Source organism: Yoonia sp. SDW83-1, assembly GCF_046762885.1.
GTDB lineage: Bacteria > Pseudomonadota > Alphaproteobacteria > Rhodobacterales > Rhodobacteraceae > Yoonia.
Map to the genome: position 1 here is coordinate 170,586 of NZ_JBKQXO010000009.1, position 56,840 is coordinate 227,425.

General features: G+C 57.7%; 45 protein-coding genes and 2 tRNA genes (1 of these 47 only partly in view). 25 read left to right on the plus strand and 22 right to left on the minus strand.

The window, feature by feature from the left end:
• Both ACFWW4_RS13450 and lpxK read left to right on the plus strand, forming a co-directional pair.
• A protein-coding gene (locus tag ACFWW4_RS13450; protein ID WP_411891322.1) for a 3-deoxy-D-manno-octulosonic acid transferase crosses the window boundary here: on the plus strand, positions 1 to 289 show its end. The gene continues 914 nt to the left of window position 1, outside the view; 289 of the gene's 1,203 nt are visible here — the last part of the coding sequence; its start codon lies off the left edge, out of view; it ends in the stop codon at positions 287 to 289.
• A complete protein-coding gene (gene lpxK, locus ACFWW4_RS13455; protein ID WP_411891323.1) occupies positions 290 to 1,273 on the plus strand; it encodes a tetraacyldisaccharide 4'-kinase in 984 nt (327 codons plus the stop codon).
• Here lpxK and ACFWW4_RS13460 read toward each other — a convergent pair.
• On the minus strand, positions 1,270 to 1,935 hold the full coding sequence (locus ACFWW4_RS13460) for a DsbA family protein (protein ID WP_411891324.1): 666 nt from the start codon (positions 1,933 to 1,935) through the stop codon (positions 1,270 to 1,272). The two genes, lpxK and ACFWW4_RS13460, sit on opposite strands and share 4 nt — an antisense overlap.
• Positions 1,936 to 1,947: 12 nt before the next feature.
• Positions 1,948 to 2,457, minus strand: coding sequence for a DUF721 domain-containing protein (locus ACFWW4_RS13465; RefSeq protein ID WP_411891325.1), 510 nt, complete (start codon positions 2,455 to 2,457; stop codon positions 1,948 to 1,950).
• A 122-nt stretch (positions 2,458 to 2,579) separates the two neighbouring features.
• On the opposite strand from ACFWW4_RS13465, the gene ACFWW4_RS13470 reads away from it, so the two are divergent.
• From ACFWW4_RS13470 to ACFWW4_RS13485, 4 genes are all read left to right on the plus strand, one after another.
• Entirely contained in the window at positions 2,580 to 3,578 is a 999-nt protein-coding gene (locus tag ACFWW4_RS13470) for an A/G-specific adenine glycosylase (RefSeq protein WP_411891372.1), read from the plus strand.
• A gap of 56 nt (positions 3,579 to 3,634) precedes the next feature.
• Positions 3,635 to 4,777 (plus strand): alkane 1-monooxygenase, encoded by a 1,143-nt coding sequence (locus ACFWW4_RS13475; protein ID WP_411891326.1) that lies wholly within the window; start codon positions 3,635 to 3,637, stop codon positions 4,775 to 4,777.
• 419 nt (positions 4,778 to 5,196) lie between these two features.
• On the plus strand, positions 5,197 to 6,192 hold the full coding sequence (locus ACFWW4_RS13480; protein ID WP_411891327.1) for a hypothetical protein: 996 nt from the start codon (positions 5,197 to 5,199) through the stop codon (positions 6,190 to 6,192).
• A gap of 418 nt (positions 6,193 to 6,610) precedes the next feature.
• Positions 6,611 to 7,279 carry a DUF4332 domain-containing protein gene (locus ACFWW4_RS13485; RefSeq protein ID WP_411891328.1) on the plus strand — a complete coding sequence of 223 codons (669 nt, stop codon included), beginning with the start codon at positions 6,611 to 6,613 and terminating at the stop codon, positions 7,277 to 7,279.
• Between the two features lie 328 nt (positions 7,280 to 7,607).
• Here the strand turns inward: ACFWW4_RS13485 and ACFWW4_RS13490 are convergent, their stop codons facing one another.
• From ACFWW4_RS13490 to ACFWW4_RS13500, 3 genes are all read right to left on the minus strand, one after another.
• Positions 7,608 to 8,717 (minus strand): site-specific DNA-methyltransferase, encoded by a 1,110-nt coding sequence (locus tag ACFWW4_RS13490; RefSeq protein WP_411891329.1) that lies wholly within the window; start codon positions 8,715 to 8,717, stop codon positions 7,608 to 7,610.
• A gap of 89 nt (positions 8,718 to 8,806) precedes the next feature.
• Positions 8,807 to 9,439, minus strand: a complete 633-nt coding sequence (locus ACFWW4_RS13495; RefSeq protein ID WP_411891330.1) for a ribonuclease HII — start codon at positions 9,437 to 9,439, stop codon at positions 8,807 to 8,809.
• 177 nt (positions 9,440 to 9,616) lie between these two features.
• The gene (locus tag ACFWW4_RS13500) at positions 9,617 to 10,087 is read right to left on the minus strand and encodes a hypothetical protein (protein WP_411891331.1); all 471 of its coding nucleotides are present in this window, start codon (positions 10,085 to 10,087) and stop codon (positions 9,617 to 9,619) included.
• Positions 10,088 to 10,246: 159 nt separating this feature from the next.
• Between ACFWW4_RS13500 and ACFWW4_RS13505 the strand changes: the two genes are divergently transcribed.
• The 13 genes from ACFWW4_RS13505 to cysG all read left to right on the plus strand — a co-directional run bounded on the left by ACFWW4_RS13505 (position 10,247) and on the right by cysG (position 27,232).
• Entirely contained in the window at positions 10,247 to 10,528 is a 282-nt protein-coding gene (locus ACFWW4_RS13505; protein ID WP_411891332.1) for a hypothetical protein, read from the plus strand.
• Positions 10,485 to 11,204: a winged helix-turn-helix domain-containing protein gene (locus tag ACFWW4_RS13510; protein ID WP_411891333.1), complete on the plus strand. Its 720-nt coding sequence runs from the start codon at positions 10,485 to 10,487 to the stop codon at positions 11,202 to 11,204. Before ACFWW4_RS13505 ends, ACFWW4_RS13510 begins: the two co-directional genes overlap by 44 nt.
• Before the next feature lie 274 nt (positions 11,205 to 11,478).
• The gene (locus ACFWW4_RS13515) at positions 11,479 to 13,059 is read left to right on the plus strand and encodes a substrate-binding domain-containing protein (protein ID WP_411891334.1); all 1,581 of its coding nucleotides are present in this window, start codon (positions 11,479 to 11,481) and stop codon (positions 13,057 to 13,059) included.
• Between the two features lie 305 nt (positions 13,060 to 13,364).
• Positions 13,365 to 13,949, plus strand: a complete 585-nt coding sequence (locus ACFWW4_RS13520) for an ANTAR domain-containing response regulator (RefSeq protein ID WP_411891335.1) — start codon at positions 13,365 to 13,367, stop codon at positions 13,947 to 13,949.
• The gene (locus ACFWW4_RS13525) at positions 13,946 to 15,082 is read left to right on the plus strand and encodes a CmpA/NrtA family ABC transporter substrate-binding protein (RefSeq protein WP_411891336.1); all 1,137 of its coding nucleotides are present in this window, start codon (positions 13,946 to 13,948) and stop codon (positions 15,080 to 15,082) included. Before ACFWW4_RS13520 ends, ACFWW4_RS13525 begins: the two co-directional genes overlap by 4 nt.
• A 257-nt stretch (positions 15,083 to 15,339) precedes the next feature.
• Entirely contained in the window at positions 15,340 to 16,710 is a 1,371-nt protein-coding gene (locus tag ACFWW4_RS13530; RefSeq protein ID WP_411891337.1) for a CmpA/NrtA family ABC transporter substrate-binding protein, read from the plus strand.
• Between the two features lie 75 nt (positions 16,711 to 16,785).
• Positions 16,786 to 17,856 carry an ABC transporter permease gene (locus tag ACFWW4_RS13535; RefSeq protein ID WP_411891338.1) on the plus strand — a complete coding sequence of 357 codons (1,071 nt, stop codon included), beginning with the start codon at positions 16,786 to 16,788 and terminating at the stop codon, positions 17,854 to 17,856.
• Between the two features lie 5 nt (positions 17,857 to 17,861).
• Positions 17,862 to 19,565, plus strand: a complete 1,704-nt coding sequence (locus tag ACFWW4_RS13540; RefSeq protein WP_411891339.1) for an ABC transporter ATP-binding protein — start codon at positions 17,862 to 17,864, stop codon at positions 19,563 to 19,565.
• Positions 19,566 to 19,568: 3 nt separating this feature from the next.
• The gene (gene nirB / locus ACFWW4_RS13545) at positions 19,569 to 21,998 is read left to right on the plus strand and encodes a nitrite reductase large subunit NirB (protein ID WP_411891340.1); all 2,430 of its coding nucleotides are present in this window, start codon (positions 19,569 to 19,571) and stop codon (positions 21,996 to 21,998) included.
• Complete coding sequence (nirD, locus tag ACFWW4_RS13550; protein WP_411891341.1) at positions 21,995 to 22,330, plus strand: nitrite reductase small subunit NirD; 336 nt, start codon at positions 21,995 to 21,997, stop codon at positions 22,328 to 22,330. Before nirB ends, nirD begins: the two co-directional genes overlap by 4 nt.
• Positions 22,327 to 24,903 carry a molybdopterin-dependent oxidoreductase gene (locus ACFWW4_RS13555; protein ID WP_411891342.1) on the plus strand — a complete coding sequence of 859 codons (2,577 nt, stop codon included), beginning with the start codon at positions 22,327 to 22,329 and terminating at the stop codon, positions 24,901 to 24,903. The genes nirD and ACFWW4_RS13555 overlap by 4 nt, the downstream gene beginning before the upstream one ends.
• The gene (locus tag ACFWW4_RS13560) at positions 24,900 to 25,835 is read left to right on the plus strand and encodes a glycosyl transferase family 3 (protein WP_411891343.1); all 936 of its coding nucleotides are present in this window, start codon (positions 24,900 to 24,902) and stop codon (positions 25,833 to 25,835) included. The genes ACFWW4_RS13555 and ACFWW4_RS13560 overlap by 4 nt, the downstream gene beginning before the upstream one ends.
• Positions 25,832 to 27,232, plus strand: coding sequence for a siroheme synthase CysG (gene cysG, locus ACFWW4_RS13565; RefSeq protein WP_411891344.1), 1,401 nt, complete (start codon positions 25,832 to 25,834; stop codon positions 27,230 to 27,232). The genes ACFWW4_RS13560 and cysG overlap by 4 nt, the downstream gene beginning before the upstream one ends.
• A gap of 90 nt (positions 27,233 to 27,322) precedes the next feature.
• Here cysG and ACFWW4_RS13570 read toward each other — a convergent pair whose 3' ends face one another.
• Together ACFWW4_RS13570 and ACFWW4_RS13575 are read right to left on the minus strand one after the other, a co-directional pair.
• Positions 27,323 to 27,676 (minus strand): hypothetical protein, encoded by a 354-nt coding sequence (locus ACFWW4_RS13570; protein WP_411891345.1) that lies wholly within the window; start codon positions 27,674 to 27,676, stop codon positions 27,323 to 27,325.
• Positions 27,677 to 27,878: 202 nt separating this feature from the next.
• Positions 27,879 to 28,904, minus strand: coding sequence for a LacI family DNA-binding transcriptional regulator (locus tag ACFWW4_RS13575; RefSeq protein WP_411891346.1), 1,026 nt, complete (start codon positions 28,902 to 28,904; stop codon positions 27,879 to 27,881).
• Between the two features lie 90 nt (positions 28,905 to 28,994).
• On the opposite strand from ACFWW4_RS13575, the gene ACFWW4_RS13580 reads away from it, so the two are divergent.
• Positions 28,995 to 29,071: transfer RNA gene (locus ACFWW4_RS13580), tRNA-Arg, on the plus strand.
• Positions 29,072 to 29,084: 13 nt separating this feature from the next.
• Here ACFWW4_RS13580 and ACFWW4_RS13585 read toward each other — a convergent pair.
• From ACFWW4_RS13585 to ACFWW4_RS13610, 6 genes are all read right to left on the minus strand, one after another.
• Positions 29,085 to 29,891 (minus strand): polyphosphate polymerase domain-containing protein, encoded by an 807-nt coding sequence (locus ACFWW4_RS13585; RefSeq protein WP_411891347.1) that lies wholly within the window; start codon positions 29,889 to 29,891, stop codon positions 29,085 to 29,087.
• Between the two features lie 17 nt (positions 29,892 to 29,908).
• Complete coding sequence (locus tag ACFWW4_RS13590; RefSeq protein WP_411891348.1) at positions 29,909 to 30,478, minus strand: DUF4956 domain-containing protein; 570 nt, start codon at positions 30,476 to 30,478, stop codon at positions 29,909 to 29,911.
• A 233-nt stretch (positions 30,479 to 30,711) separates the two neighbouring features.
• Positions 30,712 to 31,410 carry a response regulator transcription factor gene (locus ACFWW4_RS13595; RefSeq protein WP_411891349.1) on the minus strand — a complete coding sequence of 233 codons (699 nt, stop codon included), beginning with the start codon at positions 31,408 to 31,410 and terminating at the stop codon, positions 30,712 to 30,714.
• Positions 31,411 to 31,700: 290 nt separating this feature from the next.
• Complete coding sequence (locus tag ACFWW4_RS13600) at positions 31,701 to 33,266, minus strand: sensor histidine kinase (protein WP_411891350.1); 1,566 nt, start codon at positions 33,264 to 33,266, stop codon at positions 31,701 to 31,703.
• Positions 33,267 to 33,294: 28 nt separating this feature from the next.
• Positions 33,295 to 34,839: an ABC transporter transmembrane domain-containing protein gene (locus ACFWW4_RS13605; RefSeq protein WP_411891351.1), complete on the minus strand. Its 1,545-nt coding sequence runs from the start codon at positions 34,837 to 34,839 to the stop codon at positions 33,295 to 33,297.
• Positions 34,836 to 35,900: a hypothetical protein gene (locus ACFWW4_RS13610; protein WP_411891352.1), complete on the minus strand. Its 1,065-nt coding sequence runs from the start codon at positions 35,898 to 35,900 to the stop codon at positions 34,836 to 34,838. The genes ACFWW4_RS13605 and ACFWW4_RS13610 overlap by 4 nt, the downstream gene beginning before the upstream one ends.
• A gap of 202 nt (positions 35,901 to 36,102) precedes the next feature.
• Here ACFWW4_RS13610 and ACFWW4_RS13615 point away from each other — a divergent pair, with 202 nt between their 5' ends.
• Together ACFWW4_RS13615 and pbpC are read left to right on the plus strand one after the other, a co-directional pair.
• Positions 36,103 to 41,451 (plus strand): alpha-2-macroglobulin family protein, encoded by a 5,349-nt coding sequence (locus tag ACFWW4_RS13615; protein ID WP_411891353.1) that lies wholly within the window; start codon positions 36,103 to 36,105, stop codon positions 41,449 to 41,451.
• Positions 41,448 to 43,466, plus strand: a complete 2,019-nt coding sequence (pbpC, locus tag ACFWW4_RS13620) for a penicillin-binding protein 1C (protein WP_411891354.1) — start codon at positions 41,448 to 41,450, stop codon at positions 43,464 to 43,466. Before ACFWW4_RS13615 ends, pbpC begins: the two co-directional genes overlap by 4 nt.
• Here pbpC and ACFWW4_RS13625 read toward each other — a convergent pair whose 3' ends face one another.
• The 6 genes from ACFWW4_RS13625 to dapF all read right to left on the minus strand — a co-directional run bounded on the left by ACFWW4_RS13625 (position 43,467) and on the right by dapF (position 49,479).
• On the minus strand, positions 43,467 to 44,801 hold the full coding sequence (locus ACFWW4_RS13625) for a polysaccharide biosynthesis/export family protein (RefSeq protein ID WP_411891355.1): 1,335 nt from the start codon (positions 44,799 to 44,801) through the stop codon (positions 43,467 to 43,469).
• 77 nt (positions 44,802 to 44,878) lie between these two features.
• A complete protein-coding gene (locus ACFWW4_RS13630) occupies positions 44,879 to 45,934 on the minus strand; it encodes a 3-carboxy-cis,cis-muconate cycloisomerase (RefSeq protein WP_411891356.1) in 1,056 nt (351 codons plus the stop codon).
• A gap of 212 nt (positions 45,935 to 46,146) precedes the next feature.
• Positions 46,147 to 46,746 (minus strand): glutathione S-transferase, encoded by a 600-nt coding sequence (locus ACFWW4_RS13635; protein WP_411891357.1) that lies wholly within the window; start codon positions 46,744 to 46,746, stop codon positions 46,147 to 46,149.
• Positions 46,747 to 46,766: 20 nt separating this feature from the next.
• Positions 46,767 to 47,402 (minus strand): glutathione S-transferase, encoded by a 636-nt coding sequence (locus tag ACFWW4_RS13640; RefSeq protein WP_411891358.1) that lies wholly within the window; start codon positions 47,400 to 47,402, stop codon positions 46,767 to 46,769.
• A gap of 2 nt (positions 47,403 to 47,404) precedes the next feature.
• Positions 47,405 to 48,676, minus strand: coding sequence for a tRNA (N(6)-L-threonylcarbamoyladenosine(37)-C(2))-methylthiotransferase MtaB (gene mtaB / locus ACFWW4_RS13645; RefSeq protein WP_411891359.1), 1,272 nt, complete (start codon positions 48,674 to 48,676; stop codon positions 47,405 to 47,407).
• Positions 48,664 to 49,479, minus strand: coding sequence for a diaminopimelate epimerase (gene dapF, locus ACFWW4_RS13650; protein WP_411891373.1), 816 nt, complete (start codon positions 49,477 to 49,479; stop codon positions 48,664 to 48,666). Before dapF ends, mtaB begins: the two co-directional genes overlap by 13 nt.
• A 95-nt stretch (positions 49,480 to 49,574) precedes the next feature.
• Between dapF and ACFWW4_RS13655 the strand changes: the two genes are divergently transcribed.
• Both ACFWW4_RS13655 and ACFWW4_RS13660 read left to right on the plus strand, forming a co-directional pair.
• Positions 49,575 to 49,650, plus strand: a tRNA-Lys gene (locus ACFWW4_RS13655).
• Between the two features lie 410 nt (positions 49,651 to 50,060).
• Positions 50,061 to 50,873, plus strand: coding sequence for an Abi family protein (locus ACFWW4_RS13660; protein ID WP_411891374.1), 813 nt, complete (start codon positions 50,061 to 50,063; stop codon positions 50,871 to 50,873).
• A 430-nt stretch (positions 50,874 to 51,303) separates the two neighbouring features.
• On the opposite strand, the gene ACFWW4_RS13665 is transcribed toward ACFWW4_RS13660, so the two are convergent.
• Positions 51,304 to 53,124, minus strand: coding sequence for a hypothetical protein (locus ACFWW4_RS13665; RefSeq protein ID WP_411891360.1), 1,821 nt, complete (start codon positions 53,122 to 53,124; stop codon positions 51,304 to 51,306).
• Between the two features lie 168 nt (positions 53,125 to 53,292).
• Here ACFWW4_RS13665 and ACFWW4_RS13670 point away from each other — a divergent pair, with 168 nt between their 5' ends.
• Positions 53,293 to 53,499 (plus strand): hypothetical protein, encoded by a 207-nt coding sequence (locus tag ACFWW4_RS13670; protein ID WP_411891361.1) that lies wholly within the window; start codon positions 53,293 to 53,295, stop codon positions 53,497 to 53,499.
• Positions 53,500 to 53,565: 66 nt separating this feature from the next.
• On the opposite strand, the gene ACFWW4_RS13675 is transcribed toward ACFWW4_RS13670, so the two are convergent.
• Both ACFWW4_RS13675 and ACFWW4_RS13680 read right to left on the minus strand, forming a co-directional pair.
• Positions 53,566 to 54,516, minus strand: coding sequence for an SOS response-associated peptidase (locus tag ACFWW4_RS13675; protein ID WP_411891362.1), 951 nt, complete (start codon positions 54,514 to 54,516; stop codon positions 53,566 to 53,568).
• Between the two features lie 63 nt (positions 54,517 to 54,579).
• Positions 54,580 to 56,211 (minus strand): hypothetical protein, encoded by a 1,632-nt coding sequence (locus ACFWW4_RS13680; protein ID WP_411891363.1) that lies wholly within the window; start codon positions 56,209 to 56,211, stop codon positions 54,580 to 54,582.
• Between the last annotated feature and the right edge of the window lie 629 nt (positions 56,212 to 56,840).

Below are 56,840 nucleotides of genomic sequence, written 5' to 3' on the forward strand. Positions count from 1 at the left end.
TGGCGGCGGATGCCGCGACCCGTTTGAGCCAGCAGCGCTCGGATCTGCAGTTCTGTATGGCCCACATGTGGCCCCGTTCCAGAAACACGCCGCCCGGCTGAATGCGGCGGGCGCATCGCACCTGATCCGGTCCGGTGCTGATCTGGGTCCGCTGGTCGAAACGCTGCAATCCACTGACAAGGCCGCGACCCTTGCCCATGCCGCCTGGGATGTGACATCGCGCGGCGCTGATGTGACCAACCGCATCGTGCGGATTATCCAGCGTCGGCTAGAGGAACTGGGGCACTAGATGCGTGCGCCCGATTACTGGTTTACGCCGCCTGACAAACCTGCCCTGATCGCCCGAATGCTGGCCCCTGCCGCCGCGCTATATGCCGCTGCGACTGCCCGTCGTCTGAGCCGACCCGGATACCGGGCCGGCGTGCCGGTGATCTGTGTTGGCAATATCAATGTAGGCGGCACCGGCAAGACGCCCACGACAATTGCACTGATCGAACGGCTGAAAGAGCGGGGGCGCACCCCGCATGTCGTCAGCCGCGGCTATGGAGGTTCGCTGGAGGGGCCGGTAGCCGTTGATCCGACCTTGCACACGGCCAACCAAACCGGTGACGAACCACTGCTGTTGGCGGCCTTTGCGCCCACATGGGTAGCACGCGATCGCGCCGCCGGCGTCAAAGAGGCCGAGGCGGCAGGCGCGGACGTCATCCTGCTGGATGACGGGTTTCAAAACCCTTCGGTTATCAAGGATCTATCGATTGTCGTGGTCGATGCGATGCGGGGCTTTGGCAATGGCCGGGTGTTGCCAGCGGGTCCATTGCGCGAACCGGTTGATACCGGGCTTGCGCGGGCCGATCTGGTGCTGTCCATCGGGCCGCCCGCTGCGCAGGATCAATTTGAGGCGAACTGGACGCTGACCAAACCGCTTATCACGGGTCATCTGGCCCCACTGCCAACAGGTATGCCATGGCGGGACCTGAACCTTCTGGCCTTTGCTGGTATCGGTCATCCCGAGAAATTCTTTACCACCCTGCGCGATATGGGCGCAAAGCTTGTGCGCGCCGAAGCCTTGGCCGACCACCAGCCATTAACTTCGGCCCTGATGAAACGGCTGGAGGTCGAGGCGGCAGCCCACAAGGCGCAGCTTGTCACGACGGAAAAAGATGCAGTACGCCTGCCAGATCAGTTTCGGATGAAGGTGCTGACGCTGCCGGTGCGCTTGCAATTGGAGGATGGGGCACCGCTTGACGATGCCCTCACCCGGCTAGGTCTTTAGCCCAGCTTGCCGTCCAATGTGGCTGCAAACTCATCATAAGGCATGTTCGAATATTTCTGTCCGTCGATGATGAAGCTGGGGGTCGAATTGATCCCGTCACGTTCGGCGTTTTCCTGATACCATGTGAACAGGCTTTCCGCCTTTGGCCCGTCGCTCAGACAGGCATCAAGTGTCGCATCGTCCAGACCGGCTGTTTTCGCCAATGTGCGCAGGTCCTGCACGATGGTCGCGGGGTCACCGCTGGCCAACCATTCGCGCTGTTTTTCATAGAGCAAGGCGGACATGTTGAAAAAGAAATCCGTGTCGCCGGGGCAGCGGGCGATCATGGACGCCCAGAGGCCAGGGCGGTCGAAATATACCTCGCGGTACACGAATTTGATTTTCCCGGTGTCGATATAATTGGCCTGCAGCGCCTGATACTGGTTTGCGTGGAAAGTTGCACAATGCGGGCAGGTGAAGGAGGCGTATTCGATGACTTCCACGGCGGCATCGGGATTGCCTTTGACCATTTCGACCACTTCAGGCAGATCGCCCGATGCTTCCTGTGCGTTTGCCGCGCCGGGCAGCAACCCGGTCTGTTCGTCCGGGCGGGTCAGCAAATAGCCGCCACCAAGGGCCAGAAGGGCACCGCCACCAGCGGCCAAAAGAGTTCTACGTTCCATGTTCACCTCGGATCAGGGTTTTTGTTTCGATAGGACATTTGTTCCAAGCGCCGCAAGGGCTGCGCGCAAGTCTTCGTTCTTTACGTCGTCAGATAGGGCCTTGGCCGCCGATTTCACCTTTGGATCAACGGTTTTTACGGTTTTCGGGGCGGGCGAGAAAGCCGCGCGCCCTTCGGCAAATCCTGTCGGCGCGGTTTGAGTGATCCGCACGCGCGAAATGGCACGATAGCCGTAGCAGGCGTTGACCTTTTCGCGGATCTGTTCCTTTTGCATTTCCAGCATGGGGGCCTGCGCGCCGGTTGTCAGCAAGGTCAGCGTCGCCCCCATCCCACCTTTGCCGTAACTGACATTCACCGGTGTGGCGATCTGTGCGGTGGCGTCGCCCACAACCTCGGCCCAGTGGGTCAGGAGGCGCGTCACGGCAAAACCACGATCCTCGCTAGCCTTGCGGATGCGCGACTGGACCAATGTGGCCGCCCGGGAAAATCCGCGGGTTGTGCTGGTGTGCCGTGGCTGTTTCATATCTACGCTCTAATCTATGACACCTGACGCGCCAAGTCAGTGAAACTGCGACAAAGGGTAAATAAACATTGCGTGACCTAAGTGATGATCTGTTGGCCTGGTATGATGTGCATGCACGGGACATGCCATGGCGCGTGCCGCCGACCGACCGCAAGGCGGGGGTTATGCCAGATCCGTATGCCGTGTGGATGTCAGAGGTGATGTTACAGCAGACCACTGTGGTGGCGGTGCGCGATTATCATCGCAAATTCATGGGGTTGTGGCCGAAAGTCACCGATCTGGCGGCGGCAGATGATGCCGATGTCATGGCGGCATGGGCGGGTCTTGGATACTACGCCCGCGCGCGGAACCTGCTGAAATGCGCGCGGGTGGTGGTTGCCGATCATAGCGGTGTTTTTCCGAGTGAATATAAGACCTTGCTGACCCTGCCCGGTATCGGTCCGTATACAGCCGCCGCCATTGCGGCCATTGCGTTTGATCGCCCCGAAACCGTGGTTGATGGCAATGTAGAGCGGGTGATGGCGCGGCTGCATGACGTTCATGAGCCGCTGCCCGGTTCAAAACCCGTCTTGACGGATCATGCGCGAACGCTGACGCCCGAAAGGCGACCGGGCGACTATGCTCAGGCGGTGATGGACCTTGGCGCGACGATTTGCACGCCGCGCAGCCCGGCCTGCGGGATTTGCCCTTGGCGCGATCCTTGTGCGGCACGAGCGGCTGGGACAGCGCCGGAGCTACCCAAGAAAACACCAAAGAAACAGACACCTACACGCTATGGGATTGTCTATGTGGCGCGGCGCAGCGATGGTGCGTGGTTGCTGGAAACACGGCCCGAGAGCGGGCTGTTGGGTGGGATGCTGGGCTGGCCGGGTTCGGACTGGTCCGACGCACCTGAACCCGCGCCACCGCTGGAGGCCGACTGGGCGGCATTGGGTGAAGAGGCGCGCCACACCTTTACGCATTTTCATCTGCGCCTGAAGATTATGACGGCCATTGTCCCGATGCAAACCAAAGTGATGCGTGGTGTTTTTGTCCCGAAATCTGATTTCAGCCCGGCGGCTTTGCCCACGGCGATGCGCAAGGTTTATGATCTGGCCGCTACGCGTTTTATCGAGAGTTGAATAATTAGGGCGTATACCCTAAACTGGTCTTCGAGCTATGGCAGCGGAGGTTTGAGATGACAGCGATACCCGGAACTCCTCGCGTTGGGCGGCTGACTGCGGCGCTGCCCTTCTGGCTGTCGCTGGCGCTGGTGCCATTGGCGATTTGGGTGGCGATGCAGGGCGGTTGGGCCCTGCTGCTGTTGCCTGTGTCGACCTGGTATCTGTTTACCGGGCTGGATTATTTCATTGGCCTAAACACCGCGAATCCCGATCTGGAAACGCCGGAGGATCAGTTGGTCTGGTATCGGCTGATCACGCTTGTCTGGCCACCGGTGCAGTTGCTTACCATCTTTGGGTTAATGATTTATGTGATACAGACAGGTCATCTGAGCGGGTTCGAGGAATGGGCATTGTTTGCCGGGCTTGGCGTGCTGTCAGGTACAATCGGGATCACCTATGCGCATGAGCTGATGCATCAGAAGCCAAAGGTCGAACGCTGGATGGCGGATATCCTGATGGCGTCTGTGTTGTATTCGCATTTCCGGTCCGAACATCTGCTGGTCCATCACCGTTATGTAGCCACGCCCCGTGATCCGGTCACGGCGCGGTATGGCGAAAGTTTCTGGCGGTTTTTCCCGCGCGTTCTTTGGCAATGCCTGGTGTCGGCGTTTCGGGCAGAAAAGGCCATGCTGGCGCGTAAGGGGTTGCCTTGGCACGATAAATCCAATCCGTTTTGGCGGTATTGGGCGTTGCAGGGCGGGTTCTTTGTGCTGGCCGCCCTGATCGGTGGTTGGTGGGGTGTTTTCCTATTTGCAACACAGGCATTCTGGGCGGTTTTCCAGTTGGAACTGGTCAATTACGTCGAACATTACGGGCTGACCCGCAAGCATCTGGGCGACGGAAAATACGAGCATGTTCTGCCCCGTCATTCGTGGAATTCGGCGCATCGCGCGTCGAACTGGCTGCTGATCAATTTGCAGCGTCATTCGGATCACCACTACAAGCCGGACCGGCGGTTTCCGCTGTTGCAGACCTATACGGCGGATGAGGCCCCGCAACTGCCCTTTGGTTATCCGGTGATGACGATGGCGGCGCTGTCGCCGACGATCTGGCGCAAGGTGATGAACCCACGGGTCAAGGCGTGGCGCGAGATGTATTACCCCGAGATCACGGATTGGTCGGACTACAGGTCGTCCGGCAACCCGATGCCACGCTAGGATGGGTCAAGACCCATCTTACGGTGGTGCAACGTTCGGTGCCCTGACCGGGGCCGCGCAACACCTGCTTTCACCGAATCACCGCTGGACCAGTTAATACAGGGCTTTTGGCTCATTTCGGCGGTCGGCATCGCGTCGGCAAAACGTCGGACATGCGTCGGACCCTTTTGCAGCATTTGGCCGGGTTAACGGACCGCACGGTGCAGTTTGTAAATGAATGCTTACCGGGTCGCGCCGAACTGACGCGCCTTCACGCAAAAACACTCATCTTCAAAAGCGACGGTTGCTGCATCCGATAGCTGGTGGGGATGTTTCTGAAAAACCCGAGAATAGAGCGATGCGCTGACGCGTAGTTCCAGAAGTGGCGAGTGCGCGTGGTCACAGGACGCCGCGATTGGACGGAAACAGGAGATTTTGAAATGAGAGCAATTGCAATGATATCGCTGCTGGCACTAGCGGCTTGTGGCGGCGGCGGGTCGGGCGCCAATCCGGGTGGTCTTTCAGAGCGGGCACAGGCGCTTGCGTTTGGCACCAAGGCAGGTCAAGCGCCCGCCAATGGTTTGCCCTTTGCGACAGAGGACACGACGCTAGCCGACGTTGACGGTGCAGGCCCGATCAACATCAAAGTTGTCGGTGCCATCACCGATCATGAGAGCGGAGAGACCCGGCTGGTCATCCTGGATGAAACGGTCATATCCACGGGCGATGATCTTGGTGATTTTGTGGTGACGCTGAATGGTGAGACTCTGGCATTCGTGGAGGGCGCAGGCCCTGCATCTGTAGAAGGTGGCGAGGATTGGAACAGTGAAACCTTCACGGAAGGCGCAGTTTCGGCAACGCGATCTATCTATGTCTATGCGCGTGGAGAAAATCCTGACCTCAACGGCGAATTCGATGCCGAGCTGTTTTCTGTTGTCGGATTTGAAACGGACCCAACCGAGATAGCAGCCATCACGGGCAGTGTTACATATTCTGGTATCTTGGAAGGCTACGGGCAGTTACTGGATTTGGATGGCAATCTGATTGACGACGAAGTCAACATTTCAGGCGGCATCGAAATTACGGCCGCTTTTGATGATTTGGACACGGTCAATGGAAGTTTGAATGCATCATATGGGCCCGACGAAGGCAGTGATTTTGAAAATACAGTCGAAATGACTTTCTCCGCCGGTATCGACGGGAATGGTTATGCTGCTGATCTGAATTGCACATCGGGCTGCGTGGATCAATCGTCGGTCATTGCCGGTGCGTTCTATGGTCATGACGCGTTGGAGACCAGCGGGCTGATTGGTTTTGATATCACATCGACGGTCGCAAACCCCGACGATCCGAATGCACCATTTGAAACCCAGTTCATTGGCGGTTCCGGATTCACCGCAACGCAGGATGGCGTTGTCGGTGGTGGTGGTGAGTGATAACCAAGGCAGCCGCCCTTGCAGAAAGAGCCCCGCCATCATTTCGATGGCGGGGTGAAAGTTAGTGCATACGGACCTTTCCACCATGGAAAGGCTTGCCGCAGGCACCTGCGGTATCAACGTGGGGAATGCATGTTGTGATCTTGTCCCTGGTCAGTGCTTCTCGGTTGGAATTGCGCGTGTTGGCGATCCGTTTTTCGGCGACCTTGCGATATTAGTCTCGCGTCGGCAAAACGTCGGACTTGCGCCGGACCTTTTTGCAGCATTTGGCAGGGTTAAGGTCCCGCGCAGTCGAATCGTGAATGCCACGGCAAGGTTTTGACACTGGCCTTCGAGTGCCAATCGTGACTGATCTGGATCATTGCCGGGTTGCCCTCTCCGGCTATTGTCAGTGACCAACCGACCAATGATGGCGGCAATGACAGTGGATAAACCACCAAAGACACAGTCACAGGCAGCGACAACGAGTCTTGAGGATCTGCAGGACCGTATTTTGTCCAGTGATCTAATCCCGAGCCATGAGCCTCTGCGCGATGGCTTGGCCAAGAAGCTGGCCGCAATCCAAGCCGTTGGTGTGCAGAATGCCGCCGAGCTGCTGGTCACCTTGAAATCAGCGAGGTCATCCGCAGCGCTTGCGAGTTCAACGGGCGTTGATCTGACATACCTGCAACTGCTGCGCCGCGCGATCAACGGGTTTTTCCCAAAGCCCAGACCATTGAAGGACATCGACTGGTTGGGTGACGACGCCGTGGCCAGTTTGGCGACGGCCGGCATCAAGAATACCGGGCAGCTATTTGAGGCCGCGTCTGATCCGGTGGCGCTGACCCAGCAGACAGGTCTGCAACACAAAACCCTGGATGAGATGGTCGCGATTGCCGATCTGTGCCGTATTCAATGGGTCAGCCCCGGGTTTGCACGCGTGCTGGTCGCGGTCGGCTTGCGTACTGCATCCGAGGTAGCGCGTACCGACCCGGATGCGCTGTGCGCTGCTATTGCAGCGACCAACGCCGAGGCAAAGTTCTACAAGGGGAAAGTAGGCCTGAGGGACGTCAAGAGGCTGGTCAAGGCTGCAGCTTATGTGCCGTAGGAACATTGGAGGGGTTTGTTGTGCAATCGTCCGGCGAGAGGCTTTGCCGGTTGCGGTGCAAGCGCCGAAGCTGAAAACCCCGACGGGCCTGCGACATTGATCAATTGGCGCCTTCTCTCGGTTGCCGACTGTACCGGAGTGCGAATTGCGATAGCCGGGCAGATGCCGGGACGACGCCAGCGGTAATCTGGCTGTGCCAAAAAAAGCCCCGCCATCATACGATGGCGGGGTAAAAGTTAGTGCATACGGACCTTTCCACCATGGAAGGGCTTGCCGCAGGCACCGGCGGTATCAACGTTGGGAATGCATGTTGTGACCTTGTTCCCGGTCAGTGCTTCGCCATTTCTGCACGGATCTGCTGGCGCAGCAGATCAATGGGCACCTTTTGCCCGTCGCGTTTAAATTGCCAATAGGTCCAGCCGTTACAGCTTGGCGCGCCTTCCAGATGCGCCCCGACCTGATGGATTGATCCTTTGATATCGTCCCCGATGAGGGTGCCGTCAGCCCGGACCTTGGCCTTGTGCCGACCGTTCATCGACCACAGTTCCTCGCCCGGGCGCAGCATACCCCGTTCGACGAGCACCCCGAAGGCGACGCGCGGTTCGGCGCGTTTGGAGGTGGAGACCTCCAATGCTTCCTTGTCGAATTTCCGGGTGTTGGCGATCCGTTTTTCGGCGACCTTGCGATATTCGGCCTCACGTTCGATCCCGATGAAATCGCGCCCCAGCATCTTGGCCACGGCCCCGGTGGTGCCTGTTCCGAAAAACGGATCGAGAACAACATCACCGGGGTTGGTGGTGGCAACGAGGACCCTGTGCAGCAGGGATTGCGGTTTTTGGGTCGGGTGCGCCTTGTCGCCTGCATCGTTTTTCAGACGTTCATGGCCGGTGCAGATAGGCAACACCCAGTCAGAGCGCATCTGCACGCCTTCGTTGAGCGCCTTGAGCGCTTCGTAGTTGAAGGTGTATTTGCTGGCTTCTTCCTTTGACGCCCAGATCAGGGTTTCATGGGCGTTGGTCAGGCGTTTACCCCGGAAATTGGGCATTGGGTTGGATTTGCGCCAGACGACATCGTTGAGGATCCAGAACCCCTGGTTCTGCAATTCTGCACCCATGCGGAAGACGTTGTGATAGCTGCCGATGACCCAGATTGCCCCGTTGGGTTTCAGCAGGCGGCGCGCGGCCTTGAGCCAATCGCGGGTGAATTTGTCATAGACCTTGAAACTGTCGAACTGGTCCCAGGCGTCATCAACCGCGTCGACCTTGGAATTGTCGGGGCGGTGCAGATCACCCTTGAGCTGCAGGTTGTAGGGCGGATCGGCGAAGATCAGATCGATGGAATTCGCGGGCAGACTGTTCATCAATTCGATGCAGTCCCCGTCAAGGATCGTGTTCAGAGGGAGCGCTTTTGCGCCCTTAACTTCGGTCTTAATCGTCATACTTGCCTCGTAGCCCCGGCGGTTTGCCCGCTCATTTGCTTGGCCCTAATGTGAGTCAGAGACGATTCGCTGTCAAAAACTTTATTGAATCAATCACTTACGATTTTATCTTGATACAAGATGTTGTGTATGGGGGCGAAGGAACGTCTATGATGGGGGGTGACCCCAAGAGCCTGAAGCCCCTTGATATGCTGGGCTGTGCCGTATCCGGCGTTCTTTTCCCATCCATAGCCGGGGAACTGTTGCGCCAAATCCACCATGTGTCGGTCGCGCCACAGTTTGGCGACGATTGACGCTGCGGCAATCGACTGGCTGCGCCCGTCCCCTTTGACGATGGTTTCGCTGGATATCGTCAGGCCGCGCGGCACCATGTTGCCGTCGATCAGGATGTGATCGGGCCGTTGCGCCAGCCCGTCGATGGCCCGCATCATGGCAATATGGGACGCCCGCAGGATGTTGTGTTCGTCGATTTCCGCCACGGTCGCCTCTGCGATGCTGACCAAGGCGCTGGTCATAATCTGGTCAAACAGCGCCTCGCGCCGCTTGGCCGACAGTTTCTTGCTGTCGTTGAGCCCCGCGGGGATATTCGCCGGATCGAGGATCACAGCGGCGGCCACGACTGGACCGGCAAGCGGCCCGCGCCCAACCTCATCCACACCGGCGATATGGGTGAACCCGTTGCCGTGGGCGGTTTGTTCGAAGCTGAAATCTGGTGTGGTCATGCGGTCAGTGACCAGACTGTGCTGACCACTGCAAGCAAAAAGGGGCAGAGAGCCATGTCCAAACTCTCTGCCCCTGTGGGCGCATGTGACTTCTGTTAGGCTTTTGTTGTTTGAAGCCACTGGCCCAAGGTGGCGCGGTAACCGGGGCTGTGCGACCGCGCTACTGGTCGGGCAGTCTTAGTGCCGCCGATCAGATCGATAGCCTTGCTCGCGCAGGCAAAGGGGGTCGTAGCCGCGACGCGGCCCGTTATTCGTGTAAACGCGAACGGCGCAGCGATCTGGCAAGCTGTTCACATGGTTGTAGTTCCGTTCCAGACAGCGCAGGCCGAACATGCGCTGGGTGCCAAAGCGGGTTTCAATGTTGCGCAGACACGCATGCGGGATCACGCGGCGATTGGTCTGGCGGTTCAGATCGGACCAGCGGTTCGCATTGTTGGGTGTAACGCGCGGTGCGCGCATGTCGCGGTCACGAACAGGGGTCGTGGACCGGTCTTCGCGCCGGTTTTCGAGCGCGGCGTTGAGGGCTGCGATGGCGGCGATACCAAGGATCAGTTTGCCCACATCGTCGCGGTCAAGCCCACCGGCCTGTAGGGGTGTGGCGAGGGTCAGCGAGAGGGCGGTAATGCCTGCGATTAGGGGTTTCAGCATGGGCTTTCCTTTCTTAGCGGGACGCGAGGAGGCGTTGATGAAAGGATTTTGGGGCTGATCCACCCCGCCAGACAATAACGGGGGATGGTTATGCGATTGCCATCGCGATAACATCTGGCGTTATTGAATATCATCACAGCAAAGTGTCAGTTGAGCGTCATGAAACATCTTTCTTTCACATTCATGATCCTGTTGTTCAGCGCCAGCATGGCGCAGGCCGCCTGTTATGCGGATTACAAGGCAAAACAGGACAACCCCTTGCGTCTGCATTATGGCGTGGCTGAAGTGCAGGGCGACTGCTCTGTCTCATCGGCAGAGGGACAGTTGCGGCAACGTCTTGCGGGTGGTGGCTGGCAGCTATTGAATGTGCTTGGTGTCTTTGATGATGCTGGGCTTGATGGAAGAAAGGACAGCGCAGGTGAATACTTCCTCCGCTACTGAGGCACGTGAAATTGGCAGCAGGATTGTCGTCGCAGGGATTGCGGCGATTGTCGCTATTCTGGCCATTGCAGCCATCCTGTTGTTCATTAATCTGCCCGATGCCAACGCGTTCAATGCCCGCGTCGAGCAGTTGTTCGTCGAAAATGACAACCTGACCGGCAATGCCGAGATCAAGCTTTTGGAGATATTGGCGCAGTCCGGCACGGCGTTTTCTGACACGTTGGCCTCTTACCGGTTCGTGATCTTTGTTTTGTTGATCTTTGCTACCGCTTTGCTGATTGCCGCTGTCGCCTTTCTGGTGATGTTGATTGCGCTGAACCGCCGTATGGGCCGGATTGAGCGACAGGGGATCGAGGTAAACTCCCTGACTATCAGCCGTGATCAGAAGGCGGTGTATCTGAATGACTTTGAATTCAAGCTGACCGATGCGGCGATTGAGACCCTGTCTGTCCTGGCCGAGGCCCGCATGGATGACGAGGTCCTGTCAGGGGCAGAGATCGAAGGGGTCATATCCGGCCGCAGCGCGGCTGATTGCGACGAAGCGGCGGGTGCCACGCGGATCAAGCGGCTGCGCGACACATTAGGCAACCAGATGATCAGCGAACTGCTGATTAAGAACATCGCACGCAAAGGCTATATGCTCGCCATCGACAAGGATGTGATCCGAATGATCTGAGCCAATCAGGCGCACCCGCGGCCTGATTCTGCGTCCTTGAGAGTTTTCCGGGATGGCAACAGTGCCCAATCTGACACGACATTGGATATTTTTTGCATACTGACCCTTTTTCTGGCGATTGCCGCTGGGTCGGGAAAGATTCGCCGCAATTTGCCCACAATTTCATACTTTTTATTCGCGCATAACACGAACAGAACCACGCAGGCGCCAGGAAACGGCTGACACCTGCATCACTGATTTGACAACGCATTCGTCGGGTAATGGAGATAACGGCATGAACCATTTGAAAAAAGCCAGCGCAGTCGGGGCGATGACCCTGGCCGGCTTTCTTGCAACGGCAAGCAGTACATACGCGCAAGACATCACGCTTCGCTCAAGCGATGGTACGGTGAATATGAATGGTGAACTCGTTTCTTTCGAAGACAACTCTTACGTGATCCGCACTGCACTTGGTCAGCTGCGCGTGTCGGCCAGCCGGGTCAGCTGTACCGGCGCGGCCTGTCCGGATCTGGCGGTGGGCGATATTGATGTTGCCGCATCCGGTTCGGATGCCGTCGGTCTGGGTCTGATGCCTCTTTTGCTGGAGGGGTACGCCGCATCAATGGACGCCGCCGCGACGATCAACAACACCACCCAGATTGGTCAATTTGCAGCGGGTCTGGTTGCCGATCAGGGTTTTGGCGATGATATTGCCACGATTCAGGTGACATCGACGGGCACATCCGATGGCTTGGCCGATCTGCTGTCCAGACGCTCAGAAATCGCAATGGCCGCCCGTCGCATTCAGCCGGTTGAGGCCGAGGCGCTGAGCGCCGATGGCGCAGGTGATATGTTTGACCCCGCTCAGGAACATATCGTCGCCGTTGACAGCCTGATCGTGATCACCCATCCCGACAACCCGATCCAGACGATGAATGTCCGCCAGTTGCTTGGCATTTACAGCGGTGCGATCAGCAATTGGTCGCAGGTCGGCGGCCCCGATCTGCCCGTGCAGGTTGTGATCCGCAATGTGGGCTCTAACCGTCGCGACGTGTTCGAAGCCCGTATCTTTGGCAGCGACGCCACGGCGTTGACATCCGATGCACAGGTTGTCGCTAACAGCAACGAAGTTGCCCAGGCGGTCAACGCAAACCCCGGCGCGATTGGTGTTGTGGGCTATGCGTTCCAGCGTGGCGCACAGTCGGTCAATATCGTCAACCAGTGCGGTATCACGATGGTCCCCGACACATTCTCGGCCAAGACCGAGGAATATGCTCTGCAACGTCGTCTGTTCCTTTATACCCGTGGCGATACGCTTTCCCCGGAAGGTCGCGACTTTGTGGAGTATGCCACGTCTGCCGAGGCGGACAATGTGATCCGCAAGGCAGGTTTCATCGGCTTTAGCGTGGATCGCCGGGAACAGTCCCTGGAAGATGTGCGCGCCCAAGCCCTGCTGAACCCGAATGCGGACCCCAACGAGGTTCCTTTCATGCGCCAGATGCTGGCCCGTATGGTTGATTATGACCGTCTGTCGACCACGTTCCGTTTCCGCACCGGGTCTTCGCTGCTGGACGAGCGGGGCCGGATCGATAAGCTGCGTCTGGTCGAATATCTGGAAACCCAGCCTGCTGGAACCGAGGTCCTGCTTGTCGGTTTCACCGATGAGGTTGGCCCCTTCTCCAACAACCTGGCCCTGTCAGAGCGTCGGTCGGCACAGGTCACTGCCGAGTTGCAGGAATTTGCCGGTACACGCCTGAACGGCATCAGCTTTGCATCGGTCGGCTATGGTGAAATCGCACCGGCAGGCTGCAACGCCAGCGAGGATGGACGCCGCATCAACCGCCGCGTCGAAGTCTGGATCAAGTCGCCAGCGTAAAGCGACTAAATCTGAATGCGAGCGCGCGATGAGATGATTTTCATCTCACCGCGCGTTTGCGCGTTTGAGAGACGACAGTCCTTGTCCGATGTCCGCGCTACCCTACACACCACGTGTTTCGGTCGGTTGTGTCCCAAGTCAGATATCCAAAGTATTGATAGCCGATGTCTGACCGGGGCCATCCCGCGTCAGAAATAGGCAAATACATGATTGACGCCTAAATCTTTGGCTTTCGGCGCTACACGCCGCAGGCTTATGCTGCGTTGAAAATTGATCTCTGCCATACAAGAGTAGATGACGACGGAATGAACGAAAGTCTTCGTATCCTTGTTGTCGAACCAAACGCTTCAAAAGTACGTGAAATCGTCGATGCGCTGAATGCCGCGGGTTGGACGGATGTCAAAGCGTTGACCCAAATCGCGGCGCTGGATCGCACGGTCCGGGAGTATGTGCCTGATATCGTGTTGATAGATCTGGCAAATCCTGACCGTGATACGCTTGAACACATCTCTCATGCGACCGAAACCAGCAAACGCGCTGTGGCGCTTTTTGTCGATCATACGGATGATAACCTGACCAAGGCCGCCTTGAATGCGGGCGTCAGCGCCTATGTTGTTGATGGCCTGAAAATGGAGCGGATCAAGCCGGTCCTTGAAACAGCTATCGCCCGTTTCAAGGTGATGCGCCAGCTGCAGTCGGAACTGGATGCGGCCAAACAGGCGCTGGAGGATCGCAAGACCATTGATCGTGCAAAAGGTATTCTGATGCGCCAGCGGCAGGTGTCAGAGGATGAGGCTTATCGACTGTTGCGCAAGGCTGCGATGGACAAAAGCCGCAAGGTGATAGACGTCGCCCAAGCGCTTGTCACCGCGGCGGACCTGCTATCATGACCGGTACCGTCCTGAATTGCGGCTATGTGCCGCTTGTCGATTGCGCGCCGCTTGTCATTGCAAAGGAATTGGGTTTCGCGGCGGAACAGGGTCTGGCATTGAATCTTGTTCGGCAACCATCATGGTCGGCGCTGCGGGATATGCTGGCGCTGGGGCATCTTGATGCAGCGCAAATGTTGTCGCCGATGGCGGTGGCGATGTCGATTGGGCTTGGTGGACTGCCCGCCCGTATTGATGCGCTGATGGTGTTGTCGGTGAACGGCACTGTCTTTGGCCTTTCCAACGCAGTCGCCAAGGAGTTGGGGCCCCTTCCGTTTGGCAATGCGCGCGCCATTCTTACCGCTCTTGCCGCGCGTGGCGTTAAGCCATTGCGGATCGGCGTGCCATTCCATTACTCCATGCACCGGCTGCTGTTGTCCTACTGGACCTCTGCTGCGCCGACCCTGACGATTGACGAGGTTACCGTGTCACCCCCGCGTATGGCTGATGCGGTGGCGGACGGGTTTGTCGATGCGTTCTGGGTGGGTGAACCCTGGGGCAGTGTGGCGGTGCAGCATGATGTTGCGCAACTGATGATGACGGGCCGCGATGTCTGGCAGTTTGCACCTGAAAAGGTCCTTGCGGTGCGCCACGAATGGGTTGAGCGGAACGAAGATATGGCGCGCAGGCTGATGCGTGCGGTATTTCACGCCTCCGCCTGGCTTGATGCGCCCAGAAACAAGGCGCTAGCTGTCGAAATCCTGGGGCGCAGCGAACATCTGAGCATGTCATCTGATCTGATTGACCCCGCTCTGACCGGGCATATTGTTCCGAAACATAACGCCCCGCCTGTGGCCGTAGAACGCTTTTTGCAGTTCCATAAGCATGCGGCCAGCTTTCCCTGGCGTAGTCAAGCCGCCTGGATCGCCCATCAGCTGGGGGCAGATGCCGCCGGTGTGGAAACAGCCAAGGCCAGTTTTCGGTCCGATCTTTACCGCCAGAACCTCGCCGATATCGGGGCTGACATGCCTGGCGCATCCGAGAAAGAGGAAGGTTCCTTGCGGTTTGAAACCGCTGTCGCCTCATCGCGGGGGCATATGATTCTTGCCCCCGATGCCTTCTTTGACGGCAGAACCTTTGATTTTGCCCAGTGACCGCGATGAATTCTTGGGCAGTTTCTGCATTGCCGCATAATTCTTGCGGCAACGCAGAAAAACCCATTGCTTGCCCTGACGCTCGCAATGCACCCTTGCTACAAGGGGCAACGATGCCCGCCAATTCGCGCTGACCAAAGTTGGCAGCGCTTTACTGAAGAGCAAAGCCGCTCGTTTGGAACACGGATCTCCTCCCCCGTGGACCTGACGTGCGGCTTTTTTGTTTTTGCCCTGCCGGGCTTTGAAAGGGACCTATGATGATGAAAACAATTTCGATTTTGTTTGCGACGTCCAGCCTTCTGGCGAACGCAGCCTCTGCCGAGATGCTGGAGCTTGAAAAGGAGGATCTGACCCTTGGATTTATCAAGCTGACCGACATGGCCCCTTTGGCCGTCGCGTATGAGCTGGGCTATTTCGAGGATGAAGGGTTGTTTGTCACGCTCGAAGCGCAAGCCAACTGGAAAGTGCTGCTTGACGGGGTGATCAGTGGTCAGCTTGACGGGGCGCATATGCTGGCCGGTCAGCCCTTGGCCGCGACCATCGGTTACGGCACCGAGGCGCATATCATCACACCGTTTTCGATGGACCTGAATGGCAATGCGATTACGGTTTCCAATGAAATCTGGGAGGAGATGAAGCCGAATGTATCGGTGATGGACGATGGCCGCCCGCAACATCCGATCAGCGCCAGCGCGTTGGTCCCTGTGGTTGAGGATTACAAGGATCAGGGCATCCCGTTCAACATGGGCATGGTGTTCCCCGTCTCCACCCATAACTACGAAATCCGTTACTGGCTGGCGGCTGGCGGTCTGGAACCCGGCTATTACTCACCGCAGGATATCTCGGGCCAGATCGGGGCTGATGTCCTGCTGTCCGTGACACCACCCCCACAGATGCCCGCCACGATGGAGGCAGGCACGATCTTTGGCTACGCGGTGGGTGAGCCGTGGAACCAGCAGGCTGTGTTCAAGGGCATCGGCGTGCCGGTCATCACCGATTACGACATGTGGAAAAACAACCCCGAAAAGGTGTTCGGGATCACCGCAGAGTTCGCTGAGGAAAACCCTAACACCACGCTCGCCTTGACCAAGGCGCTGATCCGGGCCGCGATGTGGTTGGATGAAAACGACAACGCCAACCGGCCCGAGGCGGTCGAAATCCTCGCCCGCTCTGAATATGTGGGGGCGGATTACGAGGTAATCGCCAATTCCATGACCGGGTTCTTTGAATTCGAGAAGGGCGATGTGCGCCCGGCCCCAGATTTCAACGTCTTCTTCCGCTACAATGCGACCTATCCGTTCTACTCCGACGCCATCTGGTATCTGACCCAGATGCGCCGCTGGGGCCAGATCGCAGAGCCGAAATCCGACGAGTGGTTCTTTGAAACCGCTGCCGAGGTTTATCGCCCCGATATCTATCTGGAAGCTGCGCGGATGCTGGTGGACGAAGGCATCGCGAATGAAGCCGATTTCCCGTGGGATAGTGACGGCTTCAAGGATCCGACACCGGCTGGCGATATCATCGACGGTATTCCCTACGATGGTCGTCAGCCCAACGCCTATATCGACAGTCTGCCCATCGGCCTGAAAGGCGAGCAGATCGTCGTGGGTAGCGAGATCCAAGGCTAATCCAACTGCATAACGTATGTACGGCAATGACAGGCCGTACATACGCTTCCTTTACGCGAAAAACTGAGGCATCCGATGACCGCAATCGACCCAGATACACTCGACACCGAAGCACGCCGCGCCCGCCGTTTCACCCGGATCAACAAGGCTGATGCATGGTTTCAGGTCCTAGGCCTTGCCTGGCTGACCCCGATCCTGAAGGCCGCAGCTGGCGACAACCCCAAGGCGCAGGCTGGCGAAATCTGGCGCCTTTTGGGGGTGCCTGTTCTGGCCATCGGGCTGTTCCTATCGGCATGGGGCACGCTGGCACCCAAGGTGCAGACATCGCTTGGCGCCGTCCCCGGCCCGGTTCAGGTCTGGGAACAGGTTGGCGCGTTGCATGCCGATGCCCTGCGCGAGGCTGAGAAAGAGGTCGCCTTTTACGAACGTCAGGATGCCCGCAACGCCGAACATATCGCCAATGGCGATACCGACCGGGTGCGCGACCGGGTTTATACCGGAAAGCCAACCTATTACGATCAAATCTGGACTAGTATACAGACCGTCTTCTTCGGCTTTCTACTGGCCTCTATCGTGGCCATTCCGCTGGGTATCATGGCGGGGTTGAGTGCGACGGCCAACGCCGCGTTGAACCCGCTGATTCAAATTTTCAAACCCGTCTCGCCACTGGCCTGGCTGCCCATTGTGACCATGATCGTGTCGGCCACCTATGCCAGCGACGGGTTCTTTGCGAAATCCTTTCTCGTCTCTGCAATCACGGTCACCCTGTGTTCGCTTTGGCCTACGCTGATCAACACTGCATTGGGTGTCGCGAGCATCGACAAGGACCTCGTGAATGTCTCCAAGGTGTTAAAAATGAACACCTATACCAAGATCACAAAGCTCGTCCTTCCGTCCGCCCTACCGCTGATTTTCACGGGGCTGCGCCTCTCGCTCGGTGTGGGTTGGATGGTCCTCATCGCGGCCGAGATGCTCGCGCAGAACCCGGGCCTTGGCAAATTCGTCTGGGATGAGTTCCAGAACGGATCGTCGCAATCACTGGCCCGGATCATGGTGGCCGTGTTGACCATCGGGATCATCGGCTTCATCCTCGACCGGATCATGTACGCGCTCCAGTCGCTTTTCACCTTCACGAATAACCGGTGAGCGGCATGAGCATTCTGAAACTTGATAACGTTTCCAAAAGCTTCGGCGAGGGTATCCACGCCACTGCCGTTCTTAAGGACATCAACCTTGAAGTGGCGGAGGGGGAGTTCCTTGTTCTGCTCGGCTTCTCTGGCACCGGCAAAACGACCCTCATCAACATGCTCGCCGGGCTCGATACATCCACTAAGGGCAGCGCCACATTCAAGGGCGCGCCGATCACCGAACCGGGACCGGAGCGGGGGGTGATCTTTCAAAGCTATTCGCTGATGCCGTGGCTGACGGTCAGCGGCAATGTGGGGCTGGCGGTTGATACGGTCTTTCCCAAACTGACCAAAGCGGAGCGGGCAGAGAAGGTCGCCCATTACGTCAAGATGGTGGGCCTCAGCCACGCCGCGACACGCCGCCCTGCGGAACTTTCGGGCGGTATGCGCCAACGTGTTAACGTAGCCCGCGCGCTGGCGATGAACCCGGAAGTCCTGCTGCTGGATGAACCGCTTTCCGCGCTGGATGCGCTGACCCGCGCCAATTTGGCCGATGAGATCGAGCATATCTGGGAAGCCGATAGGAAAACCTGCGTGCTGATCACCAACGATGTGGATGAGGCGATCATCCTTGCTGACCGCATCATCGCATTGAACCCGGATGGGACGCTGGGTGAGGAATTCAAGGTCAGCATCCCGCGTCCGCGTGACCGCATTGCGATGAACCATAATGAGACGTTCAAGCGTTTGCGCGCGGATGTGACCACTTATCTGGTGGATGTGGGGATCGAGGCGAAGGTTGAAGGGACGCGACTGCTGCCGGATGTGACACCGATCCACGGGGTGCCTGCCGCCGTGGCCAAGTCACAGGAAGGGATGATCGAAAACCGGTTCCTTGATTTTTCGCAGCTCGACAAAGTGTATCCAACGCCCAAAGGGCCGCTGACAGTGGTCGAAAACTTCGATCTGAAGATCAACAAGGGCGAATTTATCAGCCTGATAGGCCATTCCGGCTGCGGCAAATCCACGGTTCTGACTATGGCTGCGGGCCTGAATGAAATCAGCAAAGGGGCAATCAAACTCGACGGCCGCCATGTAGAAGGGGCTAATCCCGAACGTGCTGTTGTGTTCCAATCACCTAATCTGTTTCCATGGCTCACGGCCAAGGAAAACGTGGCGATCGGGGTAGACAAGGTTTACCCCCGCGCGTCCCGCGCCGAACGGCAGGATGTGGTTGAATACTATCTAGAACGCGTCGGTTTGGCTGACGCGATGGACAAGAGTGCGGCGGACCTGTCCAACGGTATGAAACAGCGCGTCGGCATCGCGCGGGCCTTTGCCCTGTCGCCGAAACTGCTTTTGCTGGATGAACCCTTTGGCATGCTCGACAGCCTCACCCGGTGGGAACTGCAGGAAGTTCTGATGGAGGTCTGGTCGCGGACTAAAGTGACTGCCATCTGCGTCACGCATGATGTGGACGAGGCGATTTTGCTGGCCGATCGCGTTGTCATGATGACCAACGGCCCACAGGCGACCATCGGCAAGATCACAGATGTCGACCTCCCGCGACCCCGCACCCGCAAGGCGCTGCTCGAACATCCTGACTATTATGCATACCGGCAGGAGGTTCTGGATTTCCTTGAAGAGTACGAACACGGCAATGCGCCTAAATCGCCCACCTCTGGCAGGACACCGAAGCCGAAACCCAACGCGATTGCAGCGGAGTAGGACATGACCCAGAAACTTGTTGTCATTGGCGCTGGCATGGCTTCGGGCCGTGTGCTCGAACATCTGTTCGAAGCGGGCGCCGGCTATGACGTAACCCTGTTCAACGCCGAAGCACGCGGGAACTACAACCGCATCATGCTGTCGCCGGTTCTGTCGGGCGAAAAGACCTATGATGAGATCGTGACCCATGACGTCGATTGGTACCAAGCAAACGGCGTGACCTGCCGGTTTGGCGAGCATGTGACGGCGATTGATCGGGAGGCCAAAACTGTCACCGGTCAGAACGGCACCGTTGCTTACGACAAGCTCTTGATCGCCACCGGCTCTGCCCCGTTTATCATTCCGGTGCAGGGTAAAGACCTGCCCGGTGTGATCACCTATCGCGATCTGGATGACACCAATGCAATGATTGATGCCGCCGCCAAGGGAGGCAAGGCCGTGGTTATTGGCGGTGGTCTTCTGGGGTTGGAAGCGGCTGCAGGCCTCGCCGAACGCGGTATGGAGGTGACCGTATTGCACCTGATGGGCCATCTGATGGAGCGGCAGCTTGATGAAAGTGCCGGGTTCCTGTTGCGCCGTGACCTGCAAAACAAGGGGGTCAGGATCATCTGCCGGGCTTCGACCGCGGCGATTTTGGGTGAAGCCCATGTCGAAGGTGTGATGCTGGAAGACAATACCGGGCTTGAGGCCGAACTGGTCGTCATGGCCGTAGGGATCCGCCCTGAAACCCGTCTGGCCACCGATGCTGGGTTGGAGGTTGCGCGCGGCATCGAGGTGAACGCACAGATGCAGACCTCTGATCCGGATATATATGCCGTGGGCGAATGCGTCGAGTTTGACGGTCATCTCTTTGGCCTGGTCGCACCTCTTTACGATCAGGCCAAGGTCGTGGCTGACAGTTTGGTGGATGAACCGAATGCCTTTGTGGTCAAGGAACTGGCCACCAAGCTGAAGGTCACTGGCTGCGACCTGTTCAGCGCGGGCGATTTCGCGGATGGGGACGGGCGCGAGGATATCGTTTTCCGCGATCCGGCGCGCGGCGTCTACCGCAGGCTTGTCATTGATGATGACGTGCTGATTGGGGCGGTGATGTATGGCGATACCGCCGACAGCAACTGGTTCTTTGGCCTGATCAAAGACAAGACCGATATTTCGGATATGCGCGACACGCTGATCTTTGGCCCAGCCTATCAGGGGGGGACCCCCCTGGACCCTTTAGCAGCTGTTGCAGCCTTACCGCGTGACGCGGAGATCTGTGGCTGCAACGGTATCTGCAAAGGGCAAATCGAAGACGCCATCGCGGCGGGCGCCACTGATCTGGGCGCTGTGCGGGCAACCACCAAGGCATCGGGGTCCTGCGGGACATGTACCGGGCTGGTCGAACAGGTGCTGGCGGTGACACTGGGCGATGATTTTGTCATGCCTGCCGCGCAATCCATCTGCGCCTGTACCGATATGACCCATGAAGACGTGCGGCGCATGATCAAGTCGCGTGGGCTGAAATCGATGCCAGCTGTCTGGCAGGAATGCGGGTGGAAAACATCCTGCGGCTGTCACGTGTGCCGACCGGCGTTGAATTTCTATCTGTTGGCGGATTGGCCGCTGGAGTATGCCGACGACCCCCAAAGCCGCTTTGTCAACGAACGTAAGCATGCGAATATCCAAAAGGACGGCACATTCAGCGTGGTGCCGCGTATGTGGGGCGGTATCACCACACCGGATGAATTGCGCGCGATTGCCGATGCGGCAGACAAATACGCGGTGCCTACGGTTAAGGTCACGGGCGGTCAGCGCATTGACCTGCTGGGCGTGCAGAGTGAGGACCTACCACATATCTGGGCTGATCTGAACGCGGCTGGCATGGTGTCGGGTCATGCCTATTCCAAGGGGCTTCGGACGGTCAAAACCTGTGTCGGGACCGATCATTGCCGCTTTGGCACGCAGGACAGCACCGGTCTGGGTATCAAGCTGGAAAAGACGCTTTGGGGGTCCTGGACACCGCACAAGCTGAAGCTCGCCGTCTCGGGCTGCCCGCGCAATTGTGCAGAGGCGACTTGCAAGGATATCGGCGTCGTTTGTGTGGATTCCGGATATCAAGTCAGTATCGGCGGGGCCGCTGGCATGGATGTCAAGGAAACCGAGCTGCTGGTGCAGGTTGCGACCGAGGATGAAGTGATCGCCGTTATCAAGGCGGTCACGCAGCTTTATCGCGAGCATGCCAAATATCTCGACCGCATCTACAAATGGATGGGCAAGGTCGGGCTTGAGTGGATCAAGGAGCAAATCGGCAACCTGCAGACGCGACAGGCCTTGGTTGACCGCTTTGAGCTGAGCCAGTCGATCTATCGCAAGGACCCCTGGGCGGAACATGCCGCGGACAAGGCGGAAAGCTATCAGCCGCTTGCAAACCTTGCGCTGGAGGCGGCGGAATGACCAATTGGATTGATATTGCGGCCCTTGATGACATCCCGCAGCGGGGCGCGCGGGTGGTCAAAACGTCCGACGGCTGTGTTGCGGTCTTTCGAACCGCTGAGGACGAAATCTTTGCGTTGAATAACGCCTGTCCGCATAGGGCAGGCCCCTTGGCCGAAGGGATCGTGCATGGCAAATCGGTCACCTGCCCGCTGCATAACTGGGTAATCTCGCTCGAAACCGGGCAGGCGCAGGGCGAAGATGATGGCCAAGTTACCACTTATCCTGCCCGCATTGAAAACGGACGTATTTTGCTGGACCGGTCGTTTTTACGTGCACGGGCGGCGGCATGAACCTGACCCGCACCACCTGCCCCTATTGCGGCGTTGGCTGCGGTGTCCTTGCCGGGGCTGACGGCACGATCAAGGGTGACCCTGATCATCCGGCAAACTTTGGGTGGCTCTGTTCGAAGGGGGCCGCGTTGGGTGAAACGATTGACCTTGATGGGCGTCTTTTGCATCCCAAGATTGGCGGCCAGCAGGCCAGTTGGCATGAAGCGCTTGATCTCGTAGCGAACAAGTTCAGTGCCGCGATTGCCGAACACGGCCCTGACAGCGTGGCATTCTATGCCTCGGGTCAGTTGCTGACCGAGGATTACTATGTTGCCAATAAGCTGATGAAAGGCTTCATTGGATCGGCAAATATCGACACGAATTCAAGGCTTTGCATGGCATCTTCCGTCGCCGGGCACAAGCGTGCCTTTGGCACCGATACGGTCCCTGGCACTTATGCGGACCTTGAAGAGGCGGACCTGATCGTGCTGGTCGGATCCAACCTCGCATGGTGTCATCCGGTCCTGTTTCAGCGGATTGCCGCAGCGAAAGACGCGCGGCCAGAGATGCGTGTCGTCAATATCGATCCGCGCCGCACCGCGACGACCGACCTTGCCGATCTGCATTTGCAGATTGCTCCTGATGGGGATGTCGCCCTGTTCAACGGGCTTCTGGCGCATTTGGCCGCTGACGGACAACTGGACGATGGATTCATCACGCGTCACGTTAACGGGCTGCAAGAGGCGTTGACCGCAGCCCACCAAACTGACCTTGCCGATACCGGCCTAAGCGCGCAGGATCGCGCGGCATTCTACAGGCTTTGGGCCGCGACACCGAAGGTCGTCACTGTCTATTCACAGGGCGTCAACCAATCCGTCTGCGGTACGGATAAGGTGAATGCGATCCTCAACTGTCATCTGGCCACGGGGCGCATTGGCAAACCCGGTATGGGGCCGTTTTCCGTCACCGGCCAACCAAATGCCATGGGCGGCCGTGAGGTGGGTGGGCTGGCCAACATGCTCGCCAACCATCTGGAACTGGACAATCCGGATCACCGGCAGGCGGTGCGGGATTTCTGGGACAGCCCCACCATTTGCACAAAGCCTGGGCTGAAGGCCGTTGATCTATTCAAGGCCTGCGCGAATGGCGATATCAAGGCGCTTTGGGTGATATCCACCAACCCGGCGGTATCCCTGCCCGATGCCGAGGGTGTTGCTGCGGCAATCGCAAATGTGCCCTTTGTTGTCACGTCCGACATTATGGAAAACACCGACACCACGGATTTGTCCCATGTCTGCCTGCCTGCGACGGGCTGGGGCGAAAAGGACGGCACGGTCACCAATTCCGAACGTCGCCTGTCACGCCAACGGGCCTTTTTGCCAGCACCCGGATCAGCCCGCTCTGACTGGGCGATTATCAGCGATGTGGCGACGCGCATGGGTTTCGGGCATGCGTTTGCTTACAAGACACCGGCCGATGTCTTTGCCGAGTATATTGCCCTTGATGCGGCCACATCGCAGTTTCCGCGCGACCTGGATCTGAGCATCTTTGTCGATGTCGACTATGCCCGTCTGGTACCGACCCAATGGCCACAGAACGGCCATCGGTTCTTTTCGGATGGGCGGTTTTACCACCCTGATGGCAAGGCGCGCATGATCCCGGTCAAGGCACCGCAGCGGAAACACCAAGGGTTTGCGCTGAACACGGGCCGCAATCGCGACCAGTGGCACACAATGACGCGCACGGGAAAATCCGCGCGGCTGGGGGCACATCTGGCCGAACCATATGTTGAGATGCACCCACAAGACGCCGCATCGCTTGAGGTAAACGCCGGTGCCCTTGTCCGCGTCGAAAGCATTTATGGCGGCGCAATCCTGCGGGCGCTGGTCACACCGCGCGTGGCACCGGGCCAGCTATTCGCGCCGATGCACTGGACACGTCAGCGCACGACCTCTGGCATCGTCAACAGCCTGACGGCACCGGTGACTGATCCTATCTCCGGCCAGCCCGCACTGAAATTCGGTCCGGTCACAGCAACGCTTCATAAACCCAAATGGTATGGCTTTCTTGCCTGTGCGAACCAGCCAAAGCCGCAGACCCCTTATGCGGCCATCGCCCGCACGCAAACCGGATGGCAGGTTGAACTGGCCGGTAGCCAAATGCCAGCATGCTGGGAAGCTGAAGCGCGTAGACTTTCAGGACAGGCGATTGGTGATGTATCAATCCAGATTGATCCCACTGCAGGGACGGTACGTGTTGCCATCGCGGAAAACGACCGGATCACCGCCCTATTATTCGTGGCCACTACCCCGGTGGTCCTGTCGCGTTCGGCCATCATCAGTTTTATCGGAACTAGCACACCGCACTTGATCGCGCTCGCCGGTCGCAGCGCGGCCGATATGCCCGAAGTGGGCGCAACCGTCTGCGCATGTTTCAATGTTGGTCGCAACACGCTTCTTGCCGCGGTGGCAAATGGGGCGCGCGATGTCGCCGCTCTAGGCGAGGCCACATGCGCAGGAACCAACTGCGGTTCCTGCAAGCCCGAACTGACCGCGCTTTTGGCAGAGGCATCGATTCCGATGGCTGCGGAATGAGCCTCGCATCATTTGTCCGTATCGTCGCTCGGGGAAAAGGCCGCGCGCGCGCCATGACCATGGCAGAGGCGCAAGAGGCGATGACCCTGATCCTGGACGGTGAAGCGGCCCCCGAAGCGATCGGTGCCCTTTTGATGGTCATGCGATTGCGGGGTGAGACACCTGCGGAAATTGCGGGCTTCACGGCTGCGTTGCGGGACCATGTCGATGGGAAACTTCCATCTGCCGACCTCGACTGGCCCTCATATGCGGCCGGGCGCAGTCGAGGTGCTCCGCTTTTCCTGCTGGCCGCCCGGTTGGTGGGCCAGGCAGGTTACCGCGTTGCGATGCATGGCGAGAATGCGCATCAATCTCCGGGGGCCAGCGTCCGCAAGGCGCTGGATATCGCCGGGCCTTCGGTCACCTACCATGCTTTGGAAACACTCAGCCCCGCAGCCCATGCGCTGCTGAATTTGCGGGATAGCCTTGGGCTTCGGTCCTGTATCAATACCGTGCTTCGCATGTGGAACCCTGCACAAGCACCTGCAACAGTGCAAGGCGTTTTCCATCCGTCCTATCGGGGCTTACAAGCACAGGCCGCAGAGTTACTGGGCCAGCGTGATCTAAGTATCATCAAAGGGGGCGGCGGCGAGTTCGAGCGGCACCCGTCCAAGGCGATCACCGTCTTCGGCTTGCGCGATGGTGCGCATATCCAGGAAATCGCCGCGCCTATTTTGCAGGATACCCGCCGCTTGCACGACGCGGGCCGTGGCATTGATCTGCGAGCGCTCTGGTATGGGACGGAGCATGATCCATTCGCCATCGCCACTGTCACTGGTACCGCCGCGGTGGCGCTTTGGACGCTCAAAGCCGCACCAACGCTGGTTGACGCGCATCACATGGCCAAGGTTCTGTGGGATGCCCGCCACCAACATGAAAGCATGTCCGCATGAAAACCTTTCCCATGTTTCTCCGGATGACCGGTCGCCGTGTTGTTATTGTTGGCGGAGGCGAGCAAGCCGCGCAAAAGGCACGCCTAATCCTGAAAACAGAGGCCAAGGTGATTGTTCTGGCACCTGTCCTTGAGGCCGAACTTGCCGATCTTGCCGCTGCGGGCCGCATCATGCACCAGACCGGTCGCATTTCGGGTAATAGTTTTGCCGATTGCGCGCTGGTTTTCATTGCCACCGGTTGCCCCGGCATCGACATGGCCTTGCATGCCCTGGCCAAGGATGCGGGTGCGACTGTGAATGTCGTCGACCAGCCACTGCTTTGCGACGCCATCACACCATCGATCGTGGATCGCGATCCGGTTGTTGTGGCCATCGGAACTGAAGGCACAGCACCGGTCCTAGCCCGCCAAATCAAGACCAAACTGGAAGAGATGCTTGAGCCGCGACTGGGTGATCTTGCAGCACTTGCGGGACGTTTGCGAAACGCCGCATCAATGCGGCTGGCCCCGCGGACCCGTCGTGATCTGTGGCGATGGGTGTTCAATGATAGTCCGCGTCGTCTGTTTGCAAGCGGTGCAGAACGTGACGCCGCCAGACTTATCAAAACCGCTATTGAGACTGGCGAGTTCGGCCAGAAAACTGGTGGCAGCGTCAGTATTGTCGGTGCTGGCCCCGGTGCCAAAGACCTGATCACCCTGCGCGGGGTACAGCGGCTGCAAGAAGCGGATGTCATTTACTATGACAGGTTACTTGATCCTGAAATCCTCGAACTGGCCCGCCGGGATGCGGAACGCATTTATGTTGGTAAAGCTCCAGGCTGTCATTCCTGGCCGCAAGAGAAAATCACGCAAAACTTGGTTGCAGCAGTAAAGCGGGGGCAGCGGGTGGTCCGGCTGAAATGCGGCGATCCGGGTATCTTCGGTCGCACCACAGAAGAGACAGAAGCGCTCAAAGCCAGCGGCATTCCGTTCGAAATCGTCCCTGGCGTCACCGCAGCCTGCGCTGCGGCGGCAAGCGTGGGGGAAAGCCTGACGGAACGCGGTAACATTGACACGCTGGTTCTGACAACGGGACATCGGCAACATGGATATGTTGTGCCTGACCCGATCATGGACCTGAAACCTGGCACCTGCATTGCGCTGTATATGGCTGTTGGCGCCGCACCGCAGATTGTCAGTCAGTTGGAGAAGACACATGGTTCTGCGCCCGTGGATGTGCAGGTGGTAGCCAAGGCCCAGCGTCTGGGGCAGGTTGCTGTCAGTTGCACGCTCAGCGATCTGCCGGACGCCCTGAACAGGGCGGAGATCAGAGGTGAAGCGATACTGTTTGTTCGGTGGCCGCGTAGTGCCGGTGACGTCTGCTCTTTGCGAAGACCTACACTTGAAGTTGTACCATAAGGCGGATTCCGACGCTTGGTTGGAACATGCAGTTACCAGTCTTGCAGACGGAAGGTTGGCGACCCTCAGGTATTCGCAGACTATGTAGCCTTACTGCAGTCGCAGGAACTGCGGATCGACGCGCCGCCAGAAATGCAGCAAGTCCTCAGCGACAGATGGTGTCTGGCCCATGGATTGGACGGCATGCACATCTGCCGAAATCAGGGCCGACAGCCTGTAGCCAAGCGGGATGACCGGATCCTCGGTCGCGGTTTCGCGAAAGCTGTCTTCGATCGCTTCGGTCGCGGAGGTGACCGCATAGACCAGTGCCAAAGCGGGCTGGTCCGGCCAGCGTTCCGCCAGATTGCGCACCATTGCCTGTTTGCGTTGGGTGTTGCCGGACAACATCTCTTCCATCACAAACTCGATCATCTGATCCAAAGGGGCCGTACGTTCGGTCGCCATCTTTCACCCGTCTACTCAATCAACACACAGGAGGTGTGTTCTACCAGATTTTGCGGCCAAATCCCGCGTTTCGTAAAATCTTAATCAATATGGAAAGGATGACGTTAAACATATGTTTTGTATAGCGAATTGCGACCGCCCTATGCAAGCTCCGCAGAGTCCGGCTCGCATCTGATTGAATGCTGCAAAGGCGTGACGCGCCCTAGTTGCAGCGCAGCGTATCGCCCGGCTGCAGCTTTGGCTCCAGCTTGACGATCCGGTCATCTGACATCGTTTCGCCTGCGTTTCGCGCAGCAATGATCTGGGCCGCCTTGACGCCGATTTCCCGCCGACAGGCATCCATCGTGGCCAGTCGTTTTGGCAAGCCGTCCAACAGCTCGACCCCGTTGAACCCGGCCAACCCGATCTGACCGGGCACATCAACACCCTTCTCCAGAAGGTAGAGCAACCCGCCCGCCCCAATCATGTCGTTCGAGTAGTAAAGAAAGTCGAGGTCCGGGGTCCGTTCGATCATCTTGGCTGTCATTTCGCGGCCCTTGGCAAGGGCCGATCCGCCTGAATAGAACTCCTGATCGGCAATCTCGATCCCGGCTTTGGCCAGTGTCCGGGTGAACCCTTCGAACCGTTTGCGTGCCCGGTGATCCAGCGGCATCTTGGTGCCCATGAAACCGATGCGCTTGTACCCGGCGGTGATGATTTCCTCGGCCATGATCCGGCCCGCCCGCCGGTGTGAAATGCCCACGCAGGCGTCAATGGGTTCGCCGTCGATATCCATGATTTCAACCACGGGAATGCCCGACTGACGCAGCATCGCCTGAGAGGCATCGGAATGTTCCAGCCCGGCAATGATCACGCCTGACGGCCGCCAGGACAGCATCTCGAACAGGACCTTTTCTTCTTTCTCGGGCATATAGTCAGTCACACCGACGACCGGCTGCAGTTCGGTATCCTCCAGCGTTTCCGATATGCCTGACAAGACTTCTGGGAATACCATGTTGCCGAGTGACGGGATGATCACAGCCACCAGATTGACCCGTTGGGACGCAAGCGCGCCTGCGATCTTGTTGGGTACATAGCCCAGCCGCTTGGCCGCATCCTGGACCTTCTGGCGCGTCGCCTCGCTCACATCGCCCTTGTTGCGCAATACCCGGCTGACCGTCATTTCACTGACCCCCGAGGCTTCGGAAACATCGCGGAGCGTGAGCGGGCGTTTGATCTGTCGGGTCAAGGGGCGATCCTGCTGTTCGTTCCGTCATTGTTAGCGGCCCTTTGGCCCGTTGACCAGATGCCCAAAGGTGGGCATTGAATGATCTAGCGTGGCCCCGTGGCTCAACTGGATAGAGCAGCCCCCTCCTAAGGGGCAGGTTGCAGGTTCGAATCCTGCCGGGGTCACCAGCATTGCACCGCCCTATGCTGTGAGCCGAGCTTTTGTGGCGAAACGCAAGGGCTGCTCCATCAGCGCGAGTTTCCGGATCGCGGGCAAGAACAGGTTGTGCCGCTGCACCTGACCAAGCGCGGCCATCCCGATGCAGTATTTCGAGCATTTGCGCGTGGGGTGCAGGTGATGGCTGCGCAGGATCTTGTCGGCGATCCCGTTGCCACGCGCCGATTTGGTTTCGAGAATGAACATATCGGCGGATGCATCCCGTTCCACATTGGCCGCGCGAAACTGCAACCTTGTGTCGATTGTCATCCGTTCGCCCCCTTCTTTGGCGACAAGAGTGATCCGTTCGTATTCCATCCCGATGACCGGTTGCAGGTCGCGTCCCAGCGGGACACCGTAAAGATCGGTATGGCAGGTATCGATGAAGGCGCGGCTTTCCTCGCAGAGCCCGTCAGCGAATTGCGGCAGTTTGAGCCGCCTTTTGACGGTGACATTGCGGGTATCCTTGAGTTTGACCTCAAGATAGCTGAACCCGGCGTCGATATAGTGCCGGATCCGGACCTTGCAGCGTTTGCGCCGCCCCTGATGGTGGTCGTTGTAGGATTGCGCGGCTTCATTATCGAAATAGTTGGTGGCATAGGTGAACGCCCGCTTACCCTCGATTTCAAGCACGTCAAACAACTCACCAAACTGCGTGAAGACCGGCACCAGCCGTACTGCGGGGACGATGTATTTGTTGTCCAGCCGTTCCAGCATGGCGGCTTTGCAATTCAGCCCATCGAGTGAGATCGTATCGAAGGTCGACAGACATTCTGCAATTCGCGAGTCCATGGTCGTTTCTCCCTTGTTTATTTGCGGTAGTAGACGTTGATCTGGGCCATATCGGTGATGTAGTTGAGCGCCGTAATCTGATAGCTCATCACCTCGACCCCCAGCCTTGCCGACAGGTCGGTGCGCATTTTCTGCGGGTCCGACAGGGCGTCATGTTCGATCTTGTCCAGCGTAATCTTGATTCCATCGACGGATTTGAGGATTCGGGGGTGGTCAAAGACAAAGGCCCCCAGCAGCACCAGCGCGACCACGACGATTACAAATGGCAGCGTCGTGCCCTGGATCGAACAAATCACAGCGAGGGCGACCGACCCGAAGAAATAGGTAATCTCGATCTTGCTGATCTGTTCGGACCGGAGCGTAAAGAGAGCCAGAATAGCGAAGAGGCCAAAACCGGCAGCCAGTGAGAATTCTACAGAGCCGAGGATTGACAGCACCCCGAACGCGAAGATGTTGAACAGCGATGCGGCGGTTGCCAGTTCCTTGTCCCGGTAGCGCGGGTAGAACAGCGCATAGATAAGAACGGTCATTGCGGAGAGATTGATCGCGAAGCGGATCACGACGCCAGGGTCCAGAAAATCAGTCATCATTCCACTCTTCATGTCTTGCGGTGCGCCGGGAACCGCCCGACCAGCCGCGTTTGTTTTGATGAAGAGATAATCGGGCCGAATGGCATGCGCCTTTCGCCAAGATGACAGTTTTATGACAGGTGCATGAAGGTTTTGTCATAACGCCGCAAAATGACGTCGTTGCGGGCAGTGCACATAGAAACGGCGACACCATAGGTGCCGCCGTTCAGCCGTGAGTGGCCGGGTATTTTCTAGCCGATGCGATAGCCCACGTTGCGCAAGGTCGTGATCACATCGCCGCATTGTCTCAACTTGCGGCGCAGCCGTCCGATATAGACGTCAACAACATTTGTCAGAGGGTCAGAATTCATGCCCCAGACCGCGTTCAAGATCCGTTCGCGTGTCAGCACCCGCCCGGGGTTCGACAGGAACAGGACCAGAATATCGCGTTCCTTGGCCGACAGTTCGACCTGTTCGCCGCTCACCTCGACCCGATAAGACAACCGGTCAAAAATGATGTCGCCGAACTGCAATGTCGTTTCCTTGGCAGATTGGGCATAGCCATTTGCCCGCCGGTGCAGACTTTCGATACGTGCCACCAGCTCGTCAAAGTCGAACGGTTTCGGCAGGTAGTCGTCGGCCCCGATCCGAAGCCCTTCGACACGCTCTTCGGTTGCGTCCAGCGCGCTAAGCATCAGGATAGGGGTCTTGATCTGACGCGCCCGCAGTTTGCGGCAGACATCCTGCCCGCTGATGCCTGGCAACATAAGATCCAGCAGCACGACATCGAACTTGTCCTGCGACAGCATCTCAATGCCGGTTTCCCCGTCAGGCGCATGCTGCACATTCCAACCTTCGCCGGAGAGGCCGCGGCGCAAGAAATCTGCGACACGTGTCTCGTCTTCGATCAACAGAATATTCATGTCACCCCCAACCAGTTTGCCGTGCATCTTCAAAATCTTTCGCGACTCTCATCAAACAACATACTTTCGTTGAGCTTCGTAAATCAGGTTTTGGTGTCTCACGTAAATCAACTTTGGGTGCACTCAGCGGGAATAAACCTTTGTTTATGACGAAGATCGGCGCTTTGCCGCCCCTCGATCTTGTCAAAGTCAGAGGTACCATGATCCGTTGTCGTCAGCCGCCATCAGAAGACGAATTGGTATCAATGGTCGGAACCGGGCCGAACAAAAAAGCCGAGCTAGCGCGACGACGCCAGACAATGACTGACTTCAGAACCCTAACCAGTCTGTTTTAGGTCAACCAGCGACAGTGATTTTTTGCGCGACAAGGACAGCACGACGCACAGGCCGCCGCCATCGGCATCAACAAGCGATGCTGTGCCGCCATGTGCCTCCATGATCGCGCGAACGATCGGCAAACCCAGTCCGGTACCTTCGGTCGGTGTTCGGGATGCATTCGTACCGCGATAAAAACGTTCAAAGGCCTGCGCCTTGTCTTCATCGCTCATCCCCGGACCGTTATCGGACACTGCAATTTCGAGCGATTCACTGTTGTCGCGCACAGCAATCACGATGTCGGGGCCACCATATCGCAAGGCGTTGTGCAGCACGGACAGCAGACATTGACGCATGCGCAACCGGTCCACGCGCGCCCGGGTATTCTTGGCCTCGATCATGACCTTGATCGGAGCTTCGAACATATCCTGCGCATCAGTGATGACTTGGCGGATATCGATATCCTTAGGATCAAGGCGCAATTCACCTGCTTCGTGACGGGCGACCAGCAGCATGTCATCGACGATCTGCGAAGTGTGGCGTGCGGAATCGCGTATGCGTGCCAGCGTATCTGACACCGCATCCGGATCTTGCAGCGTACCGCGCAGCGCGACGTCCGCCTCGCCCCGGATGATCGTCAGCGGCGTTCGCAATTCGTGGCTGATGTCGGCCATCATCCTACGCCGGTTTGCCTCAGACATTTCGATCTGGTGCAAAAGATTCTCCAGCTCATGTGTCCGCTCGGCGACCTTGCGTTCCAGCAGTTCGTTCTGCTGCCTCTGGTCCAGTTCACGCTGACGCAAGAGAGCGGCCATATTGCTGAGCACGCTGGACATTTCACGCAATTCCTGCCCGCCGAGTTTGGGCACGTCTTTGGCGAAATCGCCGGTGCCATAGGTCTTTACGGCGCCGATCAGGTTACGGAAGGGTAGGTGCAGCAATCTTGCGTAGGACCAGAGTGCGCCGATCAATGCGACAACTGCTGCGGCGATGGTGGCCCACGTGACGATTGTCATTTCATTGCGAAAGGCAATCGCGGCCGCGCGGGTCTCTCTCACTTCTTCCCGTTCCTCTTCGACCGCCGCCTGAATGAGCGTGGCCAGTTCGATATCTATTGTCTGGTCCAGCAGATCCACCAGAGCATCCCCATCGGCTGCATCTGCGTCCTCGGGGGTCAGGCGAGCCAGCACCCTGTCCACTTCGGCAATCTTGCTTTCGATCTGGGCAAGAAGCTCCAGTTCTTCATATTCTTCTTCACCCACAAGTTCGATTTCACTGGCGATGATGGTTCTGATCCGCGAGATTGAGCCTTTGATCTTTTCATTCAACTCCGCTTCCAGTGCCCCACCGTCAAGGTCACCGATAATCAGCGCATCCCCATGCTGCTTGAGTAACTGAAACACCTTGGATTGAAGCAACAGATGTTCTTCAAGCGACGCATACGCCAGTGCGGTTCGTTCGTCCCACCGTTGGCTTTGCTTGAGGTTGCTGAGTGTCACGGCGGTCAGACCAGTGATCAAAATAATAAAGATACCCGCATAAAATACAAAAAGTGTCGTCAGGCGCACGGTCGTCTCCTTAAGGAATCTTTGCGCTTCAAAATGTAGGGGAAGCGTGTCCCATCACGCAGCCGCTATCAAGCCGGTGCAGGCCTGCCATGGGCTGCAGGACGATGGTGCATGTGGTCCCTTGCTGCATGATATCCAGATATCTTTCTGTTTGGGGCTCCAAAACGGCGCGGCTGCCCTCGATCAGGACAACCTCAGCCCGGGCAAGCGCAGCCCGCGCCAGCTCAAGGCGGACTTGTTCAGGTGCTGACAGATCGCGCCCCGCCTCGGCGACGCGCCGGTCCAGCCCTTTGGGTCCATCTGCAAGATGCTGCAGATCAAAATCGGCCAGAACCCGGTGGATGCGGCGGTCCTTAGGCCGGGGATGCAGACCAAGGGTCAGCGCCCGTCGCAGACTGCCCTGCAGGATAGCCGGTTGATTACCGATATACGCGCAGCGCGGTGTAACGGCGTGCCCTTCGGCTTGAAACCGGACCTTGAAATCGCTGTTCCGGTCAAGACCGGCCATGATGCGCAGAATATTTGCGTCTTTCGGCATCTGATGAGGGCAGAGCGTTATTCGCGTCGCAGCCGCAGCTGATAACGTCACCGCCCCGTCAATCGAGATGGCCACAGCCCGCCCATGACCGGACACCTCGCGGTTAGCACTGTCCTGACGCAACAGGTTCTGCGCTTTTTCACCTGCCACCCGCCAGGCGCAATACCGGTCCCAGACCAGCGCAAGTTCCCGCAAGGGTGCGACGAGAATGGCGATCATCGCCAATGCGGCTGCCACTGACCCGGTCATCGCACCAATCATGCCTGCCGTGATCAGCACGCACATGCCAGCGATGGCAGCACCCGCTTCGATCATACCCGACAGCCCATTGCGCAGTCCGGCACGGCTTAGGCTGTTGTGGCGCAACCGCTGCCCATTCTCTGTAAGTGTTTCGATTTCCTTGTCGGTTCGCCCCAACAGATCAAGCATTGGTGCTACGGCAATCCGTTCGATCATGGAGATTGATATTGCGGCCCGTTTACTGCGGAGGTTCCGATGTCGCGCTTCCAGTCCGACAGCAATGGCGATGGTCAGACCCGCCATTATCGCCAGAGGCAGGAACGCAGCCAAAGCAAGGTGCGGATTAAGAAGCCAAAGCACCGCTCCTGCGCTGGGCAACACAAACATGGCGGAAATCGCCAACGGCAGGCCGCGACCAAACCAGTTGCGCGCCGCACTCAGATCGCCAACAAAGCGCAGCGACAGCGCACCGACCCGGCGCTGTTCGACTGCCGTAAGGTCCATTCCGGCAATATGCCGGTAGATGGTGATCCGCAGATCGTTGGCATAGCTTTGGCCCAGCGCCTCGGCCCGCTGTTTGATGCACCACCCAAACAGGGCAACCGCCAGACCCGCACCCAAAAGCTGGATCAATACGCGCAGATCAGGCGGATGCCCGGCATGCAGTGCAGCGAATGCGTCGCGGGTGGCAAAGGCACCCAACCCCATCGCGACCGCCTGCAGAATGCTGAATACGGGAATAAGGACCGCATCGCCGATGCGGTCCTTTGTCATCAGTCTGGGAAGTCTTGTCATGCGACCTCTTGCATCTGTCTGTTCCGCATCAGGGGTTCCAGATGTTCGGCAATCACGGCAGGGTCCCACAGGTCTTCGCGGGACAGGATGGGCAGGCCGGTGACATCCTCGGCCTCGGCCGCCGCAAGCGGAGAGCAACTGACCATACCCGAGATCGCAAAGGGGCTGAGCCCATGACGATCCAGCACCACGACCGACCCTAATGCGCTGAGCGCATCGGGGGCCGCAAATAATATCCCATCAAGCCGGTCCCGGATCGCCTTTCCCCGCAGGACCGCCCGCGTTTCCTGCTGAAACACACCGTCGGCGATTTCGACCACGATAACCTCGGCCCCTTGTTCTGCAGCCGCGGCCACCAATGTATGAAACCCTTCCTCGATGCGTTCCATCGGTTGGCGATAGGTCGTCGCCATCCCCACATCGGTGAAGTCCGACACCGGCACGCCAGCATCCTCAAAGGAGTTGAAGTCACCGAATGCACCGGTACCGGTCGCCTTGACGCCTGCCACCTTGTAACCTGCGGATTTCAAGCCATGAGCGAGGCTGGATGCCGCCGTGGTCTTGCCGGAATTCATCGATGCACCAAAGACACCAATGACGGTGGCCGTTTCATTGCGCGGTCGGGTGTCCAGCGCGTAGTCACCGACATTTATGATCTTGCCATCACCATTGATCAGCAATGCAAGGGGTTTCAGCAGGGTTGGTTCATCCATGCGGGCATGCGCCGCCTCAACTGTGCCGGCCACACCACCGCTGGCGGCAAGGTGAATGAAATCGCTGCCGATCTTGGCCCGGGCCTGAAACTGGTCTGGTGCATAGCGGTCCGCCAGACACAGAACCACCAGATCGCCTGGGTAACCGGTTGAGTTGCGCCGGTCAGCCAATTGAATTTTCTTGTGCTGGCCGATCTCAACGATCCGGCAAAGCAACAGATCACCGGCGCTGGCAGCACCCAGATCGGTGCTGAAACTTTGAACATCAGCACGATTGACCCGCCGCGTTGTAAACGCCCATTTGGCGGCATCGAGTAGAGTTGTGTCGAAAGAGGTCATAAAGGTCATTGTCATCTTCCTTGTCAGAAACTGTGTATGCTCTGACTTTTGGGCCATCTTGATGAAGCAAGTTCACCTGCTTTGATGAACTGGGCGGGACGGTTAGATGAACATCAGATGAAAGCCTGACATCCTGACCACTGAAACCCTGACTTGTCTGCGATCCGATACCGTGCCAGCCTTTGGGCATATTTGACGAAGAGGTTTCAACATGACTCGCTATCTGGTCTCTGTTTTTTGTGCGATTTTCATCGGTTTTCTGGGCAACATGGCCGCAGCAGACGGGCCTGTCCCCGACACCCGCACGATTTATGAGCCGGGGATTGATCTGGTTGGTACCGATCTGGCGAACATCTTTGACACCACCTTGCGCGCCTGTGAGGCAGCCTGCCTGAATACTGATCGTTGCGAGGCGTTTACGTTCAACCAACGTTCGAACGCGTGTTTTCCCAAGACAGACATCACAGATGTGATTCCCTTCGATGGTGCCGTATCGGGGCGGGTCTATGCCACCGACCCTGAGGTTCTAGCCAATGCCCAGTCCCGTGCCGCCGATCTATCGTTTCTGAACGCACGCGAATTTATCCGTGCTGCGACGTTCATGGAGCTGTCGAACTGGCCGGAACATAGCAACAGTTTCCAGTTGCGTCGTGCGGCTGTGAAGGCCCGCGAAACTGACCTGGCCGCAGATTGGCTGGCCTACGGTCGCATCCGGGTTGGGTCGAACAACCGCCCACATTCCGGTGCGCTGACAGCAACCATCATGTCATACCTGCGGGCAAAGGACGACATCGCCCGGCGTGCCGCGGCGGTATACATGGCCGAAGTTCTGGAAGATCAGGGGCGTGGACGCACCATGATCCCCGCCCTGCGCCTGGCGCAGGACATCCGCTATAATCGCCAGACCGAGATTGCGCTGGACGATGCGATTGGCAAATATGGTTTCCGCGTTGCCGATACGCGGGTGGAAAGCGACAGCGCGACGCCCCGTATCTGCGCGATCTTCAACGAAGACCTAATCAAGGTCGGCACCGATTATGCCCCATTTGTCCAACTCGCCGATCCGCAATTGGTGGTCAGTGTCAGTGATGCCCAGTTGTGCGTTGAAGGGGTGGAGCATGGCAGCCGCCACCGCATCGTCCTGAGAGAAGGTCTGCCTGCCGCGAGTGGTGAGGAACTGATCCGCCCGGTCGAACTGACCCTCTATGTCCGCGACCGTTCCCCTGCCGTGCGATTTGTCAGCCGCGCATATGTGCTGCCCCGGCTAGGCGATATCGCCGTCCCGGTTGAGACCGTGAACCTGACCGAAATCGAATTGCAGCTGCGCCGCGTCGATGACCGCAACATCATGCGCAGCATTCAGGAGGGTCTGCTGGGCAGCCCGATTTCGCAATTTGAAGAGGACTACGTGTCCACCCAGATCGGGGTCGATGTCTGGTCCGGCACGGCAGAGGTCGGGCGCGAGTTGAACCGCGATATCCTGACCCGCATACCGCTCAACGAGGCGTTGGCGGGGGAACCTGCGGGGCTTTATGTTCTGACAGCTGCGGCCAAAGACGCGGATCGTGACAGCTCTGCGGCAACGCAGTGGTTTGTGCTGTCAGATCTGGGTGTGGCCACATATCTGGGCAATGATGGACTGACCGTTGCCGTTAGGTCGTTGGGGAGTGCCGACGCATTACCAGAGGCGTCCGTGACCCTGATTTCGCGCAGTAACGCGGTGTTGGGCAATGTCGAAACAGATGCAGACGGCGTGGCCCGTTTTCCCGATGGCCTGACCCGTGGGACGGGCGGCAACGCGCCGGCGCTTGTTACCGTTGAACAGGGTGGCGACATGACTTTCCTGTCGCTGACCGACCCTGCCTTTGATCTGTCAGACCGCGGCGTCGAAGGGCGTGAGCCCAGCCCGCCGATGGATGTCTTTGTCGCCACGGATCGCGGGGCTTATCGTGCGGGCGACACCATTCATGTGACCGCATTGATGCGCGATCAGGGGGCTTACGGTCTGTCGGGTATTCCGCTGACGGCGGTGCTGACCCGCCCGGACGGGGTGGAATATCGTCGTGTGACTTCAACCGATGATCTGTCCGGTGGTCATGTATTTGCGCTGCCGGTAGCCAGCACAGCGCCGCGCGGGACGTGGCGCATTGCGCTATTGGCCGATGTCGATGCCGCCCCACTGGCCCGCACATCGGTCTTGGTCGAGGATTTTTTGCCGGAACGCATTGATTTCGATATGGAACTACCGGATGAAATCCGGCTTGGCGATGTGCCAAACCTGCGGATCGACGCCCGCTATCTGTTTGGTGCCATCGGTGCCGATTTGAGTGTGGAGGGTGAGGCGCTTTTGCGTGGGGCCAGCAACGTGGATGGCTATCCGGGTTATCGATTTGGCGAATATGATGCCGCCTTTGACGCCCGGCAAACCTATCTGGACGGAGCAAAAACCGATGCCGATGGTGTCGCCAATCTTGCCGTAAATCTGCCCGATATCAGCGCGTCACAACCGCTGGAACTGCGGGTCACTGCCCGCGTGAAGGAAGGGTCCGGCAGGCCGGTTGAGCGTCAACTGACCGCAGCTGTCCTGCCCGACAAGGTGATGATCGGGATCAAACCGCTCTTTGATGGCGTGATCGCGGAAAACACCGAAGCACCGTTTGAACTGATCGCGCTGAACCCCGACTTGTCGCCTGCCGACATGGAGGTCCAATGGACTATCAACAAGGTCCGCACCCGCTATCAGTGGTATTCGTTAGGCGGCCGCTGGGATTGGGAGCCGGTCACCACCCGCACCCGTGTCGCAACAGGCAAGGCAACCCTTAGCGCGACACCTGTGCGTGTCGGGGCCGATTTGGATTGGGGCAGTCACGAGATTGTCGTTGAGGCGATTGGTGAAGACTACAGTGCGGCATCGACCCAATTCTATGCCGGTTGGTATGCTGCGGCGACAGCCGACGACACCCCCGATCTGTTGGAGGCTTCGCTGGACGCCGAAAACTATGTGGTCGGCGATACTGCTACCTTCCGGATCGTGCCCCGCTATGCGGGCACCGCCGTCGTGACCGTCATGTCCGACCGTGTGATTTCCATGCAGGCAGTGCCGGTGTCCGAAGGTGAAAACCTGATCACCCTGCCCGTAACAGATGAATGGGGGGCCGGCGCCTATGTCAGCGCGTCTGTGATCCGCCCGATGGATGTGTCCGCTGGGCGCAACCCGGCCCGCGCGCTGGGTCTGGGCTATGCCGGGGTGGCCCCGGGTGAAAAGGCACTGGCCGTGTCCATGACCGCACCCTATGTCATGCAGCCGCGCGGCGCGCTGGACATCGGCGTTCGGGTTGACGGGATCAAAGCAGGCGAGACGGCTTATGTCACACTCGCCGCCGTCGATCTGGGCATTCTGAACTTGACTGGGTTCCAGTCACCCGCCCCGCAGGACCATTACTTTGGTCAGCGCAAGCTGGGTGTCGAATTGCGCGATGTCTACGGGCGCCTGATCGACGGGCTGAACGGGGCGATGGGCACGATCCGGTCCGGCGGCGACGCGATGTCAAAGGACGGGATGCAAAGCCCGCCACCGACCGAAGAACTGGTGACATTCTTTACCGGCCCGGTAACGGTTGATGCTAACGGGCAGGCGCAGGTCAGTTTCGACGTGCCCGCATTCAACGGCACCATCCGTCTGATGGCCATCGCGTGGTCCGACACTGGTGTCGGCCAGGCCGAGCAGGATGTGATCGTGCGCGACCCCGTGGTTGTGACCGCCAGCGTGCCACGTTTCCTCGCCCCCGGCGACCAAAGCCGGCTGCTGCTGGAGATCATTCATGCCGACGGCCCCGCAGGCGAGATGGGTCTGAATGTCAGCGCCAACGGTTTGGGCATGGTCTCGCAGATACCGACAACATTCACGCTGGCCGACGGCGGCAAGCAGGTGTTCGAAATCCCCTTTGCGGCCTTCGATCCGGGCAATCATTCGATTGACGTGGTCCTGACCACGCCGGACGGCCGCAGCCTGACCAAATCGCTCAACGTCCCGGTTGTGGTCAACGATCCAGAGGTAAGTCGGATCAGCCGCTTTACCCTGGCCGCAGGCAGCACGTTCACCTTTGACGATGATGTGTTTGACGGGCTGGCCACAGGCACCGGCAAGGCCACGCTGTCCGCCGGACCCTTGGCGCGCTTTGATGCGCCGGGCCTGTTGAACGCGCTGGATCGCTATCCTTACGGCTGCACGGAACAGATCACATCGCGCGCGCTGCCGTTGCTCTACCTCGATGGTGTCGCGGCGGCGATGGGTCTGGCGACCCGTGACAAGATCGCCGAGCGGATTGATCAGGCCATTGGCGAGATCACGGCTAATCAGGCGGCCAACGGGGCTTTTGGCCTCTGGCGCCCCAGCTCGGGCGATTTGTGGCTAGATGCCTATGTCACCGATTTCCTGACGCGTGCCCGCGCAGCGGGATACGCAGTACCGGATGTGGCCTATGACAATGCGGTCGCCAATCTGCGCAATGCGGTGAACTATTATCCCGATTTCGACAGCGGTGGATATGATCTGGCCTATGCGCTTTATGTTCTGGCGCGCGAAGGTGAGGCTGCGGTTGGTGATCTGCGCTACTATGCCGATCAGAAAGGTGGGGCTTTCACATCGCCGCTCGCGCAGGCGCAGCTTGGTGCGGCGCTGGCCCAATATGGTGACCAACCACGTGCGGATGCCATGTTTGCCCGCGCCGGGCGCAGCTTGCAGGCCCGGTTTGCCCGCGAAGAGCAACTGAACTGGCGTTCTGACTACGGGTCATATCGGCGTGATACGGCGGCCGTTCTCGCACTTGCCGTTGAGGCGGGCAGCGACGCGATTGACCGCGACATTCTGCTGACGCGGATCGGCAACAACGCGGCCCGTGCATCAACGCAAGAGGCTGCATGGACACTTCTTGCCGCCAATGCGCTGGTCGATGATCTGCGCGAGACCGGTCTGACGATTGATGGGCTGGCCCCTGATGGACCTGTGGTGCAACTGCGCGATGCGCAAGCAAACGCCGCCCCGGTGGCGATCACCAATACCGGCGACCGCCCGACCGAAATTACGGTGACGACGTTTGGTGTGCCTGACCAACCCGAACCGGCGGGCGGCAATGGGTATGCGATCGGCCGGACTTATTTCACCCTTGAAGGCGAGCAGGTCAGTCTGGGCAATGTTCCTGTCGGCACACGTCTGGTTGCGGTGCTGAGCGTCCGGCCCTTTGGCAGGCAGGAGGCGCGGCTGATGGTCGATGATCCACTGCCCGCCGGGTTCGAGATCGACAACCCGAACCTGCTGTCGGGTGGTGAGGTTCCCGTCCTGGAAGGGCTGGAGCTAACGCGCGCGGAAAATGCGGAGTTCCGGACGGATCGCTTCTTGGCCGCCGTCGACTGGCGATCAAACAAGGCGTTTCAACTGGCCTATATCGTGCGGGCGGTGTCACCCGGGCAATTCCATCATCCCGCCGCCTCGGTTGAGGACATGTACCGCCCACAGATGCGGGCGCGCACCGATACTGGTCAGGTTACGATTTCCCAGTGACACGCTGGGTTTTCACCCTTGCGCTGGCCCTGTGGGCCAGTGCTGTGGCCCGCGACGGGGTGGACAGATGGGTTGACGCAACCGTTCTGCCGCCGTTGCAGGTGGCTGTCGGTACCGAGTTGCGTGACCGCGACGGGCATCTGCTGCGTGCCTATACGGTCGCCGATGGGCGCTGGCGTTTACCCGTCACTGTCAGTGACGTTGACCCCGCCTATCTGCGCATGCTCATCCGCTACGAAGACAAGCGGTATGGCCGGCATAATGGGGTTGATCTGCGAGCCATGATCCGCGCCGCTGGTCAGGCCGTTTGGCATGGCGAGGTGGTGTCGGGCGGATCGACCCTGACCATGCAGGTTGCCCGCCTTCTGGAGGATGGCAGTACAGGTCGGTGGGCCGGCAAACTGCGCCAGATCAGGGTCGCGCTGGCACTCGAACGCCACCTGAGCAAGGACGAGATACTTGCGCTGTATCTGAACCGCGCCCCGTTCGGTGGCAATATCGAAGGGGTGCGCGCCGCATCTTACGCGTATTTTGACAGACCACCGCGCAGATTGACGCCAGCGCAGGCGGCGCTGCTGGTCGCGCTGCCACAATCACCCGAAACGCGCCGGCCGGACCGGGCGCCAGAGGCGGCGACGGCGGCGAGAGACAAGGTTTTGCAAAGGCTGCAAGACAACGGGGTCCTGGATGATGTCACGGTAACAGCCGCAATGCGCGATCCTGTGCGGCCGACCCGGCACCTTCTCCCGGCCTTTGCACCACACCTGGCGGATCGGGTGACGACAGCACAGCCGGAACGCCATCAGCATGACCTGACGTTGAGCCTGCCTTTGCAAGGCACACTGGAACGGTTGGCACGTGATGCGGTGGCAGGCCGGTCTGATGGGGTCCAGATCGCCATGATCGCCGCTGATCATCAGACCGGGCATATTTTGGCAAGTGTGGGCTCTGCCGCCTATAGCGCCGATACTGGCGGTGGGTTTATTGATTTGACACAAGCCGTCCGCTCGCCCGGGTCGACATTAAAACCGCTGATCTATGGTCTGGGGTTTGATCGCGGCCTCATCCACCCAGAAACCATGATCAGCGACCGCCCAACGGACTTCGACGGCTATGCACCACAGAATTTCGACGGGCTGTATCGTGGTGAGTTGCGGGTGCGCACCGCCCTGCAGCATTCGCTGAACATCCCCGCGGTTGCCGTCACGCAAGAGTTGGGGCCGCATCATCTGCTGGCCGGATTGCGCCGGGCCGGGGCGGAACCACACGTGCCGGGCGGTGCGCCGGGGCTGGCGGTGGCACTTGGCGGCATTGGCCTGACGTTGGAGGATCTCGTTCGTCTTTATGCAGCCATTGGGAACGCGGGTGCGGCGGTGGATCTGCGCTGGCATGACGAGGCAACGCCGGGCTTCGTGCCGCATACGGTGATGAACCGGTCCGCCGCCTGGCAGATCGCCGATATCCTGCTGGATGCGCCACGTCCACCGAATGTGCAGGGGACGGGGATCGCCTTCAAAACCGGCACGTCCTATGGCCATCGCGATGCCTGGGCCATCGGCTTTGACGGGCGGCATGTGGTTGGTGTCTGGATGGGCCGCCCCGACGGCACACCGGTTCCCGGTGCCTTTGGTGGTGATCTCGCTGCGCCGGTCATGTTTGCGGCCTTTGCCCGCCTGAAACCGCAGATCGACCCGATCAGCCCGCCACCGCACGAAACGCTGTTGCTGCCGACCGCGCAGTTGCCCCGGCATTTGCAGCAGTTCGGGGCGGCAGAGGTGGCAACCAATGCACCCCGCATCGCCTTTCCGCCGAATGGCGCGGTGCTGGAAGGCGGGCTTTTGACACTGAAAGTGCGCGATGGCCGCGCACCCTATGTCTGGCTGGCGAACGGACAACCGGTAGCGCGCACGCACCGCACTCAGGTTGATATCGACGCCCCCGGTGTCGGTTTTTCATCACTGACCGTGATTGATGCCGATGGGCAGTCGGCCCGCGCGCAAGTGACGCTGCGCTAATCAGTCAAGTGACCGCGTGAAGCTGGTATTTGCAGACCCCGAAGTCAGCTGGCTCAGCACCCGGCCCCACCGTGTGATGGGCTGTTCGGCGACAAAGATGATGTCATCGGGGCGCATTTCGAACCTGGGGGCGAGCGTGAAGTTGGCTGCATTGCGCCCGTCCAGACGCCACGCAGTCACGCCACCTGCATGCCTGCGCAGCACATAGATCTGCGAAACGTCACCTGTGATAATCGGCACCCCTTCGCCTGCACCAACCAACGCATCGGCAAGGCTGGCCTGCTGTTCAAACGGGAGCGGATAGCGGGATTGCGTTGCGACCTCTCCCATCAGATAGACGTAATCGCGTGCTATGGCCCCAAGATCGGCGCGGGTGCGAAATGTTTCTCGCGCCTCGTTCAGTTCGTTGCGGCGCAAGGCAACCTCTGTCGAAAGTTCGAGCAGGGCGGTCTCGCGGGCCTCTGCCCGAAGTTGTGCCAATGCAATCTGCTGTTCGAAATAGGCTTGCGCCCGGGTCAAGTCGGTGTCCGCATCGATATGAAGGCTGTCACCATCCTTCAGTCGCAACCGTTGCAGGTCAGCCCGGGCGCGATATTGGTCCAACGGGATCTGATAGAGCGTGCCATCCCGGTATAGCCGCATCACCCCGTCCTGCTGGCCGGACAGGGCCATGCCCCCCGCCCGCGCGACGGCTTCGTTGAGGTAAAGCGGCGTAAGGGTAACGGGGATGACAGTCGGTTCGGCCACAGCGCCACCAACAGACACCTTTCGCGCGTTGAACGCAGAAATCTCAAGCCCGAAGACAGGGTCAACCTGACTTTCCGCAAAGCGCTGGAACAGCAGCGCCTCGGCCTGTTGCAGGGTCATGCCAGCCAATTGAACACGCCCGACAGTGGGAATGTTGATCGCCCCGTCATCCTGCACCGCATAGCCCTGGCCGGCGCTTTGAGCAGCAAAACGACCTGACATGTCGTCATTGGCCGACCCTGCCGCGGGCATGGTCAGTTGCAGAACGTCGCTGACGCCGATCAGGTAAGGACCCGGGTCCACGTCTTCCGGAATGCGGGTGGGGAAACTAGGCATTGCTGCGGGAAGTGGCAAGGCGCCCTCTGGCGCTGGCCCACTGCCGCGGGGGGCTGCCCCTGTACCTGCTGTGACATCGAAAACGGATGGCAGGGCGTGGGGCTGATAGATCGAACTGTTGGCTCTGGCGACGGCCTCTTCCGTGATATCGACAACCTCGACCTGCGACCCGGCGGTCACCTGCGGGCTTTGATATACCGCGCCGCACCCGCCCAACAGGGCCATGGCAAGGATGAGTGATAAAAGGCGCAAAACGAAATCCCTATTCTGGTTATGGGCATAGCCCAATCCAGATTGGTGAAATATTCGTTAACTTTGCCTTAGAAAGGTTAATTTCCGTCAGATGCATGGCCCAAACGCTCAATACTGCCCAACAGGGCGTCAGCGCTGTTCAGCGCGGCCCCGGTGGCCTGCAGCATCTGTGGCAGAAGCATCCATTCCAGGGTCCACGCCGCGCCGGACCGTTCCTGTTCATGCACCATCGCCTGATGCATCCCGGATAGTTGCGTTGCGTTGAAGCGTGCCAAGGTTATCAAAAGTTCGGCGTGAATAGGGTTGTTCTTATGTGCCATCGCCGATGATTGGCCACCGGAGGACAACTGAATATCATCAATACCCTGCTGCGCCATCAAAGCGATATCCTGCCCCATCTTGCCAAGCGATCCGGTGATCAGTGAAAGGACATTCGCGAAATCGGCCACGTGAGCGCGCATGGCATGGGGGGCCTTTCCCGGTAGCTCCAGCTGCAACGCGGCAGCCATATGCCGGGCAACGTCATCGCTGTCGCGCGTGCCGACAGGTCCACCTATGGACAGGATTTCGATCGGTCGGCGTGACGTTGTCAAACGATCCACATGGGCCGCGAGCGGCATGCGCCAGATATCCAGCCTATCGGCGACACTGACGGGCTGAGCGGCCTGCATCCGGGTGCGCCCCATCAACATGCGGTCACCGTGGGTTTGACCGATTTGCTGCAGATCACTGACCAATCGGTGCAACCTGCCCAGAAAATCCTCGACGATCGCCTTGATACTCAGCGCAAATGCGGTGTCGATCACGTCCTGCGACGTCAGCCCGGTATGAAGCGCATCATGGAATTGCTCTGGCAGTTGCGCCTTGAGTTGGCGGACCAATGCTGGAACCACCATACCGTCCCGCCGGGCCCCCTGACGCAGCATATCCATATCCAGATCCGGATTGGCAAGCAGCCCATCCACCGCCGCGGCGGCCTCTGCCGAGATCTGACCAGTGGCATGCAAAGCGGCAGTATAGGCCCGTTCAACCCGCAACATGTTCTGCAATTGCTGCGCCGCCGCCAGCGCCGCGCTGGTCGCAGCATCGCCAAAAAGGCCGCCGAGCCATGGATGTGTAAAAACGTCGGCCATGGCTGCATTCCTTTCTTTCGGTATCCATACTGTTCAAAATACCCAAGCTTGCAAGTCACCAGCTGATTGCAACGGCCCTTATGCTGGCGCTAGGTTTGGGTGCTGCCCCACGGGCGTCAGACTGGTCGTCGGAGTACTACGAATGATGGTGGCGTGACTGATCGGGGCCCAGGCAGATCCACTACGCAATACATGTGACGCACCGCTCTTATCTAAGCGCTGGTGGCAACCATGCTATCGCGCGTGCTGAATTCTGCGTGCCAGTCTGCCAGCGCGGTATTGTCAGATCGCCAGCCGCGCGCATCATGGCGCAGATCGAGATATGATAGCGCGCAAGCCATCCCAATCTGGCCGATATTCAGCTTGCCGGACAAATGGCTCATCCAGCGGTTGTTCACCGCCGCCACACCGCGTTCGACCTTGCCCCATTGTGCCTCTATCCAGTCAGGCGATTGCTGCGCGTCGGGCCGCAACCTGACCTCGTAGGCCATGCTGACCGCGGCATCCATGATCGCATCCGCGGTCGCCTCAAGCGTCAGGATTTCCCAGAGACCGCTTTGCGGATAAAGCCCGGCGCCAGCACGATCATCGAGAAACCGGGTGATCACCCGGCTGTCATAGATCGCAGGACCGTCATCACGGATCAATGCCGGTATCTTGCCCAAAGGGTTGGCCGCGATAACCTTTGTGTCGCTGGCCATTGGTGTTGTCGATACATCGACCTCTTCTACTTGCGATAGCAGATCAGCCTCGCGGATCAGAACGCGCACCTTGCGCACAAACGGGGAAGCGGGCGAGATCAGCAATTGCATTGGTCAGTTCCTTCCGTGGGCTACACCGGAAACAAGACCCTATCCTGTCCCTCTTGCCAAGGCGGGTATTTGCGCATGATGGCAGCAAAAGCGTCCGATTCCAGAAAATCGTCGAGCCAGGCCGTCAGAGGGCCAAGCCCGCAGCCGTCAAACCAGACACGATCCGTATTCGCAAACTGCCGCACAAACGGAAGGATCGCCATGTCGGCAAGTGTGCGACGCGGGCCCATCAAAAAGCGCGTATCGCTCAGACGATCATTCAGCGTCCGAAGGAAGATCATCGCCTTTTCCCGTTCCTCCGCTTCATCAAGGTCAGGAAAGCGGACCGCATACTTGGTGTGATCCAATGCCGTTTTGAAAGGGCCGTCGCACATATCAATCAGGGTGTGACCCTCGGGCGGCATGTCCAGCCAGCCGTCAGGATCACTGCGGGACAAGGCCCAGATCATGATATCGCGGCTTTCTTCCAGAACCTCCTGGCCTGTATCCAGCACCGGCACTGTCGCCTTTGGCGATGTTGCAAGAAACCGGGCTGGTTTGTCCCGCAGCAGGATTTCCCGAAGGGCCACCTGAATCCCACTGGATCGGATGGCAAGGCGCGCCCGCATGGCATAGGGGCAACGCCGGAACGACCACAGGATCGGAAACTTCGTCATGCTCAGGCCGTCAACTGTTGGCCCACAACCCCGGTGATCGTCGCGCGCACAATCTGACTTTCCGGTTGATCACTGGCAAAGCTTACTTCGGCAAATTGTGCCGTCCGTCCCATCTGGGGGCTTTCCATCAAAACCTCATGAACCTTGCCAATCTGAGCTTTCAGATGCGTGGTGACCCGGGCATCACCGGCACCTCGCAGCGCGGCGGCGCGCGCCTTGATTGTCTTGCCATTTACTTGCGGCATTCGGGCCGCTGGCGTGCCAGGTCGGGGCGAATAAGGAAAGACGTGAAGCCATGTCAGATGACAATCATCGACCAATGCCAGCGAATTCGCGAACATCTCATCCGTCTCGGTCGGGAAACCCGCGATGATGTCTGCGCCAAAGGTCATATCAGGGCGCAGCCTGCGCGCATCCTCGCAAAACCGGATCGCGTCATCGCGCAAATGGCGACGCTTCATCCGCTTCAGGATCAGGTCATCCCCATGCTGCAGCGACAGGTGCAAATGCGGCATCAGCCGGGGTTCGGTCGCAATCGCCTGCATCAGGTTGTCGTCAACCTCGATACTGTCGATAGAGCTAATGCGCAGGCGCAACAAATCCGGCACCAGGCGCAAGATCCGCATCACCAGGTCACCCAGCTTGGGCGCGGCGGGCAGATCAGCCCCCCAACTTGTCAAGTCGACACCAGTCAGCACAACCTCATTGTATCCACGATCGACCAATCGCTTGATCTGGTCCACGACAACCCCCGCAGGGACAGACCGGGAATTGCCCCGCCCATACGGAATGATACAAAACGTGCAGCGATGATCGCAGCCGTTCTGGACCTGCACATAAGCGCGGCTGCGCGTGCCGAACCCGTCAATCAGGTGTCCAGCCGTTTCGGTGACCGACATGATGTCATCCACCTGCACCGGTTCGGTCTGGCCGATCAGATCAGGGGCCATACCCCGCCAAGTGGCCGGGTCCAACTTTTCGGTATTGCCTAAAACAAAATCGACCTCGGCCATTCTGGCAAAAGTGTCTGGTTCTGTCTGGGCCGCGCAACCGGTGACAATCAGCTTGGCCTGCGGATTGTCGCGGCGCAGCTTGCGGATATCTTGGCGGGCCTTGCGGACGGCCTCTGCAGTCACAGCGCAGGTGTTCACGATCACCGCATTCTCAACACCGGAGGCAGTGGCGAGTTCCTTCATCGCCTCTGTTTCATAGGCATTCAACCGGCAGCCATGGTTGGAAAAAAGAGGGGCCTTACGATCCATCAGAGCCGCCATTGGCCGTCAAATACATGGGCAGTGGGGCCGGTCATCCAGACACCATCATCGCGCCAACTGATCTGCAAATCACCACCATCCAGCGTGATCGTCACATCCCGCCCGGTCAGGCCACGCCGGGCCGCAGCGACAGCCGTCGCACAGGAAGAAGAGCCAGAGGCAAGTGTGACACCTACACCCCGCTCCCACACCCGCATGCGCAGATGATCCGGGGCAATCAGGCTGGCGAACTGCACATTGGTGCGCTGGGGAAACAGCGGATGATGTTCCATCGCGGCCCCTCTAGCCCGCAGATCAACCGCCTCGGAATCGGGAACGAAAAAGGTGCAGTGCGGATTACCCATGCCAGTGGCCGTTGGCGCGCCGTCTATCGGCAATTCGAGAGTATCCATCGCGCGCGCCAGCGGCACCGCATCCCAAGCCAGCTGCGGCTGGCCCATATTGACGGAAGTTTGCCCGTTCTCGGTGCTGCGCGCCTCCAGAATGCCGCGTGCGGTGGCTATCAGCAAACTGTCCTTGCCGCCGTTCTCCATCAGGTATTTTGCGATGCAACGGGTGGCGTTGCCGCAGGCGGCTGATTGCGACCCATCGCTGTTCCAGAATGTCAGATGAACATCGGCGTGGTCAGTGTCCGACAATACAGCCAGCTGGTCAAAGCCCACACCACGATGGCGGTCCGCCATCGCAAGAGCAACAGCCGCGTCGACGCGCGGAGCGATTCCCCGTTCGTCCACAACAACAAAGTCATTGCCTAGCCCATGCATCTTCATGAAGGGCAGATATGTCGCGTCATAAGTGACCATAGCGGGCATATAGACAAAGCCTTGGGACTTATCCAGAGATCAGGGCATTTGGGGGTTGACCGGAACGCAACGGCTTTCTAAGTAGCCCCTCAAGTGGGCCGTTAGCTCAGTTGGTAGAGCAACTGACTTTTAATCAGTAGGTCGATGGTTCGAACCCATCACGGCTCACCATTTTATCATTAAATTTCAATAACATGACGGCTTGAGAGCTTGGCAAGGTTTATCGACCTTGTTGTAGGGGACATATGGGGGACATTCGATCAGTTTGTGTCCTTTTTGGAGCGACTAGGCAATCGTATGGACTAATTGGAGTCAATTTGATTAGAGTCCTAAATGTAACACTAAGTCACAGTTCGCGAGCGCCTATTGCATCGTGCAGCCTTTGACTCCATATAGGTAAGCAATATGGCCTTCCCCTCTGTTGCTTCGGCACAAGGGTTGGCCTTTTTTATGTACAGTAAGCCGTATCTCCCTATCGAAGACCAAGTTGCTTTGCTCCAAAGCAGGGGGATGCAAATTCACGACATTGGCAAAGCTAGTGAGTATCTGCAGAGAATAGGCTATTATCGCTTAAGCGCCTACTGGCACCCTATGCGGGTCCGCTGCCCAATACTGGCAATGTCTTGGACAGTTTTGTGCCTGGTACGACATTTAAGGAGGCAACAGACCTCTACACCTTTGACGGACGATTGCGTCTAATCATGCTTGATGCCCTTGAAAGACTAGAGGTGTCATTGCGGACTGAGGTCGCATTGTGTCTAGGAAGGTATAACTCTAGATCACATCGGCTAATCGGTTGTCTCGGGCCTGCTTTTCAGGACGTTGTTGGACCTGGCGGACTGACCAAGCATGATGCGTGGCTGGATCGCCTAGACAAGAAGGCGTCAGACTCCAAGGATAAGTTTGCGGAGCACTTCAGGACCAAGTATCCAGATGATCAAATGCCGATATGGATCGCCGTGGAGTTGTTGGATTTCGGTCCTCTCTCCCACCTGATAAGTGGAATGAGAAATTCTCACATTGCAGCAATTGGTAGCGGCTACGGTGGCATTAAGCCAGACACTTTGAAGTCTTGGGTCAGGTCTCTTGCCTTTACTAGAAATGTTTGCGCCCATCATTCGAGGTTGTGGAATAAGCCGCTAGTAAACCAACCCGCATTGATGTCGCCTAGCATTCCTGACGGGCTACAGCATATCCAGGCTCTACCGGATGCCGGCAAGCGACTATATTCGATTGCATGTGTAGCCAGACATATGTTGAGCATTGCTAATCCAAGAACATCTTGGAAGGACAGGTTTGTTGCACACATCGACACATTTCCCTACTCCCCTCGATATTCTCTTTCCTCAGCAGGCTTCCCTCTGAACTGGAAAAACGAGGCGATTTGGCAATAGCTGCGGTGGACCGCCGACCGGTTGGCCTTAGTTCTTTTGGCCTTCGCTGTCGGCCAAAACCAAAGGCGACTTGGCAGGAAACGACCGCACATCAAATCACTTGAATGCTGATCCATCTGGGTTTTGCTGATGACCATGCAAGATGGGGTATCCGGCGGTTGGTGGAGTCATCTGAACGTGTCGTCTGCTTACAGGGTGACAACGTGACCTTTCACCGTGACGTTGGGATTTGCATTGTCATTGGTCGAGACGGTCAGCGAATTGACTTGCGAGCCGCTGTTGTGAGAGCGGGACTCGCTCAAGACTGTGCAAGGCATTAAGACAGGCGGCGTGCGAGGTTCGAGACGGACGAAAACAAATCGTTGCTGCTTTCCCACCATTGCTCGGCCTAAGATGGCCAAAATTTGTTTATTGCGATGAATTCCGCGTTTCAGTTGTTCTTATTTCCATAAATCGGAAAGTGACTGCTGTATCGCCATGATCTGACACGTGAATTCTTTCCTGTGATCGTACGGTCAGAAACATGGTCGGACCACAATGACAGTAAAACTGCTCGTGGTCCCTCACCCTTCGGCATTTCAATCTCAACAAACTTGCCGGAGTCATCCTTCCACAACGCAATCGAATGGTTCTCAGGATGGTGACCTTGTTTGTTCGAGCGGTCAATCAGGCCAAATGACGTGAAAGTAAGAACGGAACTGCCCGGATCATCCGCTAGATTCGCGGCATATTGTGCGGGCCAGCGCTGCTTAATCTGAGGGCCATCAAGCAGTAGGGCAAAGATCAAGTTGGGTGCAACTGACCTGAGTATTTCATGGCATGGGTCTGATCGTGCAAGCTCCTCACAAATCAACACGGAAAAGACCGAGCGCTCCCTAAAGCGATGAAAATGCACCTCGCGACGGCCAAGCGGTGTGTCTTCCCACCAATTCTTAATCTTTGGATTGAGCGCCGCTGACAATGCATACGTCTCGACCTGTGAACGGTCCATGCGCCATCGGTGATGCTTCTTCCTGCTCGTCGTTTGATGAGCTTCCTCGGTGTACCAAACTCTAGTGAGTACATGGTTACCTCGTTCAGTATTGCCATTACCGTCGTCTTCGCAGTTGTCACTACTTCCAGCAATTACAAATTCTAGGCGCTTTTCTTCTTTCTTTAGTTCGCCGCAGAGTTCTTCAAAAAGTTCAAAGCATATTGCGTATTCTGGAAGTACGACGCCATTGATGCAGCCAGACTCCTTCTTGGCGTTGGCCAGAAGGTCCCGACAGTTCCGAACGAACACTTTTTTGCCCTCGTCTGTATTAATCCAGTCTTGGTTGAGATGAAATGTCTCCCAATCCCGCTTATAATAGTGCCGTTCCTTAAGGGATATTTCTTCATCACCGTTTGCATCAAAGCAACGGGCGTGTATTTCTGATGGTTCAGGTATCAGCAGTACATCTAGTGTCTCTGTATCTTCATTTGGTGGTTGTGCCGGAGACATATGCCACGAGCAGCGAACCTCACCTCGCCCGGGCAAGAGTGAAAGATTTCTAGATATATTTCTCAGGGTGGCACCTACAGGTGCGACCCGTACTTTGGGCAGGACACAAACAATACCTGAGTCTACTACTTGGCAGAGTGATGGTGGGGGGCGAATGCCCTTCGTTCCGCTGGCAGCATCATTGTCTTTGTTTTGTTTTTCTTGAGCGTTCTCTTCAATCGCTTGAGTGATGTAGTGTTTCGCCACCCATCTTTCAAATGGACTGGGTTTGAAATCTGACAATGGATCCCTCAGTATGCGATTGCATGCCATGTCTGAAATCATTGCCAGTAGTAAGGCTGCTCGCCACCAATCAGGGGCGCGGTTTCCCGGAATAACATATGACCCCGGCATTGCCAGGTGGTCCCAGCTTTCTATCAGAATTTCCCACAAATCCTCCACAAATTTCGGAGGTTGCCCGAGGTCTTCGCGATCAGTATCCCGCCATTCTGCTGCAGCGTCGTCGGCTTGTTTTCTGAAGTCGATTCCTATAGTGAAATAGCACTTATCTGTTTCTTCTGCGTAGGGCGAAGGATCAAAGTATGACACCACACCGCCGACCTTGCAAAGATACGCAGAGACAGCAAAGACGTCTGTTGGAAACATCGGTACGAACTTGCAGCGCTCTAGTGCTGAACATTCATCCGGCGGAACAAGTGGCGGTTCCTGCGACCCATGAGGCAATAGCGACGAAATAATGTTACCGACGGTAATGGTTGAACTAGACATAAAGACTCTTTTAATACGTGTGTGCGCAGGAAAGTGCCGTTCACATCGATTTGTCAACAGAAACGCTCATTTTGCCTCAAAAAAGACATTGTTTACGCAAGATGCAGCTTATGTTAGGTGAGGATTGCCCAAACCGGCAATTCTCGAGTACCACATATGGAGAAGACTATGCCGCTTCGAAAATCCGCCGCTCTTTGGGACATTGAGCGTCATTACGCTAGGGAGGAGCAGGGCGCCAACACTGAAAGCGAAGTGCGCGCCCGTGAGGCATGGCAGCTAAAACTGTTCAAGCGAACTAAAGGCGAAGACTATCAACTTACTCAAGACCAAAAGACCGCAATTCGCGAGACTGTTTTAAGCGCAGCTAGCGACTGATGGTAAAAAGCAGCGCCAGCAAGTAAGCGTTGGTGCAGGCGCTTGGTTTTGCATCTGATGCGGAAACTATTGATTTCTAGAAATTTGCTGTAGGTGACTGCTCGGCGAGGGGCGTTGCAGTTCGAGTGCATTCGCATCATTCAACCACCTCTCCCACTCATCAGGCTCCGTCAGAATAACCGGCATAGCTTTCGGGTGCACCGCCGCCACAACCTCATTTGGATCGCATGTTAGAAAACCAAACAGGTTGTCAGTGGTTTCCCCATCCTTGACCTTTCGCACGGACGTCCATTGCGTCCAGATGCCCGCAAAGAACCCAATCGGCTGATTACCGGTCAACTCAAACCACACCGGCTTCTTGTCCTTGCCCGGCTCGGCAAATGCCGTGAACGGCACCAGACACCGGTTCTGAGGCCCCAACCAGCGCCGCCAATGGGGTGACTGCGTGTTGCGAACGTTGGTGATGCCACGGTCGTAGTTGCGGTTCTTGAGCGCGAAGGCTGGCGACGGCATGCCCCAACGCATCATTGTCAGTTGAAGGCCGTTTGGTGTGTTGGCTACAACGGGCGCCATCTTGTTGGAATATATCTCAGAAAGCGGCGGCAAGTTGCCCGTGTTGTCGGTGATACCATCGAACAGTGCACGGATTGCATCCTGCGCCTTCATCATAGAATACAAGTTACACAAACCAAATAAATCCGCACCACCTAACGCGCTGTCATGCGCTGGCGATGAGTATGAACGGCAATCAACGCCATCAGCAAGGCCAAAGTCTGGAAAAGCGGTCATCACCGCTTGGGCGCATTCGACGCTGCGCAGATAAACCCCGATGGCGTCCATTGCTCTGCCGTTGGATGAATGAACGGCAAAGTGACCAGATCCAATTTCTGCATTAAGCCATCGATGCAGATCATTTAGGCGCAGGCCAAATCCCCTGTCCGGCACAGCAAAGCGAACGCGAATGGGAAAGGCGGATTCATCAAGTTTCTTCTGGGGCGTTGAGCGTCGAACCATCATGAGAACATTTCATGAACAAACACTCGCTACAAGATATACCAAAGGTCAGTTCTGGAACGATACTCAGCATTGAACCACATCGTCGCTGGATGATCCTTTGGCCATACGATCCAAGACTGCGCGCATCTGTTTTATGTCGAAAATCGGCCAATAGTTCGTGTGCCCACCCCAACCGGCCTCAACGTTTCCGTACCAATCAGAGACCGGTGTCCTAACCGCGCCTGCAATGGGGTCGTCAAAGCGATAGTAGTTTCTGAACTCCTTTACCTTCGCGGCACCAACTCGCTCCAGTCCAAGCAAATCGTAGTACAACGCGTCGGCAGGTGAACCGCACAACCAAACACCAAATTTGCCCGGAAACTGCAACACGACATCTAATCCGATGATCGTTCCCTGGCTGTGACATAACAACAGAACTTCGTAGCCGTCAGCCTTTAGGTGCAAAGCAAGCGATGCAAGCCGGTCGACAGCAACCTTTCTTGTCCTAATCAAGTCCGTTTGAGGCGCGAGATAGAGCAGGACATCCCCAGCAGCCTTCAGAACAAACGCAAGGCCACCAAACAGGAAGGGCAGGACCGCAAGTACTCGGGTGGACCAAGTTGCGTACGCACTCCATATATTCTCGGCATTGTTCGCGTCATTGCTAGTGCCAAACAAAATCAACCAATAAAATCCGAACGACGCAAATACAAGAATGACTGGAATGACAAGCAGGCAATCACCAAGGACACTACGTGCTCGCACCGCCGCATCCTCGTCCCTCAGCTTTGTCAGCACAATTAACCAGACGGCTGGCAAAAGCAGAAGAAGTCCGCAAGCTATTGCAACAAGACCGTTGAAGCGCTCCGCCGCATACAAATCGAACGGCAGTGATTTGCCATAGAGGGCGGCCCACACAGAAAAACCACCTTCGATATCAGTGCCACCACTCGTTACGGGGACCAACGCAAGAACCCAAACCAGAGAACCTATACTCGACGCAATCAAAAACGGGACGTAAATGAACGCGAGCCGGACTCGGAGTCTTAGACTGCTGCGATCCTGAGTAGACCAGACGACCCCAATCATCGCAACGTAACCAATGAGCACAGTGACCAGCTGAACGCCGAGATAGGCTAGCGAGGCCCATTGCACCAATTGCGCAGCGGTCAGGAATTTCCACCAATAAAGCCCAATCACTAGAAACAAACCACCGCACCAAAGTAGGCCAGAAAAAAACGCCTTGTCATAACGCCCGAGCAACCATGAAACTCCGCTCAACAAGAGAACCCAGGTGACCGCCGCAAACGTGTTTCCACTGACAAGAAACATCATGACGATTGGTGGATGGATGCACCAAAAGAGACCCCAGACGAAAGCCCTAAAGTAAGCTTTACCAAGCAGCGTGTGACTGCCGCTATCATCCGCGTATTCGCGAAGGGACGATACCTTAAGCATGCTGAACACTAGCACCAAGGCTTCAAACAGGATCCACGGGCCAGACGATTGCAGTGGTCGAAGTTCGGACCAATTTGACTCGAACAACGTGAGGCCGTCCGCGAGTTCCCCCCGCGTGTAGGAGTGCTGGCCGAGTTGAAATGTGCTTAGACTGCACTCTTCTTGTCTGTTCTTATCGCCGGAGAGCAGTGATTTGATAGTTGAACCGGTTTCTGCTGGACCAACACCATGAACCAGAATTATCGCTCTTTTGTCCATAAAGCTTTTCCTCAAATACAGCGAGGTGCGTATTCAATATAACATCTTTACGATTAGTTGTCTTCCAGCAGTTCATCTGGGCGGGTGCAGTAATGGTGAAATGATCCATCAACAAATGACCATCTATTCGGTTGAGACTAGGCTTTTTGAGGCAAGTTCACTCCGAATCTGACGGAATCTTGTCATACCTGTACAAAAGACAAGTCTGCACCATCACGTTTCCAACACATTCCAGAGCGAAGTTAAGGCTGTGAGTATAGCGGCGTTGCGTTGCGTTAATCAGTTTGCCGCACTCTAATGGTAACGGCGGCACGTCCAATTTGGCGTGCCGCCGTATGCTTCCTCGGCATACAGATGACTTCTAATGATGAATCTGACCAAGAATTGGCGCTCGATTTCCAGAGACACATATTTAGAGGGCTCACCAACCTATTCAGACGCGAGCGCTCGCATCTCTTGTAAGCCAATTCCTGGATAAGTGCATAGATTTGCCGCTCGTCTCGTTGCAGTTGCCTCGCAGTAGTGTAAGTTGATTTTGGCCTGCTGCCGGTTTTGTGGACGGCAACTTAAGCTTTCATTGCTCGCTCCTCGAATGTCATAGGGCTTAGATAGCCGATGGTCGAGTGGCG

Coding starts and splice junctions, on each gene's coding strand:
- lpxK (WP_411891323.1), top strand. CDS start 290: ATGCGTGCGCCCGATTACTGGTTTACGCCGCCTGACAAACCTGCCCTG.
- ACFWW4_RS13460 (WP_411891324.1), bottom strand. CDS start 1,935: ATGGAACGTAGAACTCTTTTGGCCGCTGGTGGCGGTGCCCTTCTGGCC.
- ACFWW4_RS13465 (WP_411891325.1), bottom strand. CDS start 2,457: ATGAAACAGCCACGGCACACCAGCACAACCCGCGGATTTTCCCGGGCG.
- ACFWW4_RS13470 (WP_411891372.1), top strand. CDS start 2,580: ATGCCATGGCGCGTGCCGCCGACCGACCGCAAGGCGGGGGTTATGCCA.
- ACFWW4_RS13475 (WP_411891326.1), top strand. CDS start 3,635: ATGACAGCGATACCCGGAACTCCTCGCGTTGGGCGGCTGACTGCGGCG.
- ACFWW4_RS13480 (WP_411891327.1), top strand. CDS start 5,197: ATGAGAGCAATTGCAATGATATCGCTGCTGGCACTAGCGGCTTGTGGC.
- ACFWW4_RS13485 (WP_411891328.1), top strand. CDS start 6,611: ATGACAGTGGATAAACCACCAAAGACACAGTCACAGGCAGCGACAACG.
- ACFWW4_RS13490 (WP_411891329.1), bottom strand. CDS start 8,717: ATGACGATTAAGACCGAAGTTAAGGGCGCAAAAGCGCTCCCTCTGAAC.
- ACFWW4_RS13495 (WP_411891330.1), bottom strand. CDS start 9,439: ATGACCACACCAGATTTCAGCTTCGAACAAACCGCCCACGGCAACGGG.
- ACFWW4_RS13500 (WP_411891331.1), bottom strand. CDS start 10,087: ATGCTGAAACCCCTAATCGCAGGCATTACCGCCCTCTCGCTGACCCTC.
- ACFWW4_RS13505 (WP_411891332.1), top strand. CDS start 10,247: ATGAAACATCTTTCTTTCACATTCATGATCCTGTTGTTCAGCGCCAGC.
- ACFWW4_RS13510 (WP_411891333.1), top strand. CDS start 10,485: ATGGAAGAAAGGACAGCGCAGGTGAATACTTCCTCCGCTACTGAGGCA.
- ACFWW4_RS13515 (WP_411891334.1), top strand. CDS start 11,479: ATGAACCATTTGAAAAAAGCCAGCGCAGTCGGGGCGATGACCCTGGCC.
- ACFWW4_RS13520 (WP_411891335.1), top strand. CDS start 13,365: ATGAACGAAAGTCTTCGTATCCTTGTTGTCGAACCAAACGCTTCAAAA.
- ACFWW4_RS13525 (WP_411891336.1), top strand. CDS start 13,946: ATGACCGGTACCGTCCTGAATTGCGGCTATGTGCCGCTTGTCGATTGC.
- ACFWW4_RS13530 (WP_411891337.1), top strand. CDS start 15,340: ATGATGAAAACAATTTCGATTTTGTTTGCGACGTCCAGCCTTCTGGCG.
- ACFWW4_RS13535 (WP_411891338.1), top strand. CDS start 16,786: ATGACCGCAATCGACCCAGATACACTCGACACCGAAGCACGCCGCGCC.
- ACFWW4_RS13540 (WP_411891339.1), top strand. CDS start 17,862: ATGAGCATTCTGAAACTTGATAACGTTTCCAAAAGCTTCGGCGAGGGT.
- nirB (WP_411891340.1), top strand. CDS start 19,569: ATGACCCAGAAACTTGTTGTCATTGGCGCTGGCATGGCTTCGGGCCGT.
- nirD (WP_411891341.1), top strand. CDS start 21,995: ATGACCAATTGGATTGATATTGCGGCCCTTGATGACATCCCGCAGCGG.
- ACFWW4_RS13555 (WP_411891342.1), top strand. CDS start 22,327: ATGAACCTGACCCGCACCACCTGCCCCTATTGCGGCGTTGGCTGCGGT.
- ACFWW4_RS13560 (WP_411891343.1), top strand. CDS start 24,900: ATGAGCCTCGCATCATTTGTCCGTATCGTCGCTCGGGGAAAAGGCCGC.
- cysG (WP_411891344.1), top strand. CDS start 25,832: ATGAAAACCTTTCCCATGTTTCTCCGGATGACCGGTCGCCGTGTTGTT.
- ACFWW4_RS13570 (WP_411891345.1), bottom strand. CDS start 27,676: ATGGCGACCGAACGTACGGCCCCTTTGGATCAGATGATCGAGTTTGTG.
- ACFWW4_RS13585 (WP_411891347.1), bottom strand. CDS start 29,891: ATGGACTCGCGAATTGCAGAATGTCTGTCGACCTTCGATACGATCTCA.
- ACFWW4_RS13590 (WP_411891348.1), bottom strand. CDS start 30,478: ATGACTGATTTTCTGGACCCTGGCGTCGTGATCCGCTTCGCGATCAAT.
- ACFWW4_RS13595 (WP_411891349.1), bottom strand. CDS start 31,410: ATGCACGGCAAACTGGTTGGGGGTGACATGAATATTCTGTTGATCGAA.
- ACFWW4_RS13605 (WP_411891351.1), bottom strand. CDS start 34,839: ATGACAAGACTTCCCAGACTGATGACAAAGGACCGCATCGGCGATGCG.
- ACFWW4_RS13610 (WP_411891352.1), bottom strand. CDS start 35,900: ATGACCTTTATGACCTCTTTCGACACAACTCTACTCGATGCCGCCAAA.
- ACFWW4_RS13615 (WP_411891353.1), top strand. CDS start 36,103: ATGACTCGCTATCTGGTCTCTGTTTTTTGTGCGATTTTCATCGGTTTT.
- ACFWW4_RS13630 (WP_411891356.1), bottom strand. CDS start 45,934: ATGGCCGACGTTTTTACACATCCATGGCTCGGCGGCCTTTTTGGCGAT.
- ACFWW4_RS13635 (WP_411891357.1), bottom strand. CDS start 46,746: ATGCAATTGCTGATCTCGCCCGCTTCCCCGTTTGTGCGCAAGGTGCGC.
- ACFWW4_RS13640 (WP_411891358.1), bottom strand. CDS start 47,402: ATGACGAAGTTTCCGATCCTGTGGTCGTTCCGGCGTTGCCCCTATGCC.
- mtaB (WP_411891359.1), bottom strand. CDS start 48,676: ATGGCGGCTCTGATGGATCGTAAGGCCCCTCTTTTTTCCAACCATGGC.
- dapF (WP_411891373.1), bottom strand. CDS start 49,479: ATGGTCACTTATGACGCGACATATCTGCCCTTCATGAAGATGCATGGG.
- ACFWW4_RS13665 (WP_411891360.1), bottom strand. CDS start 53,124: ATGTCTAGTTCAACCATTACCGTCGGTAACATTATTTCGTCGCTATTG.
- ACFWW4_RS13670 (WP_411891361.1), top strand. CDS start 53,293: ATGCCGCTTCGAAAATCCGCCGCTCTTTGGGACATTGAGCGTCATTAC.
- ACFWW4_RS13675 (WP_411891362.1), bottom strand. CDS start 54,516: ATGATGGTTCGACGCTCAACGCCCCAGAAGAAACTTGATGAATCCGCC.
- ACFWW4_RS13680 (WP_411891363.1), bottom strand. CDS start 56,211: ATGGACAAAAGAGCGATAATTCTGGTTCATGGTGTTGGTCCAGCAGAA.